The sequence below is a fragment of the Nocardia wallacei genome, from assembly GCF_029869545.1.
Taxonomy (GTDB): Bacteria; Actinomycetota; Actinomycetes; order Mycobacteriales; family Mycobacteriaceae; genus Nocardia; species Nocardia wallacei_A.
Genome location: NZ_JARWQD010000342.1, coordinates 1 through 57671 on the forward strand (window position 1 = coordinate 1; position 57671 = coordinate 57671).

The 57671-nt window shown below is 70.9% G+C and carries 40 protein-coding genes (1 of these 40 running past the window's edge); 27 read left to right on the forward strand and 13 right to left on the reverse strand.

What is annotated here, in order from left to right; translation table 11 throughout:
• Positions 1–286 precede the first annotated feature (286 nt).
• The 4 genes from QH290_RS30925 to QH290_RS30940 all read left to right on the forward strand — a co-directional run bounded on the left by QH290_RS30925 (position 287) and on the right by QH290_RS30940 (position 5465).
• Positions 287–1867: a Na+/H+ antiporter gene (locus QH290_RS30925; RefSeq protein WP_280386735.1), complete on the forward strand. Its 1581-nt coding sequence runs from the start codon at positions 287–289 to the stop codon at positions 1865–1867.
• Between the two features lie 75 nt (positions 1868–1942).
• Positions 1943–3535 (forward strand): Na+/H+ antiporter, encoded by a 1593-nt coding sequence (locus QH290_RS30930; RefSeq protein ID WP_280386737.1) that lies wholly within the window; start codon positions 1943–1945, stop codon positions 3533–3535.
• Between the two features lie 280 nt (positions 3536–3815).
• Positions 3816–4646, forward strand: a complete 831-nt coding sequence (locus QH290_RS30935; protein ID WP_280268073.1) for an MHYT domain-containing protein — start codon at positions 3816–3818, stop codon at positions 4644–4646.
• 63 nt (positions 4647–4709) lie between these two features.
• A complete protein-coding gene (locus QH290_RS30940) occupies positions 4710–5465 on the forward strand; it encodes a rhomboid-like protein (protein WP_280386739.1) in 756 nt (251 codons plus the stop codon).
• A gap of 19 nt (positions 5466–5484) precedes the next feature.
• On the opposite strand, the gene QH290_RS30945 is transcribed toward QH290_RS30940, so the two are convergent.
• The 3 genes from QH290_RS30945 to QH290_RS30955 form a co-directional block, all read right to left on the reverse strand.
• Positions 5485–6669 (reverse strand): cation:proton antiporter, encoded by a 1185-nt coding sequence (locus QH290_RS30945; RefSeq protein ID WP_280268075.1) that lies wholly within the window; start codon positions 6667–6669, stop codon positions 5485–5487.
• 4 nt (positions 6670–6673) lie between these two features.
• A complete protein-coding gene (locus tag QH290_RS30950) occupies positions 6674–7156 on the reverse strand; it encodes a cation:proton antiporter regulatory subunit (RefSeq protein WP_280268076.1) in 483 nt (160 codons plus the stop codon).
• Positions 7157–7222: 66 nt separating this feature from the next.
• The gene (locus tag QH290_RS30955; RefSeq protein ID WP_280386743.1) at positions 7223–7606 is read right to left on the reverse strand and encodes a DUF952 domain-containing protein; all 384 of its coding nucleotides are present in this window, start codon (positions 7604–7606) and stop codon (positions 7223–7225) included.
• Positions 7607–7979: 373 nt separating this feature from the next.
• Between QH290_RS30955 and QH290_RS30960 the strand changes: the two genes are divergently transcribed.
• Complete coding sequence (locus tag QH290_RS30960) at positions 7980–8174, forward strand: DUF7455 domain-containing protein (RefSeq protein ID WP_068028733.1); 195 nt, start codon at positions 7980–7982, stop codon at positions 8172–8174.
• 89 nt (positions 8175–8263) lie between these two features.
• On the opposite strand, the gene QH290_RS30965 is transcribed toward QH290_RS30960, so the two are convergent.
• The gene (locus tag QH290_RS30965; RefSeq protein WP_280386744.1) at positions 8264–9016 is read right to left on the reverse strand and encodes a TetR/AcrR family transcriptional regulator; all 753 of its coding nucleotides are present in this window, start codon (positions 9014–9016) and stop codon (positions 8264–8266) included.
• A gap of 114 nt (positions 9017–9130) precedes the next feature.
• On the opposite strand from QH290_RS30965, the gene QH290_RS30970 reads away from it, so the two are divergent.
• Both QH290_RS30970 and QH290_RS30975 read left to right on the forward strand, forming a co-directional pair.
• Positions 9131–10915 (forward strand): DEAD/DEAH box helicase, encoded by a 1785-nt coding sequence (locus QH290_RS30970; protein ID WP_280386745.1) that lies wholly within the window; start codon positions 9131–9133, stop codon positions 10913–10915.
• A 1-nt stretch (position 10916) separates the two neighbouring features.
• A complete protein-coding gene (locus QH290_RS30975) occupies positions 10917–11468 on the forward strand; it encodes a hypothetical protein (RefSeq protein ID WP_280386747.1) in 552 nt (183 codons plus the stop codon).
• Positions 11469–11602: 134 nt separating this feature from the next.
• Here QH290_RS30975 and QH290_RS30980 read toward each other — a convergent pair whose 3' ends face one another.
• Complete coding sequence (locus tag QH290_RS30980) at positions 11603–12172, reverse strand: class I SAM-dependent methyltransferase (protein ID WP_280386749.1); 570 nt, start codon at positions 12170–12172, stop codon at positions 11603–11605.
• 55 nt (positions 12173–12227) lie between these two features.
• Between QH290_RS30980 and QH290_RS30985 the strand changes: the two genes are divergently transcribed.
• Complete coding sequence (locus tag QH290_RS30985) at positions 12228–13040, forward strand: AraC family transcriptional regulator (RefSeq protein ID WP_280386750.1); 813 nt, start codon at positions 12228–12230, stop codon at positions 13038–13040.
• Here QH290_RS30985 and QH290_RS30990 read toward each other — a convergent pair whose 3' ends face one another.
• Entirely contained in the window at positions 13041–13781 is a 741-nt protein-coding gene (locus QH290_RS30990; protein WP_280268087.1) for an SDR family NAD(P)-dependent oxidoreductase, read from the reverse strand.
• Positions 13782–13887: 106 nt separating this feature from the next.
• On the opposite strand from QH290_RS30990, the gene QH290_RS30995 reads away from it, so the two are divergent.
• On the forward strand, positions 13888–14511 hold the full coding sequence (locus QH290_RS30995) for a TetR/AcrR family transcriptional regulator (protein WP_280268088.1): 624 nt from the start codon (positions 13888–13890) through the stop codon (positions 14509–14511).
• A 212-nt stretch (positions 14512–14723) separates the two neighbouring features.
• Here QH290_RS30995 and QH290_RS31000 read toward each other — a convergent pair whose 3' ends face one another.
• A complete protein-coding gene (locus QH290_RS31000; RefSeq protein ID WP_280386754.1) occupies positions 14724–16439 on the reverse strand; it encodes a DEAD/DEAH box helicase in 1716 nt (571 codons plus the stop codon).
• A gap of 461 nt (positions 16440–16900) precedes the next feature.
• Between QH290_RS31000 and QH290_RS31005 the strand changes: the two genes are divergently transcribed.
• The gene (locus tag QH290_RS31005; protein ID WP_342213780.1) at positions 16901–17953 is read left to right on the forward strand and encodes a YihY/virulence factor BrkB family protein; all 1053 of its coding nucleotides are present in this window, start codon (positions 16901–16903) and stop codon (positions 17951–17953) included.
• Here the strand turns inward: QH290_RS31005 and QH290_RS31010 are convergent.
• Together QH290_RS31010 and QH290_RS31015 are read right to left on the reverse strand one after the other, a co-directional pair.
• Positions 17943–18434 carry a winged helix-turn-helix transcriptional regulator gene (locus tag QH290_RS31010; protein WP_280268091.1) on the reverse strand — a complete coding sequence of 164 codons (492 nt, stop codon included), beginning with the start codon at positions 18432–18434 and terminating at the stop codon, positions 17943–17945. The two genes, QH290_RS31005 and QH290_RS31010, sit on opposite strands and share 11 nt — an antisense overlap.
• Before the next feature lie 91 nt (positions 18435–18525).
• A complete protein-coding gene (locus QH290_RS31015; RefSeq protein WP_280268092.1) occupies positions 18526–20007 on the reverse strand; it encodes a glyceraldehyde-3-phosphate dehydrogenase in 1482 nt (493 codons plus the stop codon).
• A 398-nt stretch (positions 20008–20405) separates the two neighbouring features.
• On the opposite strand from QH290_RS31015, the gene QH290_RS31020 reads away from it, so the two are divergent.
• From QH290_RS31020 to QH290_RS31035, 4 genes are all read left to right on the forward strand, one after another.
• Positions 20406–20741 (forward strand): hypothetical protein, encoded by a 336-nt coding sequence (locus QH290_RS31020; RefSeq protein ID WP_280268093.1) that lies wholly within the window; start codon positions 20406–20408, stop codon positions 20739–20741.
• 126 nt (positions 20742–20867) lie between these two features.
• The gene (locus tag QH290_RS31025) at positions 20868–22067 is read left to right on the forward strand and encodes a glycoside hydrolase family 76 protein (protein ID WP_280386760.1); all 1200 of its coding nucleotides are present in this window, start codon (positions 20868–20870) and stop codon (positions 22065–22067) included.
• 121 nt (positions 22068–22188) lie between these two features.
• The gene (locus QH290_RS31030; protein WP_280386761.1) at positions 22189–22332 is read left to right on the forward strand and encodes a hypothetical protein; all 144 of its coding nucleotides are present in this window, start codon (positions 22189–22191) and stop codon (positions 22330–22332) included.
• On the forward strand, positions 22329–23060 hold the full coding sequence (locus QH290_RS31035) for a CE1 family esterase (RefSeq protein WP_280386762.1): 732 nt from the start codon (positions 22329–22331) through the stop codon (positions 23058–23060). Before QH290_RS31030 ends, QH290_RS31035 begins: the two co-directional genes overlap by 4 nt.
• 18 nt (positions 23061–23078) lie before the next feature.
• On the opposite strand, the gene QH290_RS31040 is transcribed toward QH290_RS31035, so the two are convergent.
• Positions 23079–23522: an NUDIX hydrolase gene (locus tag QH290_RS31040; RefSeq protein ID WP_280268096.1), complete on the reverse strand. Its 444-nt coding sequence runs from the start codon at positions 23520–23522 to the stop codon at positions 23079–23081.
• 344 nt (positions 23523–23866) lie between these two features.
• Between QH290_RS31040 and ligA the strand changes: the two genes are divergently transcribed.
• Complete coding sequence (ligA, locus tag QH290_RS31045) at positions 23867–25858, forward strand: NAD-dependent DNA ligase LigA (RefSeq protein ID WP_280386764.1); 1992 nt, start codon at positions 23867–23869, stop codon at positions 25856–25858.
• A gap of 109 nt (positions 25859–25967) precedes the next feature.
• Here ligA and QH290_RS31050 read toward each other — a convergent pair whose 3' ends face one another.
• Both QH290_RS31050 and QH290_RS31055 read right to left on the reverse strand, forming a co-directional pair.
• Positions 25968–27404 carry a short-chain fatty acid transporter gene (locus QH290_RS31050; protein ID WP_280386766.1) on the reverse strand — a complete coding sequence of 479 codons (1437 nt, stop codon included), beginning with the start codon at positions 27402–27404 and terminating at the stop codon, positions 25968–25970.
• A 152-nt stretch (positions 27405–27556) separates the two neighbouring features.
• The gene (locus QH290_RS31055; RefSeq protein ID WP_280386768.1) at positions 27557–28954 is read right to left on the reverse strand and encodes an MFS transporter; all 1398 of its coding nucleotides are present in this window, start codon (positions 28952–28954) and stop codon (positions 27557–27559) included.
• 122 nt (positions 28955–29076) lie between these two features.
• Between QH290_RS31055 and QH290_RS31060 the strand changes: the two genes are divergently transcribed.
• Positions 29077–29517: a MarR family winged helix-turn-helix transcriptional regulator gene (locus QH290_RS31060; protein ID WP_280268100.1), complete on the forward strand. Its 441-nt coding sequence runs from the start codon at positions 29077–29079 to the stop codon at positions 29515–29517.
• 6 nt (positions 29518–29523) lie between these two features.
• On the opposite strand, the gene QH290_RS31065 is transcribed toward QH290_RS31060, so the two are convergent.
• Positions 29524–31077: an MFS transporter gene (locus tag QH290_RS31065; RefSeq protein WP_280386769.1), complete on the reverse strand. Its 1554-nt coding sequence runs from the start codon at positions 31075–31077 to the stop codon at positions 29524–29526.
• A gap of 335 nt (positions 31078–31412) precedes the next feature.
• Between QH290_RS31065 and QH290_RS31070 the strand changes: the two genes are divergently transcribed.
• The 11 genes from QH290_RS31070 to QH290_RS31120 form a co-directional block, all read left to right on the forward strand.
• Complete coding sequence (locus tag QH290_RS31070; RefSeq protein ID WP_280386771.1) at positions 31413–31859, forward strand: type II toxin-antitoxin system Rv0910 family toxin; 447 nt, start codon at positions 31413–31415, stop codon at positions 31857–31859.
• A gap of 167 nt (positions 31860–32026) precedes the next feature.
• The gene (locus tag QH290_RS31075; protein WP_280269081.1) at positions 32027–32299 is read left to right on the forward strand and encodes a hypothetical protein; all 273 of its coding nucleotides are present in this window, start codon (positions 32027–32029) and stop codon (positions 32297–32299) included.
• A gap of 113 nt (positions 32300–32412) precedes the next feature.
• The gene (locus tag QH290_RS31080) at positions 32413–32697 is read left to right on the forward strand and encodes an acyl carrier protein (RefSeq protein ID WP_280269080.1); all 285 of its coding nucleotides are present in this window, start codon (positions 32413–32415) and stop codon (positions 32695–32697) included.
• Positions 32694–33791 carry an acyl-CoA dehydrogenase family protein gene (locus QH290_RS31085; RefSeq protein ID WP_280386773.1) on the forward strand — a complete coding sequence of 366 codons (1098 nt, stop codon included), beginning with the start codon at positions 32694–32696 and terminating at the stop codon, positions 33789–33791. Before QH290_RS31080 ends, QH290_RS31085 begins: the two co-directional genes overlap by 4 nt.
• On the forward strand, positions 33785–34777 hold the full coding sequence (locus QH290_RS31090; protein WP_280386776.1) for a 3-oxoacyl-ACP synthase: 993 nt from the start codon (positions 33785–33787) through the stop codon (positions 34775–34777). The genes QH290_RS31085 and QH290_RS31090 overlap by 7 nt, the downstream gene beginning before the upstream one ends.
• Positions 34777–35802 carry an HAD-IIIC family phosphatase gene (locus QH290_RS31095; protein ID WP_280386778.1) on the forward strand — a complete coding sequence of 342 codons (1026 nt, stop codon included), beginning with the start codon at positions 34777–34779 and terminating at the stop codon, positions 35800–35802. The genes QH290_RS31090 and QH290_RS31095 overlap by 1 nt, the downstream gene beginning before the upstream one ends.
• Complete coding sequence (locus QH290_RS31100; RefSeq protein ID WP_280386780.1) at positions 35799–37646, forward strand: non-ribosomal peptide synthetase; 1848 nt, start codon at positions 35799–35801, stop codon at positions 37644–37646. Before QH290_RS31095 ends, QH290_RS31100 begins: the two co-directional genes overlap by 4 nt.
• Positions 37647–37648: 2 nt before the next feature.
• Positions 37649–41953 carry a condensation domain-containing protein gene (locus tag QH290_RS31105; RefSeq protein WP_280386783.1) on the forward strand — a complete coding sequence of 1435 codons (4305 nt, stop codon included), beginning with the start codon at positions 37649–37651 and terminating at the stop codon, positions 41951–41953.
• A complete protein-coding gene (locus tag QH290_RS31110; RefSeq protein WP_280386785.1) occupies positions 41950–42810 on the forward strand; it encodes a 3-hydroxyacyl-CoA dehydrogenase family protein in 861 nt (286 codons plus the stop codon). The genes QH290_RS31105 and QH290_RS31110 overlap by 4 nt, the downstream gene beginning before the upstream one ends.
• Positions 42797–53308, forward strand: coding sequence for a non-ribosomal peptide synthetase (locus QH290_RS31115; RefSeq protein WP_280386787.1), 10512 nt, complete (start codon positions 42797–42799; stop codon positions 53306–53308). Before QH290_RS31110 ends, QH290_RS31115 begins: the two co-directional genes overlap by 14 nt.
• On the forward strand, positions 53305–57671 hold the 5' portion of the coding sequence (locus tag QH290_RS31120; RefSeq protein ID WP_280386789.1) for a non-ribosomal peptide synthetase. The gene runs 3187 nt beyond the window's last position; only the first 4367 of its 7554 coding nucleotides appear in the window; its start codon is at positions 53305–53307; the stop codon falls past the right edge of the window. The genes QH290_RS31115 and QH290_RS31120 overlap by 4 nt, the downstream gene beginning before the upstream one ends.

Genomic DNA, 57671 nt, shown 5'->3' on the forward strand with positions numbered 1-57671 from the left:
CCACGTGATAGCCCGACGACGGATCGCGGGAGAATGCCGCGACCATGGCGGGGGGGGGGCCGCCGCGGCCCCCCCCCCCCCCCCCCCCCCCCCCCCCCCCCCCCCCCCCCGGCCCCGCCGCAAACCCCCCCCCTCCCCCCCCCCGGGCGGGGCCCCCCAAACTCCGTTGGGGCGCCCCGATCTCGTTGTTGCGGAGACCGTATCCCTTCCTGGCGAGACGTCCGGGTGAGGACTCGCCGGGGTGCTTGCGACCCATTCCCGCGACACACCAGCAGACTGAAATGTCGTGGATCAGTTGGTGTTGGTGTTCGTGCTGGCGTTCGCGACGATCCTGGCGCAGCCGCTGGGGCGGCGTACCGGGCTGGCGCCCGCGGTGCTGATGACCGTGTTCGGGCTGGTGCTCGCGGTGATTCCGTTCGTGCCGAACATCGATATCGATCCCGAGCTGATCCTCCCGCTGGTGCTGCCGCCGCTGCTGTACGCCTCGGCCCGGCGCACGTCCTGGCAGCAGTTCGCCGACAGCGCGGGGGCGATCCTGCTGCGTGCCGTCGGCCTGGTGGTGGCGACGGCCGTCGCGGTCGCCGCGGTCTTCCACGCCTGGTATCCGGGGATCCCGCTGGGAACGGCGCTGGCGCTCGGCGCCCTGGTCGCGCCGCCGGATCCGGTCGCGGTCAGCGCGCTGGCCGACCGGCTCGGGCTGCCCCGCCGCCTGGTCTCGGTGCTCGAGGGTGAGGGGCTGTTCAACGACGTCACCGCCGTGGTGCTCTACAACGTCGCGGTCATGGCGGTGGTCACCGGGCGCTTCTCGGCCTGGCACATGGTGATCGACTTCCTGGTGTCGGCGGTGGTGGGCTTCGCGGTCGGATTCGCGCTGGGATGGGCGGGCAGCCGCCTCATGCGCAAACTGAGCGAGGCGGCCTGGCAGGTGGCGCTGGGCCTGCTGCTGCCGTTCGCCGCGTACGGCCTCGCCGAGCTCTGGCACGGGTCCGCCGTCCTGGCCGTCCTGGTGTGCGCGCTGTATCTGACCGATGCCGCAACGGATTTCAGCGACAGCGCCTACCGCATCGTCGGCGACTCGTTCTGGGATGTCATCGACATGCTGGTCACCGGTGTCGCCTTCGGGCTCATCGGCCTCGAGCTCACCAATGTGCTGGCCGCGACCGGACCGGACTGGCAGCGGCTGCTCGGTGTGGCGGGGGCGGTCATCGCCGTGGTCGTATTCCTGCGGCTGATCTGGTTGTTGCTCACCACCGAGGTCTTTCAGCGCTGGTGGCGCCGCCGCGACGCCGACGAGCCCTACACCTGGCGCGAATCCGTCGTCACCTGGTGGGCGGGGATGCGCGGCGTCGTCACGGTCGCGCTGGCGCTGGCCCTCCCGTTCACCACCGACGCCGGGGAGCCCTTCCCGGGGCGTGCCGAGGTGCTGTTCATCGCCTTCGCCGTCGTGCTGTTCACGCTGCTGCTGCAGGGACCGACGCTCCCGGCGGTCGTGCGCGCCACCCATGTGCAGGCCGACACCGAGCAGGAGCGCGCGCTCGAACGCCGGCTGTGGACGCGGATCCTGCGCGCCGAACTCGCGCGGCTCGAGGAGATCGCCGACAGCGAGGATCTGCCCGACGAGGTGTACCAGCGCATGCGCGAGGGTTTCGAACGCCGCCTCTCCCGCGCCGACCCCGAGGCGGCCGAGGCCGCCGACGATGCGAAATCGGTCGACAAGGCGCTGCGTTTCACCGGCAAGATGGGCGCGATCAGAAACGAGGTGCTCGAGGCCGGGCGCACCGAGGCGCTGGCCGCTCGCCGCGAACCCGGCATTCCGCCCGACGTGGTCGACCGGCTGATGCGCAGGCTGGATCTGCGACCGACATAACGCGGCCCGGTTTACACCCGCCGACCATCAGGCTGCTGTTGGGCGGCTCTCAGGCTGCCACCGCAGAGTCGGGGCGTGGACAAGTTGGTGCTGGTGTTCGTGCTGCTGCTCGCGACCGTTCTCGCGCAGCCGATCGCGCGCCGCACCGGACTCGCGCCCGCGGTCCTGATGACCGTGTTCGGCTGCGCGCTGGCCCTGCTCCCCGTCGTACCGACCACCCCCTTCGATCCGACATTGATTCTGCCGCTGGTACTTCCGCCCCTGCTGTACGCCTCCGCGCGGCGGACGTCGTGGCGGCAGTTCGCGGCGAACTGGGGCACCATCGGCCTGACTGCCGTCGGGCTGGTCCTCGCGACGGCGGTCGCGGTCGCGGCCGCCGCGCACGCCTGGCATCCCGCCATACCCTTCGCCGCGGCGCTGGTGCTGGGCGCACTGGTCGCGCCGCCGGATCCGGTGGCGGTGTCGGGAATCGCCGGGCGGCTGGGCCTGCCGCGGCGGCTGGTGGCCGCGCTGGAGGGTGAGGGCCTGTTCAACGATGTCCTCGCGGTCGTCGTCTACACCGTGGCGGTGCGGGCGGTGTCGACCGGCCATTTCTCGGCCTGGCATGCCGCGGGGGATCTGGTCGTCTCGGCCGCGGTGGCGCTGGCCGTCGGCCTGGCACTCGGCTGGTGCGGCACCCGCCTCGCCCGGCGGCTGGACGAGGCGAGCTGGCAGGTGGCGCTCGGGCTGCTGCTGCCCTTCGCCGCCTACGGACTGGCCGCCGCCTGGGGCGGATCCGCGGTGCTGGCCGTCCTCGTGTGCTCGCTGTACTTCAGCGAGACGGCCCTGAGCTGCTGCGCCTCCGACTATCGCCTGATGGGCGATTCGTTCTGGAAGATCACCGAAATGCTGGTGACCGGATTCGCCTTCGGTCTCGTCGGCCTGGAACTGCGCAGCGCGCTGACGGGGGTGGGCGCGGCGTGGCCCGGCCTGCTCGGCATCGCGGCCGCGGTGGTCGCGGTGGTGGTCGCGCTGCGACTGGGCTGGCTCACCGCGATCTGGGCGCCGCTGCACCGCTGGTGGCGCCGTCGCGCGGTGGACGAGCCCTACACCTGGCGGGAAACGCTGGTCACCTGGTGGGCCGGTCAGCGCGGCGTGGTCACGGTGGCCCTGGCGCTGGCGATTCCGTTCACCACCGATACCGGCGCGCCGTTCCCGGGGCGCGGCGAGATCCTGTTCATCGCCTTCGCGGTCGTGCTGTTCACCCTGCTGGTGCAGGGGCCGACGCTGCCCGCCGTCGTGCGGGCCACCGGGGTGCGTGCCGACGCCGTCTCCGACCGTGAGTTCGAGCGCCGCCTGTGGCGGCGGGTGCGCGACGCCCAGCTCGCCCGCCTGGACCAGCTCGCCGCGGCCGAGCGGCTTCCCGACGACATCTATCGCTCCCTGCGGGAGGGTTTCGCCGAGCGGCCGACCTTCGCCACCGGCACCGACACCCGGGTCGCCGTGTCCACCGGGCGCACCCTGCGGATCACCGGCCCGCTCTCGCGCATCACGACCGAGATCCATGCCGCCGGACGGCGGGAGGCCGTGGCCGTGCGGCGCGACCCCGCGGCACCGACCGAGGTCGTCGATCGCGTCATCCGGCACCTGGACCTGCGCATCCATCTGCACCGGCCCGAGAACCGCTGAGCGCCACCCGCCGGTGCCGAACATGCTGTGCCGGAACGGCTTCGGCCGCGGCGGGCGGGATGGTCGACTGTCGGCCGGATCGTGTCGAGCGGGATAGACACCGATCATCGGCGCCGTAACCGATCATCGGCGCGGCAGCTACCTGCGCGCATGCCCGCCAGCAAACTCAGCTAATTCTACGGATGGTTCTGCGGCAAATTTACTACCTGCGGGTTCGCGGCTAATGTTCGGCGTATTGCCGTCGAGGGACCGGCGGGAATCGTTCTGGCAAGGAGCTCGCATGCTGGAAATCGACCACTTCACCTACGGCTGGCTGACTCCCGCGCTGGCCTATCTCATGTCGGTCACCGGCTCCCTGCTGGCGCTGCGCTGCATGGTCCGCGCGCGCTCCGGCAGCCGGCGCGACGGGTGGACCGTCACGGCGGCCGTCGCGCTCGGCGGCACGGGGATCTGGGTCATGCATTTCATTGCGATGCTGGGCTTTTCGGTCCACAACGCGACCATTCGCTACGACGTGCCGATCACGCTCGTCAGCGCGGCGATCGCCATGACGGTGGTGTGGGTCGGGCTGTCGATCGTGATGCGGCGGCACGGCGGCCTGTTCGCGCTGCTGACCGGCGGCGCGGTCACCGGGCTCGGGGTCGCCGCCATGCACTACTCGGGCATGTACGCGATGAAGACGAATGCGGCGGTGCGCTACGACCCGTGGATCGTGCTGCTGTCGATCCTCATCGCGGTGGTGGCGGCGACCGCCGCGCTGTGGTTCGCCCTGCACGTGCGCGGCCTCGCGGCCACCGTCGGTGCGGCGCTGATCATGGGCGTGGCGGTGTGCGGCATGCACTACACCGGCATGTTCGCCATGCACGCGCACATGGCCACCCATCTGCAGGCCCCCGTCGGCGCGCAGGCGCATCAGCTGCTGACCCCGCTGATCATCGGCGTCGGCATGGTCACCCTGCTGCTGTTGTTCCAGGTCGGCATCACCGACATCGATGAGCCCGACCTCAGCCGCATCCGCGGCCAGTACGCCAGCCGCTACTGGCCCAGCCGCACCCGCCCCACCGACCTCCACGAACCGGACCGCATCCATCCCCCCGACCACAGATGGTGACCACCCCGCCTCGCGTGGCGCGTCGGCGGGCGGGCGAACCCGGCTCGGGCGAGACTTACCGGTGTGCCCGCTTCCGTCCTGCACCACTACCGCTCCCCCTGGACCCGGACCCTCGATGCCGGGGCGATGCGGCGGGCGCTGGCGGACTGGTGGCGCGGGCCCGAGCGGGTCTACCGGGCCGCGCGGGTGGTGCACGACCATCTGGGCGGCGCCCCCGCCAGCTGCGCGTACGCGTTCACGCTGTTCGTCACCTGGTGGACGCTGCGGGGCATCAGCGATATCGCCGGGCACCGGCTGATCCTGTCGGCCTCCACCAATCTGCACAATATGCAGCGCGATCCGGTCCAGGTGCTGGTGGCATCGGCGTTCTGGACCGAGGGCGGGTTCCCGTGGATGATCATCCTCGGCTTCCTGACCGTGATGGCCTTCGCCGAGCGCTGGCTGGGCACCGTCCGCTGGGTGCTGGTGTTCGCCGTCGGCCACGTCGGCGCGACGCTGCTGACGGTCACCGGCATCGCCTACGCCGTCGACCACGGGCTGATTCCGCTGAAGGTGGCGGTCGTGTCGGATGTCGGTGCGTCCTACGGGTTTTCGGCGGTCCTCGCCGCCCTGACCTACCACCTGCCCGGCGCCGCACGGTGGGCGTGGGCGGGCGGGCTGCTCGCCTGGTTCGGGCTGGCGGCCTGGCACGGCCGCACCTTCACCGACTACGGCCACCTGACCGCCGCCCTGCTCGGATTCCTGGTCGGCGCGATCGCCGTGGGGGTGTCGCGACGGCTGGAACGGCGGGCCCGGACCTCGCGGCCCGAACCCGAATGACCGTGTCGCGCAACCCGAGTCAGCCGTTGGCGGGCGTGGGCCGCGTACCGCGCTGCACCAGGCGCACCGCGGGTTCGACCACCCGGGCGGCGATCGGGCCGAGGACCGCCATCAGCAGCACGTAGGCAGAGGCCAGCGCTGCCAACTCGCGGTCGACCGCACCCATCGACACCGCCAATCCCGCGATGACGATGGAGAATTCGCCGCGCGCGACCAGCGCCGCCCCGGCGCGGGCGCGGCCCATCCGCCGAATGCCCTGCCAGCGCGCCGCCCACCAACCGGTGCCGATCTTGGTCAGCACGGTCACCACCGCCAGCGCCACCGCCCAGCCGAGCACGGGCGGGATGGCCTGCGGATCGGTGTTGAGCCCGAAGGCCACGAAGAATATCGCCGCGAACAGATCCCGCAGCGGTTCCAGCAGCTTGGCGGCGCTCTGCGCGGTGGATCCGGAGATGGCGATGCCCAGCAGGAACGCGCCGACCGCGGCCGAGACGTGCAGCGCCGACGCGACCCCGGCCACCAGCAGGGCCGCACCCAGCAGCTTGAGCAGGAACACCTCTTTGTCGGCGGAGTCCACGATCGCCGAGACGTACCGGCCGTAGCGCAGCGCCACCACCAGCACGCACGTGATCGCCAGCATCGCCACCGCCAGGGAACGCAGCCCGGCCAGGTATCCGAGCCCGGCCAGCAGGGTGGTGAGGATCGGCAGGTACACCGCCATCGCCAGATCCTCGAACACCAGGATCGACAGCACCACCGGTGTCTCGCGGTTGCCCAGGCGGCCCAGATCGTTGAGCACCTTCGCCGCGATTCCGGAGGAGGAGATATAGGTGACCCCGCCCATCGTCACCGCGCCGACCAGGCCCCAGCCCAGCATCAAGGCCACCAGCACGCCCGGCGTCGCGTTGGCGACGATGTCGACCAGTCCGGCCAGCCAGGAGCGGCGCATCCCGGTCACCAGTTCCGCCGCGGTGTATTCGAGGCCCAGCAGCAACAGCAGCAGCACCACCCCGATCTCGCCGGCGACATGACCGAACTCGGTGGCGGATTCGAGCTTGATCACGCCGCCCTGGCCGAATGCCAAGCCGCCCAGCAGATACAGCGGAATCGGAGACATCCCGAAACGACCGGCCAGGCGCCCGAGCACGCCCAGGGCGAACAAGATCGAACCGAGTTGAACCAGAGCTAACGCGGTGGAGCCCACCGCCTCACCCGTCGGTCAGGATCGCCAGGGCCGAGTCCAGCCCGTCGGGAGTACCGACCACGACCAGCAGATCGCCCGTGGCCAGGACGAAATCGGGGCCCGGCGACGGATGCACCTGCCCGGCCCGCATCGCCGCGACGATCGACGCCTTGGTGCGGGTGCGCATGCGGGTCTCCCCCAGCATGCGGCCCTGATACGGGGATCGCTCGCCGATCGGCAGCTGCCGGGTGACGATGCCGGGCATGTCCCGGTGGTCCTCGTTGAGCTTCTCCACCAGCTGCGGCGCGCCCAGCAGATTCGCCAGCGCCGCGGCCTCGTCGGTGGTCAGCGGGACCTGGGCGGCGCAGGCGTCCGGGTCGTCGGACTTGGAGATGATCAGGTCCAGCCCGCCGTCGCGATGGGCGACGACTCCGACCCGCCGGCCCGATCGCACCTCGAAGTCCTTGCGTACCCCGATGCCGGGCAGCGCTGTCACGTCGACGTTCACATGTCCAGCCTAAGCGGCGCGGGGGCCGGGGCCGAACGCGGCAGGACACCGTGGGCGGCCCGGACCTCAGACCGGTGGCGACGGTTCGGCGAAGACGCCGTCCCGCCCGGGCCGGTAATCGGTGACGGCCGTCACCGCCGCGACCGGCAGCGGACCGTACAGGTGGGGAAAGCGCATGGACGCCGGATCGGTGGGCACCCCCGGTTCCCAGCGCACGGGGGCGGCGAGCAGATCCGGATCGAGCCACAGCAGCACCAGATCGTCGTGATCGGCGAACAAGCGGTTGGCGGGCAGGTGCACCTGCCGGGGCGTGGACAGGTGGATGAAACCGGCCTCGTCCAGTGAGGGCGGGCGGCGCTGCCCCGTTGCCCGGGCGGCCTCCCACTCCGCACGGGTGCACATGTGAACCAGCGTGTCCGCCTTGACCTTTCGGGCCTCGTCGTCGATCATCGCTCGACCCTATCCGCCGGGCGCCGGGACCCGCAGCTGCCGCGGGGCGGTGGCCTCGGAGTTTGCCGTAAGCGGAGTGTGATTGTCGGTGCTGCGGGGTAGTCTGCCGATAGACAACTGGATCGGCCTGTTCACGGAAGTGGTTGCCACGCTTCGCCCCGCGCTGACCGGCTGTTCGCTTTCGGCGAAACGCCTGGTCATGTTAGGGAAAACACAAAGAAACATCTCCGGGAACAAAGCCCCCGTCCCGAACGTCTGACAGAGTAGTCATACACCACTGCTGGGAAGTAGCGGTAGCGAGCTCGCGGAAGGGACCGCGAGCCCCACACCCAGGCGAACGGTCTTCTGCGCCGGGAGCCAGGACGGAGGAGTCATGCCAGGAACACTGACTAGCACCCCACTGACCGCGGTCGACCGTTGCGACCGCTGCGGGGCGGCCGCGCGCGTGCGTGCGACCCTTCCCGGCGGTGGCGAGTTGCTCTTCTGCCAGCATCACGCCAACGAGCACATGGATCGTCTCAAAGAGCTCGAGGCCGTGATCGACACGGAGTCGGCGCCGGCGCTGTAATCAGCTCCTTCAGTCCGATCGAAAACTGAACCCTCCAACAGAACATCCCGAACGGGCGGCCGGGTGGCCGCCCGTTCCGCATGCCGGGGCTATCCGGGCAGCCCGGCCTCGATGCCCGCCAGCAACCGATCCAGCCCGTAGTCGAAGGCGCCGTCCGGATCGCCCGGCGCCTGATACTTCTCCCCCACCGTCGCCCCGACCCGCCCCGCCAGCGGGTATTCCGCCACGGGCATGAGCCGAGTCAGCAAGGGGCCGTGCACTTCCCACCACCGCTCGTCGGACATCTCCCGGGCGCTGCGCCGTGCGGCCACCGCCATCCGCGCATTGCCGGTGGCGAACTCCGACAGCACCGCGATCACCCGGTCCATCTCGAGATCGGTCAGCCCGATGCCCTCCAGCGCGGCCAGCTGCCGCTCGTAGCGGCGCATCCGGCCCGGGCCCAGCACCAGGCGCCACGGCGGGACCTCCAGCAGCCAGGGGTGGGCGAGCAGTTCGGTGCGCACCTGCGTGGCGATCGCGGCCATCCGCTCGCGCGCGGGCAGGGCCGGATCGATGGGCGCGTCCTCGGCGGCGACGGCATCCACCATCAGGACGATCAGCGCCTCTTTGCTGGGGACATACGTGTACAGGGTCATCGGGCCGAGGCCGAGTTCGGCGGCGACCGCGCGGATGGAGATCCTGTCGTACCCGTCGCGGTCGGCGATCGCGACCGCGGCGCGGACCACCGCGTCGACGCTGACCGTCTGCTTGGGACCGCGCGCCCCCTGCCGGAGCGGCAGCTCCTCCCGCCACAGCAGGCTCAGCAGCTGTTTCGCCTGTTCGACGGCCGAATCCTCGACCATGGCACTCCTCGTGGAATATCAGTACGATGTACGGAGTTATAATACCTCGTACAGCGTACTCAGATCGGGAGGTCCACTCTGCCCACCCAGGCAACCTACCTGCCGGACCGTCACATGTTCGCCCTGTGGACGTGGAACGGCACCACCCCCGGCCCCGGCCCCGCCGACAGCGAGCCACTCCCCCTCGCCGTCCCCACCCCCGACGGCACCGCGCTCACCGTCACCACGGTGGATTGCACCCTGACCGACCCGGAACACTTCCTGTCCCTCCCGATCTCCGCCCCGGGCCCCTCGGTCACCGCTTGGCGCGCGATCCTGGGCACCGACAACACCGCCAACACGGTCGCGGCGGCGGGCGCGGGTGTCGGGAATGGCGTGGGTGGACTGCCGCCGGTCGGGCATGCGGTGCCCAATGCGGCTCGGACGGCGATCGTGTCGGCCGAGCGGGCGGTGCGAGCCTGCGTGGGGAGCGAGGCCGTCGCGGCGGAACTGCGGACGACGCTGAAGGCGCAGCTGCGGCCCTATCAGGCGCGCGGCATCGCGTGGCTGCGCGAGACCGCCGCGACGCACGGCGGGGCGGTCCTGGCGGACGAGATGGGGCTCGGCAAGACCGTGCAGGCCATCGGGTATCTGCTCGGTCGGGCCGAGCCGGGCCCGCAACTCGTGGTGTGCCCGACCTCGCTGGTGGGCAACTGGGCGCACGAGATCGAGCGGTTCGCGCCGGGGCTGCGGCCGATCCTGTGGCGCGGCGGGGATCTCGACCCCGCCGAGCCGGGGACGATCGTCGTGACCGGCTATCCGACACTGCGCGGTCACGGGCGAACCCTCGCCGAGATACCGTGGGCGACAGCTATTTTCGACGAGGCACAGGTGCTGAAGAATCCGCGCACCCAGGTGTCCCGCGCGGCACGCGCCCTGCGGGCCGACGCCCGGATCGCCCTCACCGGCACGCCCGTGGAGAATCACCTCGACGAGCTGTGGGCGCTGCTCAATCTGGTGGCGCCCCGGGCCTTCACGCACAAGACGCAGTTCCGTCGGCGGTTCGTGCGGCCGATCCACGAGGGCTCGGAGGGGGCCGCCGTCCGGCTGCGCGACACTCTCGAACCGATCGTGCTGGCGCGCAAGAAAATTCAGGTCGCGTCCGCGCTGCCACCGAAGATCCACACCGATCTCGTGTGCGACCTCACCGACGAGCAGCAGCGCCTCTACGACCAGCTGCTCGACAAGGCCGAGGCCGAGGGGTTCGGCAGCGGTGCGCAGCGGCAGAGCCGCGTACTCGCCGCCCTGACCGCACTGAAGCAGGTGTGCAACCATCCGGGCCTGATCACCGGGGAACTCGACGAGCTGACCGGGCGCTCCGGAAAGTTCGACGTGTGCGCCGACATCCTCGCCAACAATCTCGAGATCGGCTCGCCCACACTGGTTTTCACACAGTATCGGCGCACCGGCGAGCTGTTGGTCCGGCACTGCGCCGAGCGGTTCGGGGTGGCGGCGCCCTTCTTCCACGGTGGTCTGAACTCCGCCGAGCGCGCCGATATCGTGCGCCGGTTCCAATCGCCGGACGGTCCGCCGGTGCTGGTGCTGAGCCTGCGCGCGGCCGGGACGGGCCTGACGCTGACCCGCGCCGCCGACGTCGTGCACTACGACCGCTGGTGGAATCCGGCCGTGGAGGCGCAGGCATCCGACCGCGCGCACCGGATCGGACAGACCCGGCCGGTCACCATCACCACGCTCACCACGGGCACGACCGTGGAGGAGCACATCGCCGGTATGCACGGTCGCAAATCCGCGCTCGCCGACCTCACCGACACGGCGGACTCCGGCTCGGGTGTCGCGGCGCTGGCCCGCCTCGACGACGAGCACCTGCTCGAGATCCTGCGGCGCAAGCGAGGCAATTGACATGGCCGACAACGAATTCGGGTACACCGCCTGGGGCATGGACTGGGTGCGCCTGGCCGAACCGCTGCGGGTGTCCCGGCCGGAACCACTGCTCCCCCGCGCCCGCAGTATCGCCCGCAACGGCGGCGTCCGACTGGAGATCGAGGGACGGGTGGTGCGGGCGGCCGTTCACCGCGGCGGCCAGGCGTCGGTCACTCACGTGGAACTGGAGCCCCTGCCCGCGGCCACCGTCGAGGCGATCGCGGCGCGGCTCCCGCAGGACGCGGTCGAACTCGCCGACGCCGTGCACGAATCACTGCGCGCCGCCGGGGTGGCGGTGGCCCCGCGGCTGCACAGCACCGACTGCTCCTGCTCGGCCCGCAAGTCCCGCTGCCTGCACCTGCTCGCCACCTGCTACGCCCTCGCCCACGCCGTAGACGAAAACCCTTGGCTGGCACTGGATCTACAGGGCTACCGAGACACAGCCGCACCTACCGCCACCGACGCCCCACCACCCCGCTGGACCCCCCTCGACACCCTCACCCCCGCAACCTTCTTCGAAATCCCCACCTGACCCCACACCCCCACCGGTCGGCCGAGCCCACTCCTCGCACCCCTTGTTCGTTCCCGCACGCCTTGCAGGGCCCTGGAGTGGGTGCGGGAACCGGCAGAGGGTGCGGGAACCGGATGTCTGCCGACCGGTGGGGGTTAGGTGGGGCGGTGGGCTCGGAAGCGGAGGCTTCCTGCGCCGGTGTCGACTTCGATGTCGGTGAAACCTGCTCGGGCGAGGCGGGTGGGGAGGGTGTCGGGTGGGACGGGGACGCAGGTGTCGCCCAGGTGGATCAGGCGGAAACCGCGGCTGTCGAGGCCGTCGCTCCCGGCGAAGAGCCCGCCGGGGCGCAGGACCCGCAGGGCCTCGGCGAACAAGGCGTCCTGCCGCTGGGGGGACGGCACGTGATGCAGCATCGTGAAGCAGACGACCGAGCTGAATTCCTTGTCGGGCAAGGGCATTGCGGTACCGTCGCCGTCGAGCACCCGCAGGCGCCCACCCTTGCGGTCCCGCAGCCGGGCGGCGAGCGCCGGATCGATCTCCAGTCCGGTGAGCGTCGCCGCCCGCTGCCGCAGGGCCTCGATATTGGCGCCGTACCCGGGCCCGATCTCGAGTGCGGAGTCACCGAGGTCCAGGCCGGACAGCGCCCACGGCACGATCTTGGTGGCGCTGGCGCGCTCCCAGAACGCGGACCGGCAGAGCATGCGATGCAACAGGTTCATCCCCATGTCGGCAACGGTAGGGCGCCGCGGCGCTGGCCACGAGACGCTACGCTGCCAGATTGTGTCGCAGAACGGTCATGCCGTCATCTCCGCCCCGCCGACCGGGCCCACCGCCATGGTTTTCGGCAGCGGGGTGCTGCCCGCGGGATTCTGGTTCGACCCGCACCGGCATCCACAGCACCAGATCGCCTGGGCCTCACGGGGAGTCATCGCCGTGGAGGTCGGCGCGGGCCACTGGGTATTGCCGCCGACACGCGCGCTGTGGATTCCGGGCGGGACACCGCACCGCACCGGTGCCCTGCAGGGTGCTGCGATGCGCGGGATCTATGTCGAACCGGGCCGCTGCCCGGTCGCCTTCACCCGGCCGACCCTGCTGCGCGTCGGGCGGCTGCTGCACGAGCTGTTCGACCACCTGACCGGCGGGGCCCGAAGTGCCGGTCCCGCAGGGGAATTCGGCGGTCACGGCGACGCGCTCGAGCCGGAGCAGCGCGAGCGCGCCGAGGCCGTGGTCTTCGATCTACTGGAACCGGTCGAGGTGATCCCGGTGGGCGCGCCGCTGCCGGAGGACCCCCGGGCCCGGATCGTCGCCGACGCACTGCTGCGCGACCCCGCCGACGACCGGACCCTCGCGCAATTCGCCCCCGCGGCCGCCGCCAGCCCGCGCACACTGGCCCGGCTGTTCCTTGCCGAGACGGGAATCACCTTCGGGCAGTGGCGAACTCAGATCCGGCTGGCCGCATCCCTGCCGCTGCTGGCGAGCGGACTCTCGGTGGCCCGCATCGCCGAGCGGGTCGGCTACGCCTCCGCCAGCGCCTACGTCGCCGCGTTCCGGCGCGCGGTCGGGGTGTCGCCGGGGCGGTACTTCGCGCGGTAGTCAGGCGTTGGTGCCGCTGTCCACGGTGAGGACGGCGCCGTTGACCGACCTGCCCTCCGGACTCACGAGGAAGGCGATCGTGGCGGCCACGTCCTCCGGACGGGCGTAGCGGCCCAGCGGATTGAACTGCAATTGCTGGTCGGCGTGGTCGCCGTCGGCCGGGTTCATATCGGTGTCGGTCGAGCCGGGCTGCACCAGATTCACGGTGATGCCACGCGGGCCCAGTTCGCGTGCAAGGGCTTTGGTGAAGCCGTTGAGCGCGGACTTGCTCAGGTTGTACAGCGCCAGCCCGCCGAACAGCGCTCGGTCGGTCAGGTTCGAGCCGATGCTGACGATCCGGCCGCCCGCGCCCATGTGCGCCACCGCGGCCTGCGCGGCGACGAAGGGCGCCCGCGAATGGATGTGCAGCGCCCGGTCGATCTCGTCGACGGTGAACTCCTCGAACGGCTTGGCCGGGAAGATCCCGGCGTTGTTGACCAGGATGTCGAGCCGTCCCAGCTCCTCGGCGGCGCGGTGCACCGCCGCGGTGATCTCCCCCGCGTCGGCACTGTCGGCGCGCACGGCCAGCCCGCGACGGCCCAGCGCCTCGATCTCGGCGACCACCTTGCGCGCGTTCTCCTCGCCGCTGTGGTAGGTCAGCGCGACGTCCGCGCCCGCGGCCGCCAGCCGCCGCACGATCGCCGCGCCGATGCCACGGCTGCCTCCGGTCACGAGGGCAACGGTGCCGGTCAGGTCGTTCATCTCTGCGCTCCTAATTCTGTGTCGATCAGTACATAAATGACTCAACCAGACCGCACCGGTTCGCGTCAAGGGGTATATTTAACGATCGACACAGAAAGGAGCGGACGTGGGTGAACGCGGGCGGCCCCGCGCCTTCGACCGTGAGCTCGCCCTGCGGCGCGCCATGGAGGTGTTCTGGGAGCACGGCTACGAGGGCGCCTCGATGAGCGACCTCACCGCCGCCATGGGCATCAACTCCCCCAGCCTGTACGCGGCGTTCGGTGGTAAGGAACAGCTGTTCCGCGAGGCGGTGGGCCTCTACGGCTGCACCGAGGGCAGCTACACCGAGCGCGCCCTGCGCGAGGAGTCCACCGCCCACGCCGCCATCGAGGCCATGCTGCGCGACAATGCCCGCGCCTACGTCGACGGCACCACGCCGCGCGGCTGCATGGTCGTGCTGGCCGGATCCACCTACACCACCCGCAACACCGCGATCCGCGACTTCCTCACCGAAAAGCGCAGGGGGACAGTCGAAGACATCCGCGACCGCCTGAACCGCGGCATCGCCGACGGCGACCTCCCCGCCGCCACCGACGTCGCCGAACTCGCCGACTTCTACGCCACCGTCCTGTTCGGCCTGTCCGTCCAAGCCCGAGACGGCGCCGACCTGACCCAACTGACCCGCTCCATAGACCGCGCCCTCGCAGCCTGGCCGACCAGGGATCCCGGCCAAAAGCATGCCGGGAAATGAAGAGGCGAGCACACCGGGAAAAGAGGGAGCGAGCGCGCCGGGCGATAGGGAGCGAGCGCGCCGGGCGATAGGGGGCGAGCACGCTGGGAAAGTAGAGGTCGGTGCAGAGTGCAGACGGATCAGGTGTACGGCGGACGATGCCGGGCACGGCAAGCGCAGCGGGAACACCTGCCCCGGGACGCCGGAGTTGGTGGGGCGTGGGCGGGTTGGGGTTACATGCGGCGTAGGGCCGTGATGCGTTGGGAGAGTTGGTCGGCGGTGGCCAGGGCTGTGGGGGGCCCGCCGCATTCGCGGCGGAGTTCGCCGTGGATGACGCCGTGCGGTTTGCCGGTGCGGTGGTGGTGCATGGCGACCAGGCTGTTGAGTTCGCGGCGGAGCTCGCTCAGGCGGTCGGCCGTGGCGACGCGTTCGGCCGCGGCCGCGACGCTCGGGCCCGGCTCCGATCCCCCGGCGGCGGCCGCGCTACGCTCCTGGACCTGGCGGGTCTGGCGGTCGCGCAGCAGCGCGCGCATCTGCTCGGCGTCGAGCAGGCCCGGAATGCCGAGGTAGTCGGCCTCCTCGTCGCTGCCCGCGAAGGTCGCGGTGCCGAAGGAGTCGCCGTCGTAGATGACCTGGTCCAGTTCGGCGTCGGCGGCCAGCGCGACGAATTTACGCTCCTCGTCGCCCGGCTCGTCCTCCTGCTTGTTGGCCTCGATCAGCAGCTCGTCGTCGAGGCCGTTCTTCTCCCGGTGCGGCTTACCGATCACGTGGTCGCGCTGGATCTCGAGCTGCGCGGCCAGATCCAGCAGCACCGGCACCGACGGCAGGAACACGCTCGCCGTCTCCCCGGGGCGGCGGGCGCGCACGAACCGGCCGATCGCCTGCGCGAAATACAGCGGCGTGGAGGCGCTGGTCGCGTAGACCCCGACCGCCAGGCGCGGCACGTCCACGCCCTCGGACACCATCCGCACCGCCACCATCCACGGCTCGGTACCGGCCGCGAATTCGGCGATCCGCTCCGAGGAGCCCGGATCGTCGGACAGCACCACCGCCGGGCGCGAGCCCGAAATATGTTCCAGCAGTTCGGCATAGTCGCGGGCGCGTTCCTGGTCGGTGGCGATCACCAGGCCGCCCGCATCCGGCATACCGGTCGCGCGCAGCTGGCGCAGCCGGGTGTCCGCGGCGCCGAGCACCTTCGACATCCAGTCACCGGCCGGGTCCAAGGCCGTGCGCCACGCGCGCGCCGTCTGTTCCAGGCTCATCGGCTCGCCCAGGCGGGCGGAATACTCCTCGCCCGCGCTGTCGCGCCAGTGCGCATCGCCGGAGTAGGCGAGGAACACCACCGGCCGCACGACGCCGTCGGCCAGCGCCTCGGAGTAGCCGTAGGCGTAGTCGGCGTGCGACCGCGGGAATCCGGACTCGTCGGGCTCGTAGGTGACGAACGGAATCTGCGAGTCGTCGCTGCGGAACGGGGTGCCCGTCAGCGCCAGCCGGCGGGTGGCGTCGCCGAATGCCTCGGCGGTCGCGTCGCCCCAACTCTTCGCGTCACCCGCGTGGTGGATCTCGTCGAGAATCACCAGGGTGCGGCGGTTCTCGGTGCGCACGCGATGTTTGAACGGATGCGAGGCGACCTGCGCGTAGGTGACCACCACGCCGTGATAGTCGCCCGAGGTGCCGCCGGTGGAGTTGGAGAAGTTGGAGTCCAGAGCGATGCCGACCCGCGCCGCCGCGGCCGACCACTGATGCTTGAGATGCTCGGTCGGCGCCACCACCGTCACCTGATCGACGGTGCGGTCGGCGAGCAGCTCGGAAGCCAGCCGCAGGGCGAACGTGGTCTTACCGGCACCCGGCGTCGCGACCGCGAGAAAGTCGCGTGGCTTCGTCGTCAGATACTTGGTGAGAGCCCTGCGCTGCCACGCACGTAACGAACCACCACCACCCGAAGTCACTCGACAGAGATTAGCGACCCGCACCGACACGAAGCCAATCCGACGCGGGGTTTACGCGCGGCTCTCCGGTAACGGTGCGGTTGCGACACCAGGCCCGACGCGGAACGCCAAAATCCGCTACCTCCAGCGCATTCGCCGGACCTGCAGCTCAGCCGAGCGCCCCGTCGCCGCGTGTGAGGTTCCCCACGACAGGGCCGTACCGCGCGACACGTTTCCCGGCCGTTCGCATATTCCCCCCGCCCGTGGGCGATGCTGTAGACAGGATGAACGCACACGACCCTCCTCCGGCCGACAGCGCCGCGCCCGGCCCGGGGGCGAACATGCGCCCACGCACCGCACCCGGTTCAGGTGCGGACGCGGCAGGCACCGCACCCGGTCCGGGTGCGGACATGCGGGCACACACCCCGCCCAGCTCCGATCCGGACAAGCGGGCACACACCGCACCCGATTCAGGCGCGCACGTGGCACACACCGCACCCGGTCCCGATGCGGGGGTGCGGGCACGCGTGACGCGCGGGGCATGCCGGATCTGGCGGCTCGTCGCGCGTGTGGCGGTGAAGGCATGGGATGATTCGATCTTCGCGAAATCGGCCGCGGCCGCCTTCTGGCAGACGTTGTCGCTGGCGCCGCTGCTGCTGGGGCTGCTCGGCAGCCTCGGCTACGTGGGCGGCTGGTTCGGGCCCGACACCGTGGAGATCGTCGAGGGCAAGATCATCAGCTTCAGCCGGAACCTGTTCAGCCCCACCGTGGTCGACGACCTCATCGCCCCGACCGTCGGCGACGTGCTCGGCCGCGGCCGCGGCGCGGTGGTCTCGGTGGGCTTCGTGCTGTCGCTGTGGGCAGGCTCGTCGGCGATGGCCACCTTCGTCGACGCCATCGTGGCCGCGCACGGCCAGCAGGACGCCCGGCATCCGGTGTGGCAGCGCATCTTCGCGCTGCTGTTGTACGTGCTGTTCCTGGTGGTGGCGGTGTTCGTGCTGCCGCTGGTCGCGCTGGGCCCGACGCTGATCGGCCGGGTGCTGCCCGACAGCTGGCGCGAGCCGGGGCTGCGCCTGCTCGACGGCTTCTACTATCCGGGCACCGGACTGCTGCTCATCATCGGCCTGACCACGCTGTACAAGCTGGCGCTGCACCGGTCGCTGCCGTGGCATCGGCTCTTCGGCGGCGCGCTGGTGGCGGGCGTGTTCTTCATGGCCGCCAGCGACGGGCTGCGGCGCTACCTGACCTGGGTGACCCGGACCGGGATCAGCTACGGCGCGCTCGCCACCCCGATCGCCTTCCTGCTGTTCACGTTCTTCCTCGGTTTCGCGGTGATTCTGGGGGCGGAGTTCAACGCCACCGTGCAGGAGTTCTGGCCCGCCCGCACCACCCGGATCGAGCACATGCGGCGCTGGCTCACCCGGCAGGTGCGGGGTGCGGCGCCGGGGCGGCAGGAGACAGCACAGCCCGAGGCGGATCGACCGCCGGAACCGGCGCGGTCGGAGGAGTCTCGGTCCTTACGTATTACCTCGTAGCCCCGACGGCCCGCTCGTATGCCTGCTGAAGTTGGGCGCTCGCGGTGGGCGCGTCGGGATCCGGCAGCGGGATGCCGAGGTGAGCGGCGCGCAGTTCGTCCATGAATCGCCCCACCAGCTCCGGGCCGCCGTCGCGCAGCAGTTCGGCGCGCACGCGCAGTTCCCGGGTGCCGTCGCGGTGCGCCAGGCCCCAGTTGCCCAGCGCCACCATCACCGGGAGCGTCGCGATGCCCGCCTCGGTGAGCGAATACTCCACCCTGCGGCCGCGCCCGGCGTCGACCCTGGTGAGCAGTCCGGCGGCCACCAGCCGCTGCAGCCGATTGCTGAGAATGTTGGACGCGATCCCTTCCTCGGACCCCTTCAGCAGCTCGCGGAAGTAGCGCCGATCACCGAACATCACATCGCGCAGCACCAGCATCGACCACGGATCTCCCAGCACCTCCACCGCGGCGTTGATCGGACATCCGGACCGGGGTTCCATTCGCGCCTCCTCGAAGTAGTTGCATTCTACTATCACTCGGATCGGCAACGTCGTCCGAATGCGGAATGCAACTACTTCCTGGATCCGACGGCTACCGCGCCCCGGCGGGCTCGGGAACCGCCCCCGCCGGGTCCTGCGCCTCCAGCTGCGGATAGGTCGGGTACTCGATGCCCGAGATGTACTGCACCGTCCGCACGACCTGGCACGAATAGCCGAATTCGTTGTCGTACCAGAGATAGAGGATCGCGGTGTCGTCGTCGACGATGGTCGCGTTGGCATCCACGATCGACGCCGCGCGGGATCCGATGAAGTCGCTGGAGACCACGTCGGTGGCCGCCGTGTAGTCGAGGTTGCGGCTCAACGGCCCGGCCAGCGACACCCGGCGCAGATACTCGAGCACCTCGGCCTTCGTGGTCTCCCGCTCGAGCTGCAGATTCAAGATCGCGACCGAGACGTCCGGGGTGGGAACGCGAATCGAGCTGCCGGTGATCTTGGCCTTGAAGTGCGGCATCGCCTTCGCCACCGCCGACCGGGCGCCGGTCTCGGTGAGCACCAGGTTGAACGGCGCGGAGCGGCCCCGGCGGTCGGCCCTGTGGAAGTTGTCCAGCAGGTTCTGGTCGTTGGTGAACGAATGCACCGTCTCCACGTGGCCGCGCACGATGCCGAACTCGTCGTCCATCGCCTTGAGCGGCGGCACGATCGCATTGGTCGTGCACGAGGCGCAGGACACGATCGGGTCCGACAGATCCAGGTCGCGGTGGTTGACGCCGTGCACGATATTCGGGACGTCACCCTTGCCCGGCGCGGTGAGCACGACCTTCGCGATGCCGGGCCGCAGATGCTGCGACAGGCCCTGCCGGTCGCGCCACTTGCCGGTGTTGTCGATCAGGATGGCCTCGTCGATCCCGTACTCGGTGTAGTCGATCGCCGCCGGATCATCGCTGTAGATGAACTTGATGACATTGCCGTTCGCGATGATCGCGTCGTTGTCGGCATCGACCTTGATCGTGCCGTTGAACTGGCCGTGCACCGAATCCCGCCGCAGCAGCGAGGCCCGCTTCGCCAGATCCCCCTCGCCGCCCTTGCGCACCACCACGGCCCGCAGCGTCAACCCGTTGCCGGAGCCGACCTTCTCGATGAGCAGGCGGGTGACCAGGCGCCCGATCCGCCCGAACCCGTAGAGCACCACGTCCCGCGGCCCCTGCGGCTCGGCCTTGTTGCCGTCGGTGACGTCGGCCAGCACCGCAGCGGTGAATTCGGCGATCGACCGCCCGCGGCCGTCGGTGCGGTAGGCGGTGACCAACCGGCCAAGGTCGATCTTGCACGGACCCAGATCCAGCTCGGCCAGCGCCTCGAGGAACGGCAGCGTCTGATCGACCGACAGCTCCTCGCCCTCGATCTGCCGCGCGAAGCGGTGCGTGCGCAGGATGCTGATCACCGACTTGTTCACCAGCGATCGGCTGTGCAGCAGGATGGTCACCCCCTTCCCGCGATACAACCTGCCGATGATCGGAATCATCGCCTCCGCCGAAGCCTCGTGAGCGTTCCAGCGGTCCAGATGGTCGTCAGTCACAATGCGTCCTAGGGGTTTCCTACGATGGGTAGGACCGATGCTAATCAGGGCCGCGCTATCACAAGGCCCCGCTACCCCCTTGTGAGGACACGCCGGAATGACGCCCGCCTGTCCCGGCGGCGATGTAGATGACCGGTAGATGTCCTCTCTCCCCGTCCGGCCTCCGGGCCGCGCACCCGCAATCCTCCCGGTCACCGGGTGCACACCGCCCGGTCGGCCAGCAAACACCGCAGGACAGGCGCCGTGCCGGTACGCCGCCGCGGGGGTCGCCACGGGGCGGGCGCCGCCCTAGACTCAAATTTGCCCGAAAGATGCTGATCGCCTTGGCAACTCGGCAGGCAACCGTCGGCGATATCCGGAATCGCCCACCCGCGAGCGACACTCGAGGACGGAGATCGATGACCTTCGACGCACTCGGATATCTGCGCAAGGATGTATCCCGGCAGCGTCAACAGTGGGATGAGGCCCAAATACGCGCTCTCGCACGGCGTTTGGGATACAACCTGCGCAAAACGATCACCTTCGGCGAACACACCACCGATCCGGTACGCCAGCTGACCGCCGCCGTGACCCATATGGCCGCCGACGCGATCATCGTCCCCAGCATCGACCACTTCGACGACAATATGGTCCCCGCCGACCTGGTCCGGATCGCGGACGTGATCACGATCGCACCGGAACGCACCTACGCGCGCTGGCCCACCGGCGAGCTACCCCACCTGGACGGCACCTGAGACCTCCCGCCGAAACTTCTCGTGGCACTCCGGAGCAGTTCAGCCTCCGGCCACCCCGGCACGCGACGCTGAGGACGCGGTTGCCGATCCCGGTGATCGTGGTTCGGCCGGAGGGAGTCCGAGGGGATGGATCGCCGGAACAAGGGGATCAGCCGACGCGGTGTGCTGGCGGCGGCCGGGGCGTCGATAGCGCTCACCGCGATGGCGCAGCCGACGCGGGCGGGGACGATCACGCCACATGCGCCGACCGGTCCCGCACAGCCCGGGCAGCGGGCCGACCTGGCGGAACAGGCCGTCGTCCGGCGGCACGTGCGCGCGCTGTGGGGCCGGTCCGGGAAGCGGCTGGGCATGCTCGTGTGGCCGTCGTCGCTGCTGGATCTGTCGTTCGCGCAGTGGTGCTACTGGTGGCAGGCCCACCTGCTCGACTGCGCGGTGGACGCCGCGCACCGCGCCCGTACCCCCGAACGCACCGACCGGGTCGCCGCCCTCGCCCGCGGCATCCGGGCCCGCAATCTCACCGGCTGGACCAACGAGTACTACGACGATATGGCGTGGCTGACGCTGGCGCTCGAGCGCGCCGACCGGCTGCTCGGCATCCGGTTCGGCGCCGCCGTGCGGGACCTCCGGGCCGCCCTGCGCGACGGCTGGAATCCCGCCGTGGGCGCGGTGCCCTGGCGGTCCGGCGACGGTTTCTACAACACGCCCGCGATCGGTCCGACCGGTATCGCCATGGCGCGGTCGGGCGAATTGTCCCGCGCCCGACAGCTTTCCGAGTTCCTGCACACCCGATTGCGCGACACCGGAACCGGCCTGATCCTCGACGGTGTCCACGAGCCCGGCGGCCGGGTGGAGCGGACCGTCCACACCTACAGCCAGGGTGTGGCCATCGGATTGGAGACCGAGCTGGCGATGCGCACCGGCGACCCCCTGCACCACCGCCGCGCGGCCGCCCTCGTGCGGGCGACCGCGGACCATCTCACGAACGGCGGAGTGATCGCGGGGGCCGCCGCGGACGATTCCGGATTGTTCATGGGCATCCTCGCCCGCTATCTCGCCGAAACCGCGCTGTCCCTGGGTGATACGACCGCCGCGGCCATCGTGCACGCGTCCGCGCGGGCGGCGTGGGAGCACCGCGCCGAGGTGGACGGACTCCCGCTGTTCGGCATGGACTGGACCCGCGCGGTCTCGGCGCCGGAGCGGGCGGGCGCCCTGCCGCCACGGTCCTCCGCGCCCACGTGGGCGAACCTGAGCCCCGATCTCTCGGTACAGCTGAGCGGATGGATGCTGCTCGAGGCGGACCATCGCCTGACCGCGGCGCGACACTGAGATTCGCGACTGGGAACTGTCACAAACCACCCGGGAAACTCCGTGAACACCTGCACTCGGCGATAGATTCTGTGCGTTTCCATGGAATTACATTGCCGGGCAGGAGTATTCGTTGTTACACATGCGTAGGTTCGGTCGGCTTCCCAGAGCCGTCGCGGTGCTGTTCGCCATCGTCGCGCTGTGCGGACCGGCCGCGGTCGCCGGGGCCCAGCCGGTCCCGGAGGACGCCGCACCGCAGGGCTGCTCGACGGCCCGGCCGAGGTGACCCGCGACATCGGCGGCCAGCCGTACCTGGTCCGCGTCCCGGGCGGCCTGACCGGCCCCGCACCGCTGCTGGTGGCGCTGCACGGCGGCGGCAGCAACCCCGCCAGGCACGAGACCCAGTCCGGCTGGACGGCATTCGCCGCGCAGCAGAAATTCATCGTCGCCTACCCGCGCGGTGGTAAGGACGACATCGGCGATCCGCAGCGGCCCGACGACCGCAGCTGGTACTTCGAGAACGGCGACCGGCGTGACGTGGACTTCCTGCTGCGGGTCATCGCCGAGATCAAGAGCACCTGGTGCGTCGACGGCAAGCGGGTCCACATGGCCGGGCACTCCAACGGCGGGCAGATGACCTCCCGGATGGCCTGCGCGGCCTCGGCCCAGCTGGGCGCGGTGGCGATGTACGCGGGCGGCTCCCACGGCGGCTGCGAGGACGGCGTGCCGGTGCGCAAGCTGTCGTTCGGATTCTTCACCGCCGACAACGATTTCACGCAGGCGCCGGTCTTCGCGGCGCACCTGCAGTGGCGCGGCACCATCGGGTGCGGCAACGACGCGGCGGTCGAGACCGGTCCCGAGATAGCGGAGGGCTTCCGGTATTCCTGCGAGCAGGGCGCCAACGTGGTCTGGCGCAAGTACCGGGCCGGCGGCCACGAATGGCCCGCCGGTGCCCGCGGTGCGGACGTGCGCGACCGCATGTGGCAGCTGTTCCGGAACCATCCCCTCCCGTGACGCGGGGGCCCGGGCCGATCAGCCGTGGACGAGGTCCTGGTAGGTATCGAGGATCTTGCGGATCGAGGACGTGACGGACAGGTCGCCCTCGAGCGGCGCCCACACATAACTCGCGTGCGCACCCAGCACGATCGGCCCGGTGGCCGCCACCTCGACGGCGAAATGCAAGCGCCGCACCGGTTTTCCGGCGGGCGACAGATAGTCGAAATCGCCGACGTGATGACCGATGTCGGTGACGAGCAGGCCCGTCTCGTGCCGGACGCCACGAATCACCGCCTCCGCGACGGACTCCCCCGGCTCGACCGTCGCGCCCGGAAGCTTGCGGGTGGGGCGGATCGGCCCCGTGCTGTGCGGTTCCAACAGCAGGATCTCGCCGCCGCGGTCGATGATCGCGCCGACCCGCAGGCCTACGCCGTCGTCCTCGCCACGCGCCAACGGTTGGTCGAACATCGAAACCGACACCGAATCTCACCGACCTTCGATCGAGCCGGCGCGCGCCGCCGCACGCCGCGATACTCCAAGATTACCGTGGCGTGACCGCCGCATGACAACATGCCCCGAACACCCACCGGGGCACGCGGATTCACGCGCGCGGCCACGACTGTGACGGCTCCCACACCGGATGTGCCCGAGATTCGCTGTCCGACCGGCAAATTCGCTCTCACCACACCGGTCGATCCGATCCGGCGCCCCGCCGTCGCCGCTCCCGGGCACGACGTCCGCCCCGACCGATGCTCGACGACCTCCCGCCCCGGAAATGCCGTCTGCCTTCGAAGATGTCGGTGGGTATCGGTAGCGTCGGTGCCGTGGAGACTGGGGAACGTATCCGCGAGCTCGCGGACCGCATCGTGGAGCTGCGCGACGCCTACTATCGGGGCTCGCCGCTGGTCGCCGACGCCGACTACGACGCGCTCGAGGACGAGCTCCGCGGCCTGATCGAGGCGCATCCGCAGCTCGCGCCCGATCCCAACCCACTCGAACAGGTCGGCGCGCCCGCGGTGCTGCACGCCCCGATCCGGCATTCGCGTCCGATGCTGTCGCTCGAGAAGGCGACCACCGCCGAGCAGGTCGCGGCGTTCTTCGACCGCTTCCCCGGCCAATCGGTGGTGGTGATGCCGAAGCTCGACGGGCTGTCGCTGTCGCTGGTCTACGAGGACGGCCGGCTGCTGCGCGCGGTGACCCGCGGCGACGGCACCACCGGCGACGACGTGACCATCCTGGTCCGCGCCCTGACCGACGGCGTCCCCGAGCGGATCGCGGTCCCGGGCCGGGTGGAGGTGCGCGGCGAGGCGGTCATGCTGCGGTCCACCTTCACCGCCTACAACACCGCGCACCCCGACAAACCGCTGATCAATCCCCGCAATGCGGCCGCGGGCACGCTGCGCGCGAAGGATCCGGCCACGGTCGCCGAGCGCCGCCTGCGGTTCTTCGGATTCGACCTGGACGCCTCCGGCGGCGGCGCCGCGGTCGACCTGGAGGAGGGCCTGGCGGCGCTGGGCATCACGGGGGCGCGGATGCGGCACTGCGCCGACGCCGAGCAGGCGCAGGCGACGATCACCGAGATCGAGCAGGGCCGCAACGACCTGGACTACGACATCGACGGCGCGGTGCTGCGGCTGGCCGACCGCGACGCCTACGCCGCCGCCGGGACACGATCGAACTCCCCGCGCGGGGCGCTGGCGTTCAAGTTCGCCGCCGAGGAGAAGACGACGCTGCTGTCCGAGGTGATCTGGGACGTCGGCAAGACGGGCAAGATCGTTCCGGTGGCGTGGCTGGAGCCGGTCTTCGTGGGCGGCACCACGGTCACGCGGGCGACGCTGGCCAACCAGGAGGTGATCCGCGCCCGCGACATCAAGATCGGTGACACCGTGCTGGTGCGCCGCGCGGGCGACGTGATCCCCTTCGTGGCCGGTGTGCTCGACGCGTCTCGGCGCACGGGTGCCGAGCGCGAGATCGTGCCGCCCACGACCTGCCCCTCCTGCGGGCAACCGGTGACCGAGCAGGGCAACAGCCGAGAACTGTTCTGCACCAACGTCTCCTGTCCCGCGCAGACGGTGCGCAGGCTCATCCACTGGGCATCGCGGGCGGCCGCCGATATCGACGCCATCGGGCAGGTGTGGATCGAGCGCCTGGCCGAGGCTGGCATCCTGGAGCGCCCGTCGGACTTCTACACCCTCACCAAGGAGCGGCTGCTCGAGTTCGACCGCATCGGCGAGGTCTCGGCCGCGCGCATGATCGAGTCGATCGACGGCAGCCGTTCCCTCGGCCTGCGCCGCGCGCTGATCGGCCTGGCCATCCCGATGGCCTCCGACGGCACCGCCGCCCGCCTGGCCCGCGCGGGATTCGGCTCCCTCGAGGAGATCGCCGACGCGGGCGAGGAGCGACTCGTGGCCGTCGAGGACATCGGCCCGAAGGTCGCCGCCTCCCTCGTTACTCACCTCACCCGCCTGCGCCCCGAACTGGACCGCCTCCGCGCGGCGGGCGTATCCCTGGACGTGCGCGAGGAGGACCTCCCCCCGGCCGTCGCCGCGGGCGCACCCCTGGAAGGCAAAACGGTAGTCATCACCGGCGCCATCAGCGACCCCCGCTCGGGCGAGAAGGTCCCCCGCCCCACCTTTCAACGCCACTGCGAGAAAGCAGGCGCGACCACGGCCTCCTCGGTCTCGGCCTCCACCGACCTGCTCATCACCGGCGCGGGAGTCGGCGAGAGCAAACTCACCAAGGCAGAAAAACTCGGCGTCGAAGTCGTCGACCAGGGCGACATCTGGACCATGCTGATCGACGCCAAGATCGTCTAACCGGGCGGGCGTCCACGCCGCCGATACTGCGGGCTATCCGCGACCATCTGCGCACGACGAATACCGGGCCCACCATGACGCTGCCAAGCGAGAACTGGTCCGACGCCGGTCATGGGCTGGGGAGGATCGGGGGGACGTAGTCGAAGGTCATGCCCAGTAGCCAGACCAACAGGAGGACCACCGGGAGGTGGAGCAGGAACTGGAGGAATGTGAAGCCGACGAGGTCGCGGGCGCGCAGGCGCAGGACCGCGAGCAGCGGCAGCATGAAGAACGGGTTGATGAGGTTCGGCAGGGCCTCGGCCACGTTGTAGATCTGGACCGTCCAGCCGAGATTCATCTGCACGTCGGTGGCTGCCTGCATCACGTACGGCGCCTCCACCAGCCACTTACCGCCGCCGGAGGGGACGAAGATGCCCAGCACGACGGTGTAGAGGGCGATGACGACGGCGAAGGCGCCACCCCCGCCGATACTGGTGAAGAACTCCGCCAGATGCTCGGAAACGGTATGTCCGCCACGGCCTTTCGCCTTGGTGAGGATCGCCGCCATCGCCGCGTACAGCGGGAACTGGACGAGAATGCCCGCCGTCGCGGGCACCGCGAGCGATACCGCCTGCAGGAACCTGCGCGGCGTTCCGTGCAGCACCAGGCCCAGCACGAGGAAGACGAGCAGATACCCGTTCAGATTGCTGGCGACCGTCAGCACCGGTTTGGCGGCGAGCTGAGATATCAACCAGCCCAACGTCATCAGGCCCGCCAGCAGCGGCAGGACCCGGCTGTACTCGAGCCACTCCCCCGGCCGAGACCGCGGCGCCACCTCCGCGGGCCGGTCGTCCAGATCGACGTCCAGGTCCCGGGCGGTCGTGACCGCCGCGTCCCGGGGCGCCGAGAAATGGGCGATCACGACGGTGAGCGCCATGATGATCGCGCACATGAGCAGCGACTGCCAGGTGAAGATCGTGGTCCCGAAGTCGAGCACGCCGGTGATCCGCAGCAGCGCCGCGGGCAGCGAGGCGGCCGTGGCCTGCAGCTGCGCCGCCGAGGACGAAATCCCCAGCGCCCACACCGCACCCAGCCCCATGAACGCCGCGGCGCCGAGCGCGCGATAGTCCACCCGCAGATCGGTCCGCCGCGCGATCGCCCGGGCCAGCAACCCGCCGAACACCAGGCTGAGCCCCCAGTTCAGGAACGAGATCGACATCGCCAGGAACGCAACGAAACTCACCGCGCCGCGCGCGCCACGCGGCACGGCGGCCAGCCGGTCGATCAACCGGGCGACGGGCGGCGAGGTCGCGATGACGTAGCCGGTGAGCACCACCATCGCCATCTGCAGCGTGAACGCGGTCAGATCCCAGAAGCCGTCGCCGAATACGGTCACGACCGTGCGCGGCGAGGATCCGTTGGCCAGCGCGGCGACCGCCACGAGCACGACACCCGCCAGCGCGACGACATAGGCGTCGGGAAACCACTTCTCCGTCCACCGCGCGAGCGACTGCGCGACCCGCGCCAGGCCCGTCTCGGAGCTGCCCTGTTCGATCATGGACGTCATGCAGTTGTTCCTCATCCCTCATGCATCGGCGTGACGCTATGTGACGCGTCACACATGCCTGATCGGTGAGAGTAGAGGTCCCCTGCGCGCCGGGCAATGCCGAAGTATGCAGGTCCGGTCTGCAACTACGCAGAAACCTTCGGTGCCCGCGACTACCAGCGGCCGCGGTGATCCGGCACCAGGAACAGCAGCGGCAGGATGAGAATCAGCAGCGCGGCGAAGGCCAGGAGGAGGTCGGCGTGGACCGCGCCGGGATCCTGGCTGCGCGCCAGGATCGCGGTGGTGACGGAGATGGCGATGATCGCGCCGCTCTGCCGGAACATGCCGCGCAGACCGGCGATCGACGCCGCCTGGTCCGGCGCCAGCTGCAGGCTCGCGTTGTTCGTCGCGGGCACCGTCATGCCCATGCCGATGCCGGTGATACCCGCCGCGATCGACAGCCACAGGTACGGCGAGATATTCCCCGGCGCGGTGTACATCGCCGCGAAACCCGCTGCGGTCACGGAGAATCCGATGAGCATCGGCCACCGATGGCCGATGCGGCGCATGGAGAACACCGCGAGCGCGGCCACGCAGACCGAACCGACCGCGCGGGCCGTCAGCAGGGTTCCGGCCTCCAGGGAGGTGATGGCGAAGCGTTCCTCGGCATAGAGCGGGACCAGCGCGCCGACACCGATCGCGGCGGCGCCGAAACACAGATTGATCAGGTTCATGACGCCGAAGCCGCGCCCCCGCATCAGCCGGATCGGAATGAACGGCCGCTCATGGTGTTTCGCGTGCCGCACGAACAGCACCGCCGCGACCAGCGCGACCGCCTCGCACGCGAGGAAGACCGGGTCGTAGACCGCCACCTCCCCGCTGCCGAGATAGGTGATGCCGAGCATGCTCGCGAGCACCATCGCGCCGAGCAGGGCCACGCCGCGCACGTCGACACGCCCGGCCGGTCGCGGAGTGTCGGCCGGTATGAACGCCACCGCGAGGGCTGTCAACGCGATCCCGATGGGCACATTGACCAGGAAGATCCCGCGCCAAGACCAGAACGTCACGAAGACTCCGCCGAACACCGGCCCGATGATGCCGCCGAGCGGCAGGATACTGGTGAACATGCCGATCGCGCGGTCGCGCCCCGGCCCGAAATGGTCGGCCACGATCCCCGTCGCCGACGGCATGAAGGCGCCACCGCCGATGGCCTGTATCGCGCGCAGCACCACCAGCACGGCGATATTCCCGGCGAATCCACAGGCCAGCGAGGCCGCGGTGAAAAGCATTGCCGCACCGACGAATACCTTCTTGCGGCCGAACTGGTCGCTGATGCGCCCGGCCACCGGCATGGTCAGCACCTGCCCGAGCGCGTAGATGGTGATCGTCCAGCCCGCCCAGTTCACCCGGGCGCCCAGCTCGTGCTGGATGGCGGGCAGCGCGGTGGCCACGATGCTCGCATCGACCGACGCCATCAGCAGGGCCATCGAGACGATGCCGAAGACCAGCCCGCGCCGGGGAAAGGGTCGCGCGATCGCAGTGTCCGGACTGCTGATCTCGATCGACGCCACGCCCTCCAATATAATTGCCTGCTGGCAAGCAATCAACCGTGAGCGGCGGATCCCTCGCGGGCGGGCGCGGACCGATACGTCACAATTGCCGGAACACGCACGAGCAGACAGAGGTGGGAGCAGTGGACGCCGAGGACGTGACGCGCCTGCGGGCAGTGATCTTCCGGCTGGCCAGGCAGCTCAACGCGACCGCCACCGGGGAGGGCCTCACCCCCACCCAGGCGTCCGTGCTCGGTTTGATCGCCTTCCGCGGCCCGCTCGGCCTGGCCGAGCTGGCCGAGCTGGAGGGGCTCAACCCGACCATGGTGTCGCGGGTGGTCCGCAAGCTGGACGACGACGGCCTGATCCGCAGGCTGCCTGACCCGTCGGATATGCGCGCCGCCCGCGTCGAGATCACCCCCGACGGCACCCGGGTCAACGAACGCGTCCGCACGCTGCGCACGCGGGCGGTCTCCGAATGCGTCGCCCGCCTGCCCGGCCCCACCGCCGAGAACCTGTTGCGGGCCCTGCCCGCGATGGAGGCACTCGCCGAGGAACTCAAGGCCGCCCGCACCCACAGCTAGCGGTGGCTACGACCGGTCCGATCGGTGAAAGGCCGCGTCGCACACGACGAACGCGGCGGCGGCCAGGATGGAGAGCGCCGAGACCAGCAAGGCCACGTCGAGGCCGTGGTGGAATGCCGCCTTTCCGGTGTTCAGAACCTCCGACACCTTCGACAGATATTTGAGATACGGGCCGATATCCACGCCCTCCGGTATGCGGCCGCGCTCGACGGCCTCGACGGCGTTGGGCTGCAACGCCGTCGGCAGACCCAGCTCGGTCATGCGCGCCTTCAGATCCGAGGTGAGGAATGCGTGCACCAGCGCCCCGAGCACGGCCACCCCCACCGCCGCACCGACCTGCCGCATCGTATTGGTCACCGCCGCGGCCATACCGGAGTGCTCCGCCGGGACCCCGGACAGTACGGCCGATGTCAACGGCACCACGGCGACACCGAAACCCAACCCCGCCACCGCCATCGCGGCCGCGAGCGGCACATCGTGCAGCGGCCCGGCCAGCGCCTGACGGGTCAGCAGAATTCCCCCGGCACCGATCACGCACCCGATGATCATCGGCAGGCGCGCGCCGCGCCGCCCCACCCAGAATCCGGCGGCCAGCGATCCCACCACCATCGCGACGGCCAGCGGCGCGAAGATCGCGGCCGTGCGCGTACCCGAATACGATTGCATCACTTGCAGATACAGCGCGGTGAAGAAGAAGATCGAGAAGATTCCGAAGTAGACGGCGAAGGCGACCACCAGCGCGCCGCGCACGATCGGCACGCGCAGATAACGGAAATCGAGCATGGGCGCGCGAGCCCGCCTTTCGACGGCGACCAGCGCCGCGCACGCGATACCGCCGAGCGCGAAGGTCGCGACGACCGAGGGCGCCGTGTAGCCGCGCTCCTCACCGGAGATCACGGCATAGATCACCGACCCGAGAAAGACTGCGCCGAGCACGATTCCGAGACGATCGATCGGGCCCGCCGGTGGGTCGGCGCTCTCGGGCACCGACCACAGCGCCGCCACGAGTGCCACCGCGCCGATCAGCAGGTTGAACCAGAAGATCGAGCGCCAGCCGTACGCGTGAACCAGCGCCCCGCCCACGACCGGCCCGGCCGCCAGCGCCAGGCCGGACACCGCGGCCCACACGCCCACGGCCCTGGCGCGGGCCCGTTCGCCCGGGTAGATCTGCCGCACTATCGACAGGGTCCCCGGTTCCGACGCGGCCGCGCCCAGACCCATGACCGCCCGCCCGGCGATGAGCATCGACACACTGCCCGCGGTCGCCGCGAGCACCGATCCGGCACAGAAGATCACCAGCCCCGCGATCATCACCCGCTTGCGGCCCCACCGGTCGCCGAGCGAACCGCCCGCCAGCATGAGACCGGCGAAGACCACGGTGTAGGCATTGACCACCCACTGCAGCGCCGCCACGTCGGTGCCGAGTTCGCTTCGGATATCGCCGAGCGCCACGCTGACCACCGTGGTGTCGAGAAACGTGACGAACAGGACGGCGGTGACGACCGCCAGGGCGATGCCCGGCCGCGCGGCGGCGCTCGGTGCGTTCTGCGGCGACTCCACCGGCACAGGCTACTGAGCGAGCGGCGCGGGACGCGGCGCGACGGCCCGCCGCGAGCGATTATCGTTGTCCGGGAATTCGCATTGCGCATGTATGTGCGATTGTTCTTGCATTCGGAATTTCATCCGCGGAATATCGGGCGATCGATTCATCCGGCAAGGTTCGATGTGCAATAGACGGCCGTCTCCGGATATGCTGTCGCGCACACAGTTTCCCGGCCGAACTGCCTGTTTCACCGGTTTACACGCACTCTTTGTTCCCGACCGCGGACCGGTCCGGCCCGGCCGAGCAAGCGCGCAGATCTGGAAATTACTGGGAGGCAAAGGTAGTGACGCAGGTGCGGAGCAGCGTTTCCCGTCTCGTGAATGCACCGCGAGCCGAGGTCTGGACCGCGGTGTCGGATCCGGACCGGATGTCCGAATGGATTGCGACACACGACCACTGGATCGGGCGCACGCCCCGGTCCCTGGAGGCCGGGGCCAAGATCCGGGCCCAGGTGACCATGTTCAGCATGGTCGACACGATGGTCATGACCGTCGCCGACTGCCGCGCCCCGAAAACCCTGCAACTGACCGGAGTCGGCATCGCCGGGACCCACCTGACCTACACGCTGACCCTCAGCAGCGAGGACGCCGCCGAGTCGCTGGTGACCCTGGAGACCTGCCTCGGCGGGGCGGCCCTGCGCCATGCGGACGCGTCGGTCATCGAGCACGCGACCATCACGGAGGCCGAGCGCAGCCTGCGTCGGCTCGCCGAAACGTTCGGTGCCGCCGCCCGCCGCTGAGCGGATTCTGCCGCGATGAGCAGGTGTTCGCGACGGCCGGAGCCACGCACGAACAGCGGCGTGTAGCCGGGTGCCAGGGGGAACGGGTCTTCGCCGGTGAACAGCATGCGCGAGCCGGGCAGCCGGACCGGCAGGCGCCCGACGGTGCCGACCCACCATTGCTCGCGGTGGCAGATCAGCAGGCCGTGGCAGCGGCTGACCTTGCGGTCGTCGCCGCCGAGGCAGACGTCGACGTCGGGTTTGTTGCGGCCGAACCGGATTCGCCGTCCCTCGACCGGCGCGGCGGTCAGACCGCCGGTGAGCGCGAGCGCCCAGAGCGTGCCGGGCGCCGCGGCGAACCGGTCGGAAACACCTTGAACCACAACCTGATCCGCGCCCTCATGGACAGCACCACCCTGGTGCCGCCGGACCTGCGGCTGCTCGATCATCCCGGCGAGTGATCGCGCCCGCCGGGAAAACCAGGGGCTTGCCGGGCCTCACCGGCCGTGTTGTTGTGATCTGCGGAGACGAGGGCGGTCGGCTGCTCACCGCGGGAGAACGGCGAGAGGTGTTGGTGTCTGTGGACTACGTGGAGCCGGTGGCGAGGCCGCGCACGGCGTTGACCGAGGAGTTGCGGGCGTACTTCGGCTCGATCGCCGCCGCCGAGTTGTCCGGCGACGACGACATTTTCGCGCTGGGGCTGGTCAACTCGCTGCGGGCGCTGGAGATCGTCGTCCACGTGGAGCGGACGTACGGGATCTCGGTCGAGGTCGAGGATCTCGATCTCGACAACTTCCGCACCGCGGCCCGCGCTGCCGCGTTCGTCGAACGCAAGCAGTCCGGGAACGGGCAGCCGTGATCGATGTCGAGAAGGTGGTGGCGGCCGCGAAATCGGATGCGGCGCACTGGGATCGCGCGGGACTGCCCGATGAGGTGATCACCCTCGCCGCCCGGGCCGGGCTGCTCGGCGCCGACCGGCCCGCGCAGCTCGGCGGGGCGGGCCTGGCTGCGCGGGAACTCGGCGAGCTGGCCGCGACGCTCGGCGAACACTGCACGAACCTGCGGTCGCTGGTCACGGTGCACGGCATGGTCGCCGCCGCCGTGGACCGGTGGGGAACGGCAGGCCAGCGCCAGGAGTGGCTGCCCCGCCTCACCTCCGGTGACGCGATCGCGGCTCTGGCCGCCACGGAGGCCGGGGCCGGGACCGAACTATCCGCTGTGGCAACGGCTTTCGAGGCCGACGGCACGGACCGCAGGGTGTCGGGCGAGAAACTGTGGGTCACGTTCGGTCAGGTCGCCGACGTATTCCTGGTGCTCGGCGGATCGGAGGGCGGGCTGGGTGCCGCGCTGGTCGAGCGTGACAGTCCCGGCGTATCCGTGGAGCCGGTCGAGGGGCAGCTCGGTCTCCGTGGCGCCCGGCTCGCGCATATCCGGTTCGACCGCGTGCGCGTACCCGCCGCGCAGCTCGTCGCGCCGCCGGGATTCGGACTGTCCCATGTCGTCGGCACGGCCCTCGATCACGGCCGATACACCGTCGCGTGGGGCTGCGTCGGGCTCGCGCGGGCATGCCTGGCCGACGCGGCCGCGCACGCCGCCACCCGTGCCCAGGGCGGTATCGCACTCGCCGAGCAGCAGCTGATTCGCGCGACGCTCGGCCGCTGCTGGGTGGATATCCAAGGCGCGCAGGGGCTCTGCGAGCACGCGGCCGAACAGCGGAGCGACGGATCGCCCGGGTCGATCGTCGCGACCATCGCCGCCAAGTACGCGGCGGCCGGTGCCGCGGCGACGGTGAGCGAACGGGCGGTGCAGGTGCTCGGCGCGGCGGGCTGCGGGCCGGACGCCCGCGCCGGGCGCTTCTATCGCGATGCCAAGGTCATGCAGATCATCGAGGGAGCGCAGGAGGTCGCCGAGGTGACGATCGGAGAACACGTGCTGCGAGGTGCGCGATGCTGAACGATCCACCGCGCGAACAGGTCCGGATCGGCCCGGTCGCGACATGGTTCCCCGAGGCCGCCGCGCGCGTGGCGACGCTGGCGGAGCTGCACGATCTGCCGCCGAACCGCCGCGACCACGCGCTGGCCCTGGGCATAGACACGGTGCGGACCGCGGACGGGCTGACCGAGGTGGACCTGGCCGCCGAGGCCGCGCGGTCGGCACTGGCCGCGGCCGATCTCGACGCCGCCGATGTCGATGCCCTGCTGCTGGTGACGGGGCGCGCCCCCGAATACCTCCTCGCCTCGGAAACCACACGGCTGCAACACCGTCTCGGCGCCACGCGCGCCTTCACCGCGGGCGTCGGCGATCTCGGATGCGTCTCGATCTCCGCCGCGCTGACCCTCGCCGCGGCGCTGCTGCGCGGGGACGCCCGGTGCCGCACCGTACTCGTCGCCGTCGCGGCAAAGACACCGACGCGCCGCCGCTATCGGCCGCCCATGACACTGCTCGGCGACGGCGCCGCCGCATTCCTCGTCACCGGCTCCGGCGGGCGCTGGGAGTTCGTCGACCACATCCTGCGCAGCGACGGCAGATACGCGGATCTGTTCCGGATCGACTATCGAGACATCCCCGCGGCCGACTGGACCGAGGACTGCGCCGACGAATCCACCTACTCCTTCCGGCTCGCGGTGGAGAGCAAGAAGCGGTTCGAGGCGATCATTCCGGAGTTGCTGCAACGCAACGGGATCCGGATCGGCGACACCGGTCCGATCCTCATGCAGAACCTGTCGTCCGGTGCGTTCGCCTTCTGGGAGGAGGCGCTCGAGGTCCCGATCGACAAGGGCTGCCGGGAGAATCTCGCGGCCTACGGTCACCTGGGCTCGATGGACATGCTGGTCAATCTGGAGTCCGCCGCGGCCACGCGGATGCCGGGCGAGTACGCGCTGCTGCTGAACAGCAGCCCGGTGGCGGCGTGGAGCGCCGGCCTGATGCGGAGGGTGTGATGGCGGCGACGGTGAAGTGCCTGGTCTGGGATCTCGACGATACGCTGTGGCCCGGCGTGGTCCTGGAATCCGATGGCGGGGCGCCGAAACCCGAAGCGCTCCAGGCGATCCGGACACTGGACGAACGTGGCATCCTGCACGCCGTCGCGAGCCGCGGCGAATCGTCGGCCACCACGGCGCATCTGCGGCGGCACGGGATCGAGGACATGTTCTCCGCCGTCGAAATCGGCTGGGGCCCCAAGTCGCAGGCGATCCGCCGCATCGCCGAATCGCTGAACATCGGGCACGAGACCATGGCGTTCATCGACAACGATCCCGTCGAGCTGGCCGAGGTGGCGTCCGCGTGCCCGCAGGTGCGGTGCTATCCGGCGCATCGCCTGGCCGAGCTGGCGGAGCTGCCCGAATTCACGCCCGGCACGGTGACCACCGAGGCACGGCACCGCCGGTCGTACTATCGCGCGGAGCGTGCCCGGCGGGCGGGCGAGGCCGAGTTCCACGGCTCCGACGCCGACTTCCTCGCCTCGCTGGAGCTGGTCATGTCCGTACGCACGGCCACGGAGTCCGATCTCGCCCGCGCCCACGAGCTGACCGTGCGCACCCATCAGCTCAACACCACCGGAACGACTTTCGACATCGACGAGCTGCGCCGGATGTGCTCGTCACCGCATCACGAGGTGCTCGTGGCCGATCTTCGCGACCGGTTCGGCGGCTACGGCACGATCGGGCTCGCGGTCTCGGAGATCCGGGGCGGCGACTCGGTGCTGCGCCTGCTGTTGATGTCGTGCCGCGTGATGTCGCGCGGCGTCGGAACGGCCATGATCCGCGAGATCGTCCGGCGGGCCCGCGCGGCGGGCAGGCGCCCGGCCGCGGAATTCGTTGCCACCCCGGTCAATCGGGTGATGCTGGTGACGCTGCGGTTCGCGGGATTCGAGGTGCTCGAGTCCGACGGCGACCGCATGCTGCTGATCTGCCGGGTGCCACCACAGGATATCGGCGGTACCGGGCACGTCGAGGTGATCCGGTGAACCCGGCGCCGGACCTGGTGCGCGCGATCCTCGAGCACGCCGAACGCGTACCCGGCCGCACCGCGCTCGTGGTGGGCGACCGCTCGCTGACCTATCGCGAACTCGACGCCGCCACGGCCTATCTCGCGCGCCGGTTGGTCGCGGCCGGTGTGCGCCCGGGGCAGACGGTCATGGTGTTCCAGCGCCAGAGCGTGGACACCGTGATCGGCATGATCGCGGCCCTGCGCGCGGCCGCGGCGTGGTGTGTGGTCGAACCCGGACGCCCGGCGGCGACGGTGCGCGCGGTGGTGGACGCCGCCGACTGTGCCGCGGTGCTGGTCAACGGGCACGACGGGTTCACCCCGCGCGACGAGGTGGCCGCGCTGCTCGCCGCGACGACCGCGCGACCGGCGGTTCTCGATATCGCCGACGGCGCCGACGCGCCCGCCGTGGCACTGCCGGATCCCCCGCCCCCGCGAGCGCCCGCGTACGTGATCACCACCTCCGGTTCGACCGGCGAGCCGAAGGCCGTCGTCGTCTCGCGGGCGAACCTCGCCGGATTCCTCGGTGCGCGCGACTACCCGCCGCATCGCGACGGCGAACTGGTGACCTTCGCCGCCATGCGGCTGATCTGGGACGGCTCCCTGATCGGTGTCGCGTGGGCGCTGGCCGTCGGTGGCACCAGCGTGCTGCCCGACGCCGGGATGCTGCCCGATGTGGAGGCCGTCGCCGGACTCGCTGTCCGCCACCGCATTTCGCACCTCGTGGCGACGCCGTCGTTCTACCGGCTGTTGCTGCCCCGGCTGACCGAGCTGAAACCGGCGCCGCGGATCGTCTCGCTCGCCGGTGAGGCGCTGCCGGTCCGCCTGGTCGAGGAGCATCGCGCCGCCCTGCCGGACACGTTGCTGCACAACGAGTACGGCCCCACGGAGGCGACGGTCACCTGCATCTGTCACGTCGTCGGCCCGACCACCCCGCGCGTCGTGCCGATCGGCACACCCACCGACGGCACGACGGCCCACATTCTCGACCCCGCGCTGCGGCCGGTCCGCCGCGGCACCCGCGGTGACCTCTACCTCGGCGGCGTGCAGGTCGCCGACGGGTACGCGCGGCAGCCCGGTCTGACCGCGACCCGGTTCGTCGCCGATCCGTTCGCGGCCGAGCCGGGCGGGCGCATGTACCGCACCGGGGACCTCGCGCGCTCGGATGCCCACGGCGACATCGAATTCCACGGTCGGGCCGACGGCCAGCTGAAGGTGCGCGGTGTGCGGATCGAACGCGGCGCCGTCGAGGCGGTGCTCGAGCGGCATCCCGCCGTGCGCCAGGCGGTCGTGCTCGACGCGGCCGACGCCGACGAGACCGCCTACCTGGCCGCCTTCTGGGTCCCCGGCGACGCCGCCGCGGCACCGCCCGCCACCGGCGCGCTGACCGCGTTCTGCGCCGAACATCTTGCGCCCGAATCGGTTCCGGGACGGTTCGTGATGATCGAGTCGCTGCCGATCGCGGCGGGCAGCAGCAAACTCGACGAAGCCGCCCTGCGCGCCCTGCTGCAGGCCCCGGCCGAGCGGCGCGCGGCCCCGTCGCGGGAGCGGTGGACCGCGGCCGAGCGGGCGATCGGCGCGATCTGGTCGGAGGTCCTCGGCCAGGACGACTTCGATCGCGAGGACCGCTTCTTCGACGTCGGCGGCAATTCTCATCGCGTGGTGGCGCTGCACCTGCGGCTGGAGGCCGGGTGGCCGGGCGCGATCTCGGTGGGGATGCTGTTCGATCTCGACACCGTGGCCGCGCAGGCGGCGGCGCTCGAGACGAACCCGGCCGACCGGTCCGAGGCCGCGGACAGCATGCCGATGGCATTCGAGGTGTGAGGATGATCGTGGAGACCGTAAGAAACGAGGACATCGCGATCGTCGGTATCGGCGTTCGCTTTCCGGACGCGTCGAACCTCGGCGAGTTCCGCGCGAATCTCGCGGCGGGCCGGGACTCGATCGGCCCGATGCCGGAGTCCCGCGCAGAGGCGACCGCCCTGGACCGCACCCTGGGCTACCTGCCCATGGGGCACCTCACCGATATCCACACCTTCGACTACGCCTTCTTCGAGCTGTCCAAACGCGAAGCGTCGCTGATGGATCCGCAGCAGCGCATCGCACTCGAGCTGGCGCACACGGCGATCGAGGACGCCGGATACGCACCGGCCACACTGCGCGAGGCCACGACCGCGGTGGTGTTCAGCGCCCCGATGCCGACCTATCACGCTATGGCGGTCGATCCCGGCCCCCTGGCCATGCTCGGCAATCTGCCCTTCGCCACCACCGCCCGCATCGCGCATCTGCTGGGCCTGACCGGGCCGTGCTACGCGATCGACAGCGGCTGTAACGCCTCCCTCATCGCGGTGCACCATGCCTGTCGCGAATTGCGCAGCGGTGATGCCGATTACGCGCTCGCGGGCGGTGTCAGCGTGCGCGCCGGTGGCTCTCCGGAATGGACCGCACGGACCATGACGGAGATCGCCTCCCCCAGCGGGCAGTGCCGCGCGTTCGATGCCGACGCCGACGGCACGGTGCCGGGCGAGGGCGGCGCCGCCCTGCTGCTGACCACGCTCGCCCGGGCCCGCGCCGATCGCGCGCCCGTGTATGCCGTGATCCGGGGCAGCGCGGTCCTGCACAACGGGCACTCCTCGGCGACCATCAGCACCCCCAGCGCCGCCGCCCAGGCCCGCGTGATCGCGAAGGCCTGGCGCACCGCCGCCGCCGATCCCGCCGACGCCGGATATCTCGAGGCCCACGGCTCCGCGACCCGGCTGGGCGATGCCGTCGAGATCGAGGGCCTGCGCACGGCGTTCGGCGGGCGGTCGCGGCCGCTGCCGATCGGATCGGTCAAGACCAATATCGGGCATCTCGATCATGCCGCGGGCGTCGCCGGGCTGGTCAAGGCCACGCTGAGCGTCGCCGAGGGGAGCCTGTATCCCTCGCTGCACTTCGACCGGCCCACCGGCGATCTCGACCTCGCCGCAGCCGGGATCGAGGTGGTCACCCGGCCGCGGCCGTGGGTGGGCGGGGACGGGCCGCGGCTGGCGGGCGTCAGCTCGTACAGCCTCGGCGGCGCGAACGCGCACTGTGTCGTCCAGCAGGCTCCGGACGAGCCGGTGCTGGCGCATCGGGCCGGGCACCGGCTGGTCGGTGTGTCGGCCCGGACACCGGCAGCACTCGCGGAACTCTGCCACCGGCTGGCCGACACGCTGCGCGCGGACTCCCCCGCGCTCGCGGATGTCGCCTTCACGCTGGGCAGGGGACGTACGCATTTCGGGTATCGGGTGGCCGTCTGCGCCACGCACACCGGTGATCTCGCCGACCGGCTGGAGAAGTACGGGGACGCCCCCGATTTCGACAGCGAGCGGCCGGTCCCGCCGCGGGTGGCGCTGCTGCTGTCCCCCGGTGCGGCACCGGCCGGGATCGACTCCACGCCGCTGCCCGAGGCACTGCCCGCGACCGGAGCCGTCGCCGCGGTGCTGGCGGGCCAGATCGCGGCCCATAATCGCTTGCGCGCCTGCGGAATCGGGTTCGAGGCGATCCTGAGCGGCGGGGCATCGAAGTTCGCGGCCCGGTATCTGCTCGGATCCACGGCCCCTGTCGACCCCGGCGAACTCGACTCCGCCGCGGCGACGCCCACCGTCGATCGGGATCGGCTGCTGGCCGCGGCGCACACGCTGCTGCGCGACGGCCCGGTCGTGTTCGTCGACCCCGCCTCGGACGGCATGCTCGGACGCTTCCTCGCCGAGGACCTCGCCGACCACCCGGACGCGGAGATACTTTTCGGCGCAACGGATTCGGGCGGCCCGCTCGGCATTCTCGGCCGCCTCTACGAGAGCGGGCTCGACCTGGACTGGGCCGCGGTCGATGCCGACGAGGGCCGCCGGGTGCGCCTGCCGGGACATCCGCTGCACGGCTCGCGATGCTGGGTCGAGCTCCCCACGGCTGTGCCCGCGCCCGCCGCGGTCCCGGCGCCGCGCTCCGTGCCGGACACCACCGCGGATCCGGCGCAGTGGCTGCGCGCGATCCTGCGCGAACTGCTGCACTCCGACGCCGAAATCGGCCCGGACGACGACTATTTCGACCTCGGCGGCAATTCGATCATCGCCGTGCAGCTGGTCGAACGGGTCGCCGAGGCCTACGGCTTCCGGCCCAAGCTGCTCGACGTCTACGAGCGTCCGGTCGTCGCCGATTTCGCCGCGCTGCTGCGCGAGCGGGCCGTCCCCACCGCGCCGGAGCCGTCGCTCCCGCCGATCACGCGGACCGACGAGCTGGTCATGTCCTCGGGTCAGGAGCGCATGTGGTTCCACCACCAGCTCGTTCCGGACACGACCCTCTACAACTATCCGGTGGTCAACGTGCTGCGCGGGCCGGTCGACGTCCCCGCGGTCCGGGGCACCTTCGAGGACTTCGCCGAGCGCCACGAACCGCTGCGGTACAACCTCGTCGAGAGCGACGGGCAACCGGCCGTCCGGATCCGGCCGTCGCTGGGCGAATTCTTCCGCGTCGCCGATGTTTCCGGCACGGCCGACCCCGTCGCCGCGGCCCGGGAGCTGATCGCACGGGCCGCCCTGGTGCCGTTCGATCTGGCCCGGGATCCGCTGGTCCGGGTGCTGCTGGTGACGCTGTCGCCCGAGATGCACGTGCTCCAGGTGACCTGCCATCACTGCGTCACCGACGGTGCCACACCGGGCATCCTCGCCCGCGAGATACCCCTGCTGTACGCTGCGCGGCAGGAGGGCCGCGACGCCGCGCTCGAACCGCTGCCGGTGCGCTACCGCGACTACGCGCGCTGGCACCGCGACCTGATCGCGTCCGGAGCCCTCGATCACGAGCTCGAGTACTGGATCCACGCGCTGCGCGATGCGCCGAAACTGCAGCTGCCCACCGACTTTCCGCGGCCGCCGCGCAAGACGTTCGTCGGCGATCTGGCGCCGTTCACGGTACCGGCCGACCTCCTCGCGCGGTCCCGCGCGGTCGCGAAGCGGGAGTCGGTGTCGCTGTTCGTCGTGCTGCTGGCCGGTCTGTACCTGCTGCTCGCGCGGCGCAGCGGGCAGCGCGACATCGTCATCGGCACGCCGACCACCGGCCGCACCCGCCGCGAACTCGAGGGGCTCATCGGATTCTTCAACAGCACGGTCGCGCTGCGCGCCAACCTGTCCGGGCCCGCCACGGTGGCCGAGCTGCTCGAGCGGGTGCGCGCCATCGTGCTGGGGGCGTTGGAGAATCAGGAGATCCCCTTCGAACGGGTCGTCCACGCGCTCGGTGATCAACGCGATATGTCGCGGACCCCGCTGTTCGACGTCCTGTACGTCCATCAGGAGATCCCCGGTACCGGCAATCCCCTCGGCGACGACGAGGCGGAGTTCTTCGACCTGGAGCACTCCATCCAGAACGCCTTCGGCGGATTGCCCGCCGGGACGGCCAAATTCGACCTCAGCCTGATCACCTACGACCGCAGCGACGGCCGGGACATGCTGGCCTGCTTCGAGTTCAGCACCGAGCTGTTCACCCGGCGCACGGCCGCCGGATTCGCCACCGCCTACCTCGAGATCCTCGCGGATCTGGTCGGGTCGGAACCGGACCGTCCGATCGACGAACTCCTCGTCGCGGGCGCGTCGGCGCCGGAACCCGCTGCGGCACCGGATATTCCCACGGATCGTCCGCGGCCGGACGGTGTCGCGCGGTACACGATGGGTTCGGTCCGCGAGAGCGTGCCGACGGAGACCACCGACGCGGCGCTGCTCGGCGCCTGGGTCGCGCTGCTGGCCTGGTACTCGGGGTCCGATGCGGTCGAGGTGGGACTCGCCGCGGGCGCCGCCCGCATCGACCTCGCCGACGAGCCCGACGCTACCGAACTGCTGGCACGGACGGCGGCCGCGCTGGCGGCCCCGGCGGAGGCCACCGGTGCGCGGGCGGTCCGCTACCACGCCGCGCCCGACGGCGCCGAGCTGGCGCTCGACCTGACCCGCGACGGCGAGACGGTCGCCGAATTGACCTATGCCAGTGACCTTTTCGATGAGACGACGGCGCGGGAGATGCTCGGCGATCTGGTCCGGCTGCTGCACGGCCTGGCGCGCACGCCCGGCGAACCGGTGCCGGATATCGCCCTGCACTGCCTGACGGAAGCGGAGGTAACCCAGTGACAGCGAGCCAGGCCGACGGCCTCGTAGCGGTGATCGGGGCAGGGACCATGGGCACCGGTATCGCACAGTGCCTGGCGCAGGCCGGATTTCGGGTCGAGATCGTCGAACCGGATCCGGAGGCCGCCGAGCGATCGCGCCGCGACCTCCGCGAGGCGGTGCGATTGGCGCTGCTGCTGGGGCATGTCGATCGCGCGACCGCGGCCGGTGCCGCCGAGCGCGTGCGGTGGGTGGCGAAGATCGGCGAGCTGGACGGGGCCGACTTCGTCATCGAATGCGCGACCGAGCGGATCGCGCTGAAGGAGACCCTGTTCGGCGAGCTGGACCGGCACTGCCCCGCCCACACCGTCCTCGCGTCGTGCACCTCCGCCATCCCCATCGCACGCCTGGCCGCCGCCACCGAACGGCCGGATCGCGTGCTCGGCCTGCATTTCATGAACCCGGCGCCGCTGACGACCGCCGTCGAGGTGGTGCGTGGCGCGCAGACCGCGCCGCAGTCCCTGGCGCGTGCCACGGATCTGGTCGGGGCGCTGGGCAAGGAGGCGATCGTGGTCGGCGATCGGCCCGGGTTCGTGCTGAACCGCGTGCTGATGCTGTGCATCGCGGAGGCCGCCGCCACGCTCGACACCGGCACGGACGCCGCGACCGTGGACGCCCTGTTCGAACAGTGCCTCGGGCATCGGATGGGCCCGCTGCGCACGGCCGATCTGATCGGGCTGGACAACGTGGCCGACACCCTCGAGGTGCTGCGGCACGAGACCGCAGAGCCGCACTATCGGGTGCCGCCCGCGCTCGCGGCGCTCGTCGACGCCGGACATCACGGCCGCAAGACCGGACGGGGATTCCATGACTATCGGTGAGACGACCATCGGTGCGGCGACGACCGAGACCCCCGGCGGATGGGCACCCACCGATGCGCAACGCGCGGCGCTGGCGTCCGGCGATCGCTGGGTCGACCTGTATCTCGAATGGGACGGCTCGGTGCGCGCGGACGCGCTCGCGGTGGCCGTCGACACCGTCATAGGCGAATGTCCCGTGCTGCGCAGCACATTTCGCGGCACCGACAGTGCCGTGCGGGTATTCGAGACCGCGACGGCTCCGGCCGAGGTGCTCGAGGCCGACGACGATCCGGCACGGTTCGTGCCCGCCCTGCTCGCCGAGGAGCGTTCGCGCACCACCGATCTCGGCCGGGGGCCGCTGTATCGGCACGTCGTGGTCGCCTTCGCCGACGGCCGGGTCGGCTGGTTCCAGCGCTACCATCGGCTGATCAACGACGAACCCGGCATGCTGTCGATCGTCGCCAGGGTCCGCGAGATACTCGACGGCGCCCGCTCGGATCCGCCCACCGCCGCACCCTTCGGTGCCACGGCGGATCGACTGGAAGTCGAACGGCGATACCGCGAGTCGGGCGCCTGGGCCGCCGACCGCACTCACTGGGAACAGTCACTGGCCGACATGGATCGGCCGGTATCGCTGACCGCCCTCGCCGACGAGGCGGGTGGGGGCTTGTGGTCCGAGGTGGTGGCGGGTCCCGCGCTCACCAGGATCGCGCGGGCCGGGGGTGGAGGCGCGGCGGCGGTCGTGGTCGCCGCGGTCGCCGTCTATGCGTCGCGCACGGCCATGACCGGTGATCTCGTCGTTGCCGTCGGCGACTCGCACAGCACCGTGCCCCTGCGTATTTCGGTGCCGCCGCACGCCACGTTCGACGCGCTCACCAAGCGCGTGGGACTGCAGTTGCGGCGGGCGCGACGGCACCGCTTCATCCCCGACATCGATGATCCGTGGCTCGACGCACCGGTGCGCGGACAATGGCCGCTCGCGGTGCGGATGCTCCCCGGTGCGGGGATGCTCCGGCCGGGCGACCCGGGCCCGAGCGCGGCGTTCGGAACCGGCGGCGGCGTGACGATCTGCGTCGACGACACCGCCCCCGGCTGGCGCATCGCGGTCGCCGGACCACACCAGCGAACCCACCGCGACCGCATAACCCGCCTCCTGGACCGCCTCGCCCACGCGCCACGCGCCCCCATCGCCCGCATCGATCTCACCGGCCCCGAAGACCTCTCCCACCTCGAGGGACCACACCCCGAGCCGATCCGACCGAGCGAACTGCCTACCGGCACTTCGCCGAAGACCGTGGCGGCGCTGCTTGCCCGGCAGGCTGCCCGGACGCCCGATGCTGTTGCGCTCTGCGGTTCCGGGGACCGGACATCCTATGCGGAGCTGTTCGGTGCGTCGAATCGGTTGGCGCGCAGGCTGGTTCGTCTGGGCGCTGGTCCGGATCAGGTGGTGGCCGTGGCGATGGGCTCCTCGCCCGAGCAGATCGTGGCGGTGCACGCGGTGCTGGCGGCCGGTGGCGCCTATCTGCCGCTGGACCCCGCCCATCCCCGCGATCGGCATGCCTATCTGCTCGCCGTCGCCCGCCCGGTGTGCGTACTCACCACCCGGCGCGACGAATTCGACCCGCCGCCGGGCACGCCCGTGATCCACGTCGACGAACTCGACCTGTCCGGCGAGTCGGGCGACGCGGTCACCGATACCGAGCGCCTGGCGCCGCTGCGCCCCGGAAACCTGGCGTACGTGCTGTTCACCTCCGGATCCACCGGACGGCCCAAGGGGGTCGGCGTCACGCACGGCGCCCTCTGCACACACCTCACGTGGATACAGCACATCCACGCGCTGGACGAGACCGACGCCGTGCTGCGCAAGACCGCGCTGTCGTTCGATGTCTCGTCCTGGGAAGTGCTGTGGCCCTTCGTCTCCGGTGCCCGTGTGGTGGTCGACGCGTCCGGCACGGACCGCGATCCCGCCGAACTCGCGCACCTGATCGCCGAATATGGGGTCACCACGGTGCAATACACGCCCACGACGCTCGCCGCGCATCGGCGGGCGGCGGCGGAACCGCTGGCGGCGACGGTTCGCCGGGTCCTGGTCGCCGGGGAGGCGCTGACACCGGCCCTCGCCGCACAGTTGCCCGCCCTCGCCCCCGATGCCCGCCACGACAACCTCTACGGCCCGACGGAGGCGACCGTCGCCGTCACCCGGCACGAGATGCGGGCCGCCCGGCAAGTCTCCGGCGGAAACGGTGCGGCCCAGGGATTCTCCATCGACACGATCCCGATCGGCACACCCTCGCAGGGCGCCCGGGCCTACGTCCTGGACCACTGCCTGCGCCCCGCGCCCACCGGGGCACCCGGCGAGCTGTATCTCGGCGGAGCCGCCCTCGCCCGCGGATATGTCGACCGGCCCGGGCTCACGGCCGTGCGGTTCGTCGCCGACCCGTTCGGCGCCGCGGGAGACAGGCTCTACCGCACCGGCGATATCGTGCGCGTGAATGCCCGGCGGGAGCTGGAGTTCCTCGGCCGCAGCGATTTTCAGGTGAAGCTGCGGGGCATCCGGATCGAACTCGGCGAGGTCGAGGCGGTCCTCGCCGCGCAGGAGTCCGTCGGGCAGGCCGTGGCCGTCGTGCGGCCCGGGGACGGAGTGGCGGGCGATCGACTGGTCGCCTACGTCACGGCCGCCGCGGGCCACCGCATCGATCCGGCGGCGCTGGAGCAGCGGCTGCGCGAGGTGCTGCCGCGGCACCTGGTGCCCTCACCGATCGTCCCTCTCGCCGAGCTGCCGGTGAACCGTTCCGGCAAGATCGACCGAAAAGCCTTGCCCGAACCCGTCTTCGAACCGGCGCCCTTCCGTGCGCCGCGCACCGACACCGAGCGCGCGCTGGCCGCCGTCTTCGCCGAGGTGCTGGGCCGCGACACCGTCGGCGTCGACGAGTCGTTCTTCGCGCTCGGCGGCGACAGCATCATGTCGATCCTGCTGGTGTCACGGGCCCGCGCTCGCGGTGTGGTGGTGACGGCACAGGAGGTGTACGAGCATCGCACCGTCGCACGCCTGGCCGCCATCGCCGATACCGCGGACGGGGACGATGCGCCGCGCCTCGACGAGCCGCCCGGCGGTGGTGTCGGGGAGCTGCCCCTCACGCCGGTGATCCGGTTCCTGGTCGAGCGGGGCGGCAACTTCGACCGCTTCTGCCAGTCGATCACGCTCGAACTCCCGGCCGGAATCGACCGGGCCGCCATGGTTTCCACCATCTCCGCGGTCGTCGACCACCACGATATGCTGCGATCCCGGCTCCACCGGGACGACACCGGCGAATGGCGGCTGACGGTCTCCCCGCCCGGCAGCGTCGACGTCGACTCCCTGATCGACCACGTCGTCCACGACGACCTCGACGGCGCCGAGCTGACGGCATTCGCCACCGACCGGCTCAATGCCGCCGTCGACCGGATCGACCCGGCGACCGGCGCGGTCCTGCGGTTCGTCTGGCTCACCCCGCGGCAGCGCCCGTCGGCCGGTCTGCTCGTCATCGCCGCGCACCACATCGCCGTCGACGGGGTCTCGTGGCGAATCCTGTTGCCCGACTTCGTCTCCGCGTGGGCGGCCGTCGCGGCGGGCAGCACACCGCGGCTGCCCGGAATCGGCACATCGATGCGGGCATGGGCGCATGCGCTGACCGACACCGCGCGGCAGCCCGCCCGGGTCGCGGAACTGCCTGTCTGGCAACGGATCGTGGACGGACCGGCGCCCTCGTTCGGGGACCGGCGGTTCGACCCGCGCCTGGATCTCGCGCCCGAAATGGCGCACACCACCGTCGAACTCGACGAGCGCGACACCGCCGCGCTGCTCACCGCCGTCCCCGACCGCTACGGGGCACGCGTGGCTGATGCGCTGCTGACGGCGCTCGTCCTCGCGGTCGCCCGGTGGCGGTCGCGGCGCGGCGACGGCGAACGGTCGGTGCTGATGCGGCTCGAAGGTCACGGCCGCGAGCAGGACGCGGTGCCGGGCGCCGACCTGTCCCGCACGGTCGGCTGGTTCACCTCGATCGTCCCGGCGCGGCTCGAGCCGACCGGCGTGGACCTCGACGACGCCTTCGCGGGCGGGCCCGCCGTCGGCATCGCCCTCAAGGCCGTCAAGGAACAACTGCGGTCCGTGCCGCACAACGGGTTCGGCTACGGCCTGCTCCGGTACCTGAACGAGGAGACCGCCGCGGCGCTGCCGCGCGAGGAGCCAGGCGAGATCTCGTTCAACTATTTCGGGCACATCACCGGCATCGATATCCCGGAGGAGCTGGCCGGAATCGGCTGGCTGCCCTCCCCCGAACACGGCATGCTGCCGATCCGGCCGGATGCGCGGCGCGGCGCGCTCGGCGCCGTCGAGGTCGATTCCATCGTGCTCGGCAACCGGCTGCAGACCAGCATCGGCTACGCGCGCACGCTGTTCACCGAGGCGGCCGGTGCGGAGCTGATCCAGTTGTGGCGCGAGGCGCTGACCGCCGTCGCCCGGCATGTGCGCGATCCGCGGACGCGCGGCGGGCACACCCCGTCCGATTTCCCGCTCGCCGCCCTCACCCAGGCCGATATCGACGCGTGCGAACGGCGATTCCCGGCGCTGGCCGAGGTGTGGCCGGTCGCGCCGCTGCAGGCCGGGATGATGTTCCACGCCCTGTTCGATCCCGGTGCGGTGGACGTCTACACGGTGCAGCTGGTACTGACCCTGGACGGGGCGATAGACGCCGGAAAGCTGCGCGCGGCCGCCGCGGCCGTGCTCGCGCGACATCCCAACCTGCGCACCGCATTCGCGGTCACCGAGGCCGGGACACCCATTCAGATCGTCACCGCCGACGTGGCACTCCCGTGGCGGGACCTCGACCTGACCGCTGCGCCCGATGGTGAACTCGATCATGTCCTGGATACCGAGCGCACGACGCCGTTCGATCTCGAACATCCACCGCTGCTGCGGTTCCTGCTGGTCCGCACCGGCGCCGCCCGCACCCGATTGGTGGTGACCTACCACCATCTGCTGCTCGACGGCTGGTCGATACCGCTGCTGCTGCGCGAAATCGTCGCCGACTACGCGGGTTTCGAGGTCGAGCCCTCCCGGCCCTATCGGCACTATGTGGAATGGCTTGCCCGGCGGGACAACTCGGCGTCGCTCGCGGCATGGACGAAGGCGCTGTCCGGCGTCGCGGAGCCCACGCTGCTGGCGGTCGACGCACCGCCGGGGGCGCCGTCCGTCCTGCCGGTGGAACACGAGATCGTCCTGGACGAGGTTGGGACACAACGGCTTTCCCGTCTCGCCGCCGACCTCGAGGTGACGATGGGAACCCTGCTGCAAGCGGGATGGGCAATCCTGCTGGCACGCATGACCGATCGCACGGACGTCGTCTTCGGAACGACCGTCTCGGGGCGGCCCGCCGACCTGGCGGGTGTCGAGGCCATGGTCGGGTTGTTCATCAACACCGTCCCGGTCCGGGTCCGGATGGCGCCCGGCGAAACAGTGCGGACGCTGCTGCGCCGCGTGCAGCGCGAACAATTCGAGCTGACCACGCATCACCATCTGGGCCTGCCGGATATCGTCTCGGGCATCGACGGCGGCGAGCGCGGCCTGTTCGACACGCTGCTGGTGATCGAGTCGTACCCGTTCGATGTGCCGCGGTTACGCGAGGACGCCACCGTGAGCGTGGGTCTGGCCATCTCCGGGCTGCGGTCGCGGGAGGCCACGCACTACGCGCTCACCTTGACCGTCCGCCAGACCGATCGGTTGCACATCCTCGCGAGCCGTCGCCCTGACCTGCTGGGCCAGGCGGCCGTGGACCGGCTCGGCGAGCGTCTGGTGCGGGTGCTGCGGGCGCTCGCCGCGGATCCGGACGCCCCGGTGGGCGAGATCGATCCGCTCGGCGCCGAGGAACGAAGCCTGGTGCTGGAGCGCTGGCAGCGCCCGGGCGCCCCGCTGCCCGACACCACCCTCATCGACCGGTTCCGGGCGCAGGCCGACGCACGGCCGGATGCCGTCGCCGTTCGGCACGGATCGCGGTCGATGACCTACCGCGAGCTGGATCGAGCGTCCGTGACGCTTTCGCGCGCCCTGGCCGCCCGCGGAGTCGGACCCGAATCCCTGGTGGCCGTTGCGGTTTCGCGATCGGTGGAGCTGATCATCGCAGTCCTCGGAGTGCTGCGATCCGGCGCGGGGTACGTGCCGATCGACGTGAGCAATCCGACACGGCGCCTGGAATTCGTTCTCGCCGAGACGGATCCGGCCTGCGTGATCACGACGCACGCCGATCGTTCCGCGCTACCGTCCGCCACCCCACCATGCCTGATCCTCGATGACACAGGTGATCTCTCGGCGAATCCGCCCGCCGCGGGCAGCGATGAGCCACCGGTATCCGCCGAGACCCTCCCCACGCCGCCACGACCGGACAATGTCGCCTACGTGCTGTACACCTCCGGCTCGACGGGACGGCCCAAGGGCGTCTGCGTGACGCACCGCAACGTCGTCGCGATGCTCGAAGCCACCCGGACCCTGGTGGACACCGACCACACCGACGTGTGGACGATGTTCCACTCCCCCGCCTTCGACTTCTCGGTCTGGGAGATGTGGGGTGCGCTCTCGTCCGGCGGGACGCTCGTCCTCGTGGACCCGGAGCTGACGCGCTCGCCGACCGAATTCGCCGAACTGCTGGAGCGGGAACGGATTACGGTGCTCAGCCAGACACCGTCGGCGTTCTACACGCTGCCCGCCGACGCGCCCGCTGCCGCCCTGCGCCATATCGTGCTGGGCGGCGAGGCCCTCGATCTGCGGCGGCTGCGCGGATGGTACGACGCCCACCCGGCGGCGCCGACCCGGATCGCCAATCTCTACGGCATCACCGAGGCCACCGTGCACGCCACGTACTCGGCGATGGACCGCGAGCTGGTGCGCACGGCACGGGCCAGCATCGTCGGCCGCGGCCTGCCGGGAACGGCTGTCCGCGTGCTGGATTCGCGGCTGCGCCCGGTCCCGGTGGGCGCGGTCGGTGAGATCTATCTCGCCGGGCACCAGATCGCCCGCGGCTATCACGCACGACCGGCCACGACCGCGTCGCGATATGTCGCCGACCCGTTCGGCACCCCCGGAACGGTCCTGTACCGCACCGGCGACCTGGCACGCTGGAACGACGACGGCCACCTCGAATATCGAGGCCGCGGCGACGACCAGGTGAAGGTGCGCGGATACCGCATCGAGCCGGGCGAGATCGAGGCCGCGCTGCTCGAACACGACGCGGTGGCGCAGGCCGCCGTGGTGGTCCGGGCCGACGGTCCGGTGTCCCGGCTGGTCGCCTACGTGGCCCCCGCGCCGGATCACACCATCGACCCGGTGCTGCTGGAAGACCATGTCGCGCAGCGGGTTCCGTCGTACATGCGCCCCGCCGTCCTCATGACCGTCGATGCGCTCCCACGCACCGCGAACGGCAAGCTGGACCGGGGCGCGCTGCCCGATCCGGTCGTCCGGCCGCGGTCCGCGCAGGCTCCGCGCACCCCGGCCGAACAGGCGGTGGCCGAGGTGTTCGCGGAGGTGCTCGGTATCGACCGGCCGGGCGTGGACGATTCCTTCTTCACGCTCGGCGGGGACAGCATCACCTCGATCCAGCTCGCCTCCCGGGCCCGGGCCAGGGGTCTGCACCTCACGCCGAGGGACGTGTTCGAGCACCGCACCGTGGCCGCAATAGCCGCGGCTGCAAGGACATCCGACCCCGATGGCGCGGTACCGGCACTGACCGAGCTGCCCGGTGGCGGCGTCGGCGACATGCCGCTGCCGCCCGCCGTGCGCTGGCTCGTCGAACGCGGCGGCCCCTTCCGGCGCGTCCATCAGACACTGACCGTGGAGCTGCCCGCCGATATCGACCACGATGTCGTCGCCGCGGCCGTCCTCGCGATCGTCGACCGGCACGACATGCTGCGCAGCCGCTTGCTCCGCGACGGCACCGGCGAATGGCTGCTCGAGACCGCACCGCCCGGCTCCGTCGCTGCGGCGGATGTGTTGCGCCGCTGCGATATCGAGGACGGCGACACCCTGGAGGCCGCCGCCGCGAGGGAACTCGACGCCGCGCTGGACAGCCTCGATCCGGCCACCGGCGCCGTGGTGCGCTTCGTCCGGCTGGTCCCGCGTGACGCGCCCGGCAGCCTGATCATCTGCGTACACCACATCGCGGTGGACGGGGTGTCGTGGCGCATCCTCGTCCCCGACCTCCTCACGGCCCTCGGGGCCGCGGCGAACGGCACCGCACCGCAGTGGGACGCGCCCGGCACATCGATGCGACGGTGGGCGCACGCCCTGGTCGATGCGGCGCACGGTCCCGACCGGCTCGCCGAACTCGGCCTGTGGCAACGCATTTGCGCCACGCCGGACCCGTTGCTCGGGTCGCGGCCGCTCGATCCGGCCGTCGATGTCGCCTCGTGCGTCGCGACGGTGGACGTCCTCGTGGACGAGACCGTCACCGCGGCGCTCGTGCGGACCGTGCCCGCGCTGTTCCACGCCGGGGTCGACGAGATCCTCGTCGCCGCCCTGGCCGTCGCACTCGCGACCTGGCGAGCCCGGCGCGGGCAGGCCACACCGGTATCCCTGCTCCGGCTGGAGGGGCACGGTCGCGAGGAGCAGACCGTGCCGGGCGCCGACCTGTCGCGCACGGTCGGCTGGTGCACCTCCCTGTACCCGGTCCGGCTGGATCTCACCGATATCGACCTCGAGGCGGCACTGGCGGGAGCCGACGCTACCGGAACCGTGCTCAAGACGGTCAAGGAACAGCTGCGCGCCCTGCCCGACCACGGGATCGGCTACGGCCTGCTGCGCTATCTCAACCCCGACACCGCGGACCTGCTGCCGGGACCGATGCCCGGCCAGGTCGGATTCAACTATCTCGGCCGCGTCGACGATCGCGGCGCCGAGTTGCTGTCGGCTCCCGCCGCTGCCGTCGACCCCGGTCTCCCCGCGGCCGCCGCGATCGATATCAACGCCATCGTCACCGGGTCTCGGCTGCGCGCCGGATTCGCTTACCCGCGAACACTTCTCGATGCCGCCGATGTGTCGGAGCTGTCGGAACTCTGGGTGACCGCGCTCGAGGCGTTCGCCGCCCACGCCCGCGACCCGCGAGCGGGCGGGCACACCCCCTCGGACTTCCCGCTGGTCCGGGTGAGCACCGGCGATATCGCCCGGTGGGAGCGCGACCACGGCCCGATCGCCGACGTGCTGCCGCTGGCTCCGCTGCAGCCGGGGCTGTATTTCCACGCCGTACTGGCCGGGCCGCCGGATGTCGACCAGAGCGTCGACGTCTACAGCGTGCAGGCGGTCCTGCGCATCCACGGGTCGGTCGATCGCGACCGGCTGCGCTGGGCGGCAACCGAACTCCTGCGGCGGCACCCCACCCTGCGCGCGGCCTTCGCCGCCGACGGCACCGGCACACCCCGGCAGGTGGTTCCGGAACACGTCGAACTCCCGTGGCGCGAGGTGGATCTGCGGCTCGAACGCAGACGCGACACCATGCTGTCGGAACTCGCTGCCGCGGAACGGGTTCGCCGATTCGATCCCGCCAGGCCCCCGCTGATGCGGTTCACCCTGGTCCGCACGGCCGACGACCGGCAGGCGCTGATCGCGACCTATCACCACATTCTGCTCGACGGCTGGTCGGTACCGCTGGTGCTGCGAGACCTCATGACGCTCTATGCCTCCGGCGAACCGCTACCGCCTCCCGAGGGTTCGTTCCGCTCGTACCTCGCGTGGCACAGCTCCCGAGACACGACGGCATCCGCCGCGGCCTGGCGGCGCGCGCTCGACGGCGTATCCTCCCCGACCCGGGTGGCGCCGTCGGCACCCGCCCACGCGAGCAGGACGGCGGTGGCCGAATACCGGTGGGCGCTCGAACCGGACGCCACCGCCGCGCTCGGCGCCACCGCCACCGGACTCGACGTCACGGTCAACACCGTGTTGCAGACCGCGTGGGCAATCCTGCTGGGGCGCAGGCTCGGCCGTGACGACGTGATATTCGGCGCGACGGTTTCCGGCCGCCCGGCCGCGCTGCCCGGCGTGGAATCGATTGTCGGACTGTGCATCAACACGGTGCCGGTGCGCGTGCGCCTCGCTCCGGACCTGACCGCGGCCGCGCTCCTGCGCACGGTACAGGCCGAGCAGGCGGCGCTGATCGAGCACCACCCTCTCGGCCTGACCGAGATCCACGCCGCGGCCGGGCAGCGGGACATGCTGTTCGACACCGCGCTGGTGTACGAGTCCTATCCGATCGAGATCGAACATCTCACCGCGGCGGCGGCCGCCCTCGACGGGGTCACCGGCAGCGTCGTCGAACTGTACGACGCCGCGCACTATCCGCTGACGCTCACCGTCGCCCCGGGCGACGCGCTCACCATCCGATTCGGTTATCTCCGTGATGTCTTCGACGAGGCGGAGGTGGCCGCGATCGGTGACGAGCTGCGTGATCTGCTCGCCGCGCTGACGCGCGACCCGCAGGCCGTCCTCGAGGCGCTGCGATGACCTCCCGGTGGCCCCTGACCAGGGCGCAGCAGCACGTCTGGGCGGCACAGCACCTCGACGACACCGGGCGGCGGTTCGTCATCGGCGGCTACGTCCACATCGCGGGCGCGGTCGACGAGGCCGCGTTCGAGCGGGCGCTGCGCATCGTGACGGCCGGAGCCGAGACGCTGCGGGTGCGATTCGACACCGACGGCGACGGCCGGGTCGAACAGATTCTGGAGGAGGTCGCCGATTGGCCGTTGCACCGCACCAGCTTTCGCGCGGCCGACGCTCCGCGAGAAGCGGCGGTGCGGTTCATGTACGCGACCCTCGACCGCCCGTTCGACCTGCGCCGCGCCCCGCTGTTCGAACACCATCTGATCGACCTCGGCGACGAGGGCACCGCATGGTTCGTCCGCTCGCATCATGCGGTGCTCGACGGCGCGGCCGCGGCCGCCATGGTCAAGCGGGTGGCCGACACCTACACCGCGCTCGTGACCGGGCAGCCGGTGGTGGAGTCGGTCTTCGACCGGGTGGAAGCCCTGGTCGCCGAGGACATTCGCTACCGCTCCTCCACCCGGTTCGCCGACGATCGGGAGTTCTGGTCCGAGCGCCTCGCCGTCGCGGGGCCGGTCGACGCACCGCTGTTCGCCGGGATCGCGGCGGCCACAGGCGAACCGCGGTTCCTCAGGCAGGCCGGAGTGCTCGGCGAATCGGCCTGGCGGGCCGTCAGGGCCCGGGCGGAGGCGTCGGGCACCGCATGGCCGGTGTGGGTGTTCGCCGCGATCGCGGTACTGCTGCACGCCGATTCGGGAGCACGCACGGTCACGCTGGGCCTGGCCGTGCCCGCGAAGCGCTCCCGCACCGCGCTCGGTGTGACGGCCAATATCGTCCCGCTGCGCATCGCCGTCGACCCGGCGGCCTCGGTCGGCGAACTCGTTCGTGCCGTGCGCGCGGAATCCCTGATCGTCCTGCGCCACCAGCGGTATCAGCAGGCCGATATGCTCGCCGATCTGCGGGCGGGTGACGGCGGGGGCGGAATCGCCGGTCCCACGGTCAACGTGCTCCCGATGCAGAAGGATCTCCGCTTCGGCACCGAATCCGCCGTGCTGCGCCACCTTTCGGCCGGGCGGTCGGACGGCCTGACGATCGGCGTCTACGACAACGGCGACCCCGTCCTCACCCTGGTCCTCGAATCCAGCACCCTCCGATACACCGAAACCGATCTCGCCGCACACCACCACCGCCTCACCACCACCCTCGCCGCCCTCGCGGCCGCCGCGGACGACCTCCCGATCGGGCGCCTCCGGATCGAGACGGCCACTCCCGCAGCGCCGATCGGCATCGCCTCCGCGGCAAACCCTCTCGCCGACCGAGCCGACCACGCCGACCGGACCGGCACCGCCACGGGCACTCTCGCCGAGTGGTTCGATCGCACCGCCGCCGCGCACGGCGATGCCACCGCTGTCGTCTGCGGCACGGAGTCGCTCACCTATGCCGAGTTGAGTTCGCGTGCCGAGCGTTTGGCCGAACGCATCGCCGGGTGCGGGGCGGGGCCGGGGGATTTCGTGGCGCTCGCGCTGCCGCGCACGCTGGATCTGGTGGTCGCCGTTGTCGCCGCGGTGAAGTCCGGCGCCGCCTACGTGCCGCTCGATCCGGGCTATCCGGAGCAGCGCCTGCGGGCGATCGTCGCGGACACCGACCCCGTCCTCATCGTCACCGACTCCGAAGTCACACTGCCGGAATCGATGTCGGCCACGCCCGTCCTGCGCATCGGTGACCCGACGAGCGCACCGGCCCGTGTCGTGACACGCCCGGCCGCGCATCACCCCGCCTACGTCATCCATACCTCCGGGACGACGGGCGCGCCCAAGGGCGTGGTAGTCACGCATGCGAATGTCGTTCGCCTGCTCACCTCGACGCGACCCCGCTTCGGCTTCGGTCCCGCCGACGTGTGGACGCTGTTCCACTCCCTCGCCTTCGACTTCTCCGTGTGGGAGATCTGGGGAGCCCTGTGCCACGGCGGCACCCTCGTCGTCGTCGACGCGGCCGTGGCGCGCGCACCGGACGAGTTCCTGAACCTCCTTGTGGAACACCGGGTTACGGTCCTGAATCAGACCCCGTCCGCCTTCGGGATGCTCGTCGACGCCCTGGACCGCCGACCCGCCGCGGGTGAGCGGCTGGCACTGCGCCAGGTGATATTCGGCGGCGAGCCGGTGGAGCCGTGGCGCCTGGCGGCCTGGTGGTCCCGGCGCGCTCCGGAGCTGACGCGGCTGACCAACATGTACGGCATCACCGAGACGACGGTGTTCACCACCGGAACGGCCCTGGCGCCGGATTCCCCGGCCACGGATATCGGCACCCCGATACCCGATCTGTCGGTGTATGTGCTCGATGCCGCGCTGCGTCCGTGCCCGCCAGGGATCCCGGGCGAACTGTATGTCTCGGGACCCGGTGTCGCCCAAGGATATCTGCGGCGACCGAGCCTCACCGCGGGACGTTTCGTCGCCGATCCTTTCGGCGCGCCGGGCACCGTCATGTACCGCAGCGGGGACGTGGCACGGTGGTCGGCCACTGGCACGCTGGACTATCTCGGCCGGGCGGACCGGCAGGTGAAGGTGCGGGGCTTCCGGATCGAGCCCGGCGAGGTGGAGGCCGCGCTGTGCGAGCTACCGGCGGTCCGTGCGGCGGCGGTCCTTACCGTCGAGCACCGCCCCGGCGATCGGCGGATCGTCGCCTTCGTCACCGGTGACGGGGTCGACGTCGACGACGCCCGCGGCGGTCTCACCGATCTGCTTCCGGCCCACGCGATTCCGGCCGCGATCGTCGCCGTCGACAGCCTTCCGATGACGTCCAGTGGCAAGATAGACGAGCGGCGGTTACGCCTGCTCGCCACCCACGGCGCCGCGCGGACCGCCACCGCCGCACCGCGCACCGCCGTCGAGACCCGGCTGCACACCCTGTTCACCGAGGTCCTGGGGCACGAGGGCATCGGCATCGACGACGGCTTCTTCGCCTCCGGCGGTGACAGCATCCTGGCCATCCGGCTGGCGGATCTCGCGCGGGCGGCCGGACTGGCGATCACTCCCCGCGACGTCTTCGAACAGCAGACCGTGCGCGCGCTCGCCCGGACGGCCGAAACACGGCCCGCCGCCTCCGATCTCCCATACTCCGCACCGGATATCGGCGGCGGGCGATCTCTCCCCGCGACACCCCTGCAGTCCGGCCTGCTGTTCCACTCCCTCTACGACGGAGGCGAAGGCGGCGGCCCCTACATCGTCCAGTTCACGTTCACCCTGGACGGCCCGCTCGACACCGACCGACTGCGTGATGCGCTGCGATCGGTCCTCGCGCGACATCCGCATCTGATCGGGGCGTTCGTCGTCGACGACGGTGGGCAGCCGCGGTACGAGATCCGTCAGGACATCGAATTGCCCTGGCGTGTCCTAGATCTCACCGCATCGACCCCCGAGGAGCAGGCGGACGTTGCCGACCGGGTCCGCCAGGAGGACGCCCTGATCGACCCCACCACGCCGCCACTGCTCAGGACCACGCTGCTGCACACCGGGATTCGCGGCGCCGTACTGGTCCTGACCCATCATCACGCCCTGCTCGACGGCTGGTCGGTGGGAATCCTGCTGCGTGAGCTGGCAGTCGGCTATCGAGGCGGCGAATTACCGCCTCCCGTACCGTTTCACAGGTTCCTCGAGTGGTCCGCGGCCCGGGATACCGATGCCGCCCGCCGGGTGTGGGCGCACGCGCTCGCGGGCGCCGAGCCGAGCAAGGCGGCGCGGGCGGACCGCGAGCGGTGGCGGCATCCGGAGGACCACGCGTTCCGCCTGCCGGGTGCCCTGGTGGCCGCCCTGCGCGAACGTGCCGCCGAACGCGGCCTGACGATCAACTCGTTGATGCAGGCGATGTGGGCGCTGGTGCTGTCGAATCTGACCGGCAGCGGCGAGGTCGTCTTCGGCATCACCGTCTCCGGCCGCACCGGCGGCACGGAGACGGCCGGGATCGTCGGGCTGCTCATGAACACCGTGCCGCTGCGGGTGCGCCTGTCGCCCACCGAGACCGGGCTCGATCTGGCCGCCCGGATCCAGGCCGGGCGCGCGGTACTGATGGAGCACGACCACCTCGGACTGCCCGAGATCCTCACCGCAGCAGGGCAGTCCGACCTCTTCGATACTTCGCTCGTCTTCGAGAACTTCCCGCTCCACGCCGACCCCGAGGCGGACTTCTCGGTCGCCTCCGTGGAAGTCCGTGGCAGTACACACTATCCGCTGACCGTGGTGGTCGTCCCGGGCGACGGGGAGCTGACCTTCCGGATCGGCCTGCAGCCCGGCCGCATCGCCGGTCTCGCCGACGCCGGTGAACTCCGGTCGAG

Excerpts from the sequence above, each read along its gene's own strand:
- QH290_RS30935 (WP_280268073.1), top strand. The coding sequence starts at position 3,816 with ATGCTGGAAATCGACCACTTCACCTACGGCTGGCTGACTCCCGCGCTG.
- QH290_RS30955 (WP_280386743.1), bottom strand. The coding sequence starts at position 7,606 with ATGATCGACGACGAGGCCCGAAAGGTCAAGGCGGACACGCTGGTTCAC.
- QH290_RS30960 (WP_068028733.1), top strand. The coding sequence starts at position 7,980 with ATGCCAGGAACACTGACTAGCACCCCACTGACCGCGGTCGACCGTTGC.
- QH290_RS30965 (WP_280386744.1), bottom strand. The coding sequence starts at position 9,016 with ATGGTCGAGGATTCGGCCGTCGAACAGGCGAAACAGCTGCTGAGCCTG.
- QH290_RS30970 (WP_280386745.1), top strand. The coding sequence starts at position 9,131 with ATGTTCGCCCTGTGGACGTGGAACGGCACCACCCCCGGCCCCGGCCCC.
- QH290_RS30975 (WP_280386747.1), top strand. The coding sequence starts at position 10,917 with ATGGCCGACAACGAATTCGGGTACACCGCCTGGGGCATGGACTGGGTG.
- QH290_RS30980 (WP_280386749.1), bottom strand. The coding sequence starts at position 12,172 with ATGGGGATGAACCTGTTGCATCGCATGCTCTGCCGGTCCGCGTTCTGG.
- QH290_RS30990 (WP_280268087.1), bottom strand. The coding sequence starts at position 13,781 with ATGAACGACCTGACCGGCACCGTTGCCCTCGTGACCGGAGGCAGCCGT.
- QH290_RS31010 (WP_280268091.1), bottom strand. The coding sequence starts at position 18,434 with ATGGAACCCCGGTCCGGATGTCCGATCAACGCCGCGGTGGAGGTGCTG.
- QH290_RS31020 (WP_280268093.1), top strand. The coding sequence starts at position 20,406 with ATGACCTTCGACGCACTCGGATATCTGCGCAAGGATGTATCCCGGCAG.
- QH290_RS31025 (WP_280386760.1), top strand. The coding sequence starts at position 20,868 with ATGGATCGCCGGAACAAGGGGATCAGCCGACGCGGTGTGCTGGCGGCG.
- QH290_RS31030 (WP_280386761.1), top strand. The coding sequence starts at position 22,189 with ATGCGTAGGTTCGGTCGGCTTCCCAGAGCCGTCGCGGTGCTGTTCGCC.
- QH290_RS31050 (WP_280386766.1), bottom strand. The coding sequence starts at position 27,404 with ATGACGTCCATGATCGAACAGGGCAGCTCCGAGACGGGCCTGGCGCGG.
- QH290_RS31090 (WP_280386776.1), top strand. The coding sequence starts at position 33,785 with ATGCTGAACGATCCACCGCGCGAACAGGTCCGGATCGGCCCGGTCGCG.
- QH290_RS31095 (WP_280386778.1), top strand. The coding sequence starts at position 34,777 with ATGGCGGCGACGGTGAAGTGCCTGGTCTGGGATCTCGACGATACGCTG.
- QH290_RS31105 (WP_280386783.1), top strand. The coding sequence starts at position 37,649 with ATGATCGTGGAGACCGTAAGAAACGAGGACATCGCGATCGTCGGTATC.
- QH290_RS31115 (WP_280386787.1), top strand. The coding sequence starts at position 42,797 with ATGACTATCGGTGAGACGACCATCGGTGCGGCGACGACCGAGACCCCC.